At 60.8% G+C, this 56,115-nt stretch carries 50 protein-coding genes and 1 pseudogene; 29 read left to right on the plus strand and 22 right to left on the minus strand.

Annotation, left to right across the window (positions count from 1 at the left end):
- Positions 1-175: 175 nt before the first annotated feature.
- The 3 genes and pseudogenes from AC07RO_RS12850 to AC07RO_RS12860 form a co-directional block, all read right to left on the minus strand.
- Positions 176-1,036 carry a methyl-accepting chemotaxis protein gene (locus AC07RO_RS12850; RefSeq protein WP_407073215.1) on the minus strand — a complete coding sequence of 287 codons (861 nt, stop codon included), beginning with the start codon at positions 1,034-1,036 and terminating at the stop codon, positions 176-178.
- Positions 1,037-1,078: 42 nt separating this feature from the next.
- Positions 1,079-2,200: pseudogene (locus tag AC07RO_RS12855) on the minus strand (Cache 3/Cache 2 fusion domain-containing protein); the annotation flags it as partial.
- A 169-nt stretch (positions 2,201-2,369) separates the two neighbouring features.
- Positions 2,370-3,290, minus strand: a complete 921-nt coding sequence (locus AC07RO_RS12860; RefSeq protein ID WP_495086216.1) for a LysR substrate-binding domain-containing protein — start codon at positions 3,288-3,290, stop codon at positions 2,370-2,372.
- A gap of 165 nt (positions 3,291-3,455) precedes the next feature.
- Between AC07RO_RS12860 and AC07RO_RS12865 the strand changes: the two genes are divergently transcribed.
- Positions 3,456-4,838, plus strand: coding sequence for a NorM family multidrug efflux MATE transporter (locus tag AC07RO_RS12865; RefSeq protein WP_495086217.1), 1,383 nt, complete (start codon positions 3,456-3,458; stop codon positions 4,836-4,838).
- Between the two features lie 180 nt (positions 4,839-5,018).
- On the opposite strand, the gene AC07RO_RS12870 is transcribed toward AC07RO_RS12865, so the two are convergent.
- Positions 5,019-6,689 carry a putative bifunctional diguanylate cyclase/phosphodiesterase gene (locus AC07RO_RS12870; protein WP_192171438.1) on the minus strand — a complete coding sequence of 557 codons (1,671 nt, stop codon included), beginning with the start codon at positions 6,687-6,689 and terminating at the stop codon, positions 5,019-5,021.
- Positions 6,690-6,890: 201 nt separating this feature from the next.
- On the opposite strand from AC07RO_RS12870, the gene rep reads away from it, so the two are divergent.
- The 4 genes from rep (at position 6,891) to AC07RO_RS12890 (ending at position 11,481) form a co-directional block, all read left to right on the plus strand.
- Positions 6,891-8,900, plus strand: a complete 2,010-nt coding sequence (rep, locus tag AC07RO_RS12875; protein ID WP_122534146.1) for a DNA helicase Rep — start codon at positions 6,891-6,893, stop codon at positions 8,898-8,900.
- 39 nt (positions 8,901-8,939) lie between these two features.
- Positions 8,940-9,509, plus strand: a complete 570-nt coding sequence (locus AC07RO_RS12880) for a xanthine phosphoribosyltransferase (RefSeq protein ID WP_495086218.1) — start codon at positions 8,940-8,942, stop codon at positions 9,507-9,509.
- A 190-nt stretch (positions 9,510-9,699) separates the two neighbouring features.
- Entirely contained in the window at positions 9,700-10,584 is an 885-nt protein-coding gene (locus tag AC07RO_RS12885) for an MBL fold metallo-hydrolase (RefSeq protein ID WP_495086219.1), read from the plus strand.
- Positions 10,585-10,665: 81 nt separating this feature from the next.
- Positions 10,666-11,481, plus strand: coding sequence for a sulfite exporter TauE/SafE family protein (locus tag AC07RO_RS12890; RefSeq protein ID WP_495086220.1), 816 nt, complete (start codon positions 10,666-10,668; stop codon positions 11,479-11,481).
- Positions 11,482-11,515: 34 nt separating this feature from the next.
- Here the strand turns inward: AC07RO_RS12890 and AC07RO_RS12895 are convergent, their stop codons facing one another.
- From AC07RO_RS12895 to dadA, 6 genes are all read right to left on the minus strand, one after another.
- Positions 11,516-13,438 (minus strand): acetyl-CoA hydrolase/transferase C-terminal domain-containing protein, encoded by a 1,923-nt coding sequence (locus AC07RO_RS12895; RefSeq protein ID WP_495086221.1) that lies wholly within the window; start codon positions 13,436-13,438, stop codon positions 11,516-11,518.
- A 105-nt stretch (positions 13,439-13,543) separates the two neighbouring features.
- Positions 13,544-13,846, minus strand: a complete 303-nt coding sequence (locus AC07RO_RS12900) for a DUF2845 domain-containing protein (protein WP_282365371.1) — start codon at positions 13,844-13,846, stop codon at positions 13,544-13,546.
- Between the two features lie 8 nt (positions 13,847-13,854).
- Complete coding sequence (locus AC07RO_RS12905; protein ID WP_037016647.1) at positions 13,855-14,403, minus strand: cupin domain-containing protein; 549 nt, start codon at positions 14,401-14,403, stop codon at positions 13,855-13,857.
- Between the two features lie 160 nt (positions 14,404-14,563).
- Complete coding sequence (alr, locus tag AC07RO_RS12910; RefSeq protein WP_495086222.1) at positions 14,564-15,637, minus strand: alanine racemase; 1,074 nt, start codon at positions 15,635-15,637, stop codon at positions 14,564-14,566.
- Positions 15,638-15,681: 44 nt separating this feature from the next.
- Entirely contained in the window at positions 15,682-16,035 is a 354-nt protein-coding gene (locus AC07RO_RS12915; RefSeq protein WP_192171444.1) for a RidA family protein, read from the minus strand.
- On the minus strand, positions 16,007-17,308 hold the full coding sequence (gene dadA / locus AC07RO_RS12920) for a D-amino acid dehydrogenase (RefSeq protein ID WP_495008365.1): 1,302 nt from the start codon (positions 17,306-17,308) through the stop codon (positions 16,007-16,009). Before dadA ends, AC07RO_RS12915 begins: the two co-directional genes overlap by 29 nt.
- Positions 17,309-17,462: 154 nt before the next feature.
- On the opposite strand from dadA, the gene dadR reads away from it, so the two are divergent.
- Positions 17,463-17,951, plus strand: coding sequence for a transcriptional regulator DadR (gene dadR / locus AC07RO_RS12925; RefSeq protein WP_065988245.1), 489 nt, complete (start codon positions 17,463-17,465; stop codon positions 17,949-17,951).
- Positions 17,952-17,984: 33 nt separating this feature from the next.
- On the opposite strand, the gene AC07RO_RS12930 is transcribed toward dadR, so the two are convergent.
- Entirely contained in the window at positions 17,985-18,338 is a 354-nt protein-coding gene (locus tag AC07RO_RS12930; protein ID WP_346627407.1) for a YkgJ family cysteine cluster protein, read from the minus strand.
- 153 nt (positions 18,339-18,491) lie between these two features.
- Here AC07RO_RS12930 and AC07RO_RS12935 point away from each other — a divergent pair, with 153 nt between their 5' ends.
- Positions 18,492-19,802: an NAD(P)/FAD-dependent oxidoreductase gene (locus AC07RO_RS12935; protein WP_495086223.1), complete on the plus strand. Its 1,311-nt coding sequence runs from the start codon at positions 18,492-18,494 to the stop codon at positions 19,800-19,802.
- Between the two features lie 38 nt (positions 19,803-19,840).
- Here AC07RO_RS12935 and AC07RO_RS12940 read toward each other — a convergent pair whose 3' ends face one another.
- Positions 19,841-20,074, minus strand: coding sequence for a DUF1127 domain-containing protein (locus AC07RO_RS12940; protein ID WP_122534158.1), 234 nt, complete (start codon positions 20,072-20,074; stop codon positions 19,841-19,843).
- 178 nt (positions 20,075-20,252) lie between these two features.
- Here AC07RO_RS12940 and AC07RO_RS12945 point away from each other — a divergent pair, with 178 nt between their 5' ends.
- Positions 20,253-21,680 carry an aminotransferase-like domain-containing protein gene (locus tag AC07RO_RS12945; RefSeq protein ID WP_423571964.1) on the plus strand — a complete coding sequence of 476 codons (1,428 nt, stop codon included), beginning with the start codon at positions 20,253-20,255 and terminating at the stop codon, positions 21,678-21,680.
- Positions 21,681-21,772: 92 nt separating this feature from the next.
- Positions 21,773-23,362 carry a phospholipase D family protein gene (locus AC07RO_RS12950; protein WP_495086224.1) on the plus strand — a complete coding sequence of 530 codons (1,590 nt, stop codon included), beginning with the start codon at positions 21,773-21,775 and terminating at the stop codon, positions 23,360-23,362.
- Here AC07RO_RS12950 and AC07RO_RS12955 read toward each other — a convergent pair.
- Together AC07RO_RS12955 and AC07RO_RS12960 are read right to left on the minus strand one after the other, a co-directional pair.
- Positions 23,359-24,504 carry an MFS transporter gene (locus AC07RO_RS12955; RefSeq protein WP_495086225.1) on the minus strand — a complete coding sequence of 382 codons (1,146 nt, stop codon included), beginning with the start codon at positions 24,502-24,504 and terminating at the stop codon, positions 23,359-23,361. The genes AC07RO_RS12950 and AC07RO_RS12955 overlap by 4 nt on opposite strands.
- Positions 24,505-24,612: 108 nt before the next feature.
- Positions 24,613-26,106, minus strand: a complete 1,494-nt coding sequence (locus AC07RO_RS12960; RefSeq protein ID WP_495086226.1) for an aldehyde dehydrogenase — start codon at positions 26,104-26,106, stop codon at positions 24,613-24,615.
- Positions 26,107-26,366: 260 nt separating this feature from the next.
- Between AC07RO_RS12960 and AC07RO_RS12965 the strand changes: the two genes are divergently transcribed.
- Positions 26,367-26,729 carry a cupin domain-containing protein gene (locus AC07RO_RS12965; protein ID WP_346627402.1) on the plus strand — a complete coding sequence of 121 codons (363 nt, stop codon included), beginning with the start codon at positions 26,367-26,369 and terminating at the stop codon, positions 26,727-26,729.
- 78 nt (positions 26,730-26,807) lie between these two features.
- On the opposite strand, the gene rpmG is transcribed toward AC07RO_RS12965, so the two are convergent.
- On the minus strand, positions 26,808-26,963 hold the full coding sequence (gene rpmG, locus AC07RO_RS12970; protein ID WP_010225867.1) for a 50S ribosomal protein L33: 156 nt from the start codon (positions 26,961-26,963) through the stop codon (positions 26,808-26,810).
- A gap of 11 nt (positions 26,964-26,974) precedes the next feature.
- Positions 26,975-27,211 carry a 50S ribosomal protein L28 gene (rpmB, locus tag AC07RO_RS12975; RefSeq protein WP_037016669.1) on the minus strand — a complete coding sequence of 79 codons (237 nt, stop codon included), beginning with the start codon at positions 27,209-27,211 and terminating at the stop codon, positions 26,975-26,977.
- A gap of 362 nt (positions 27,212-27,573) precedes the next feature.
- Between rpmB and AC07RO_RS12980 the strand changes: the two genes are divergently transcribed.
- Positions 27,574-29,163 (plus strand): ABC transporter substrate-binding protein, encoded by a 1,590-nt coding sequence (locus tag AC07RO_RS12980; protein WP_495086227.1) that lies wholly within the window; start codon positions 27,574-27,576, stop codon positions 29,161-29,163.
- A 203-nt stretch (positions 29,164-29,366) separates the two neighbouring features.
- Here the strand turns inward: AC07RO_RS12980 and radC are convergent, their stop codons facing one another.
- Positions 29,367-30,041: a RadC family protein gene (gene radC / locus AC07RO_RS12985; protein ID WP_192171453.1), complete on the minus strand. Its 675-nt coding sequence runs from the start codon at positions 30,039-30,041 to the stop codon at positions 29,367-29,369.
- A gap of 132 nt (positions 30,042-30,173) precedes the next feature.
- On the opposite strand from radC, the gene coaBC reads away from it, so the two are divergent.
- From coaBC to AC07RO_RS13010, 5 genes are all read left to right on the plus strand, one after another.
- Positions 30,174-31,382 (plus strand): bifunctional phosphopantothenoylcysteine decarboxylase/phosphopantothenate--cysteine ligase CoaBC, encoded by a 1,209-nt coding sequence (coaBC, locus tag AC07RO_RS12990; RefSeq protein WP_192171454.1) that lies wholly within the window; start codon positions 30,174-30,176, stop codon positions 31,380-31,382.
- 6 nt (positions 31,383-31,388) lie between these two features.
- A complete protein-coding gene (gene dut / locus AC07RO_RS12995) occupies positions 31,389-31,844 on the plus strand; it encodes a dUTP diphosphatase (protein WP_192171455.1) in 456 nt (151 codons plus the stop codon).
- Positions 31,845-33,148: 1,304 nt separating this feature from the next.
- Complete coding sequence (locus tag AC07RO_RS13000; RefSeq protein ID WP_495086338.1) at positions 33,149-34,546, plus strand: phosphomannomutase/phosphoglucomutase; 1,398 nt, start codon at positions 33,149-33,151, stop codon at positions 34,544-34,546.
- 22 nt (positions 34,547-34,568) lie between these two features.
- Positions 34,569-35,474 carry an acetylglutamate kinase gene (gene argB / locus AC07RO_RS13005; RefSeq protein ID WP_192171456.1) on the plus strand — a complete coding sequence of 302 codons (906 nt, stop codon included), beginning with the start codon at positions 34,569-34,571 and terminating at the stop codon, positions 35,472-35,474.
- A gap of 177 nt (positions 35,475-35,651) precedes the next feature.
- Positions 35,652-39,089 carry a ParB/RepB/Spo0J family partition protein gene (locus AC07RO_RS13010; protein WP_495086228.1) on the plus strand — a complete coding sequence of 1,146 codons (3,438 nt, stop codon included), beginning with the start codon at positions 35,652-35,654 and terminating at the stop codon, positions 39,087-39,089.
- A gap of 21 nt (positions 39,090-39,110) precedes the next feature.
- On the opposite strand, the gene AC07RO_RS13015 is transcribed toward AC07RO_RS13010, so the two are convergent.
- Both AC07RO_RS13015 and pyrE read right to left on the minus strand, forming a co-directional pair.
- Positions 39,111-39,722, minus strand: coding sequence for a DUF4124 domain-containing protein (locus tag AC07RO_RS13015; protein WP_407073212.1), 612 nt, complete (start codon positions 39,720-39,722; stop codon positions 39,111-39,113).
- 12 nt (positions 39,723-39,734) lie between these two features.
- Positions 39,735-40,376, minus strand: coding sequence for an orotate phosphoribosyltransferase (gene pyrE, locus AC07RO_RS13020; RefSeq protein WP_192171459.1), 642 nt, complete (start codon positions 40,374-40,376; stop codon positions 39,735-39,737).
- A gap of 82 nt (positions 40,377-40,458) precedes the next feature.
- Here pyrE and crc point away from each other — a divergent pair, with 82 nt between their 5' ends.
- Positions 40,459-41,238: a catabolite repression control protein Crc gene (gene crc, locus AC07RO_RS13025; protein WP_065988229.1), complete on the plus strand. Its 780-nt coding sequence runs from the start codon at positions 40,459-40,461 to the stop codon at positions 41,236-41,238.
- 84 nt (positions 41,239-41,322) lie between these two features.
- Here the strand turns inward: crc and AC07RO_RS13030 are convergent, their stop codons facing one another.
- The gene (locus AC07RO_RS13030; protein WP_495086229.1) at positions 41,323-41,691 is read right to left on the minus strand and encodes a DUF4870 domain-containing protein; all 369 of its coding nucleotides are present in this window, start codon (positions 41,689-41,691) and stop codon (positions 41,323-41,325) included.
- Between the two features lie 57 nt (positions 41,692-41,748).
- Positions 41,749-42,471, minus strand: a complete 723-nt coding sequence (gene rph / locus AC07RO_RS13035) for a ribonuclease PH (protein ID WP_122534172.1) — start codon at positions 42,469-42,471, stop codon at positions 41,749-41,751.
- 290 nt (positions 42,472-42,761) lie between these two features.
- Here rph and AC07RO_RS13040 point away from each other — a divergent pair, with 290 nt between their 5' ends.
- From AC07RO_RS13040 to AC07RO_RS13065, 6 genes are all read left to right on the plus strand, one after another.
- Positions 42,762-43,625: a YicC/YloC family endoribonuclease gene (locus tag AC07RO_RS13040; RefSeq protein ID WP_192171462.1), complete on the plus strand. Its 864-nt coding sequence runs from the start codon at positions 42,762-42,764 to the stop codon at positions 43,623-43,625.
- A gap of 13 nt (positions 43,626-43,638) precedes the next feature.
- Complete coding sequence (gene gmk / locus AC07RO_RS13045; protein ID WP_192171487.1) at positions 43,639-44,259, plus strand: guanylate kinase; 621 nt, start codon at positions 43,639-43,641, stop codon at positions 44,257-44,259.
- 129 nt (positions 44,260-44,388) lie between these two features.
- Entirely contained in the window at positions 44,389-44,652 is a 264-nt protein-coding gene (rpoZ, locus tag AC07RO_RS13050; RefSeq protein WP_025257879.1) for a DNA-directed RNA polymerase subunit omega, read from the plus strand.
- 60 nt (positions 44,653-44,712) lie between these two features.
- Positions 44,713-46,821: a bifunctional GTP diphosphokinase/guanosine-3',5'-bis pyrophosphate 3'-pyrophosphohydrolase gene (gene spoT / locus AC07RO_RS13055; RefSeq protein WP_463582438.1), complete on the plus strand. Its 2,109-nt coding sequence runs from the start codon at positions 44,713-44,715 to the stop codon at positions 46,819-46,821.
- Between the two features lie 24 nt (positions 46,822-46,845).
- Positions 46,846-47,226, plus strand: coding sequence for a RidA family protein (locus AC07RO_RS13060; protein ID WP_495086230.1), 381 nt, complete (start codon positions 46,846-46,848; stop codon positions 47,224-47,226).
- Positions 47,227-47,283: 57 nt separating this feature from the next.
- Positions 47,284-48,021, plus strand: a complete 738-nt coding sequence (locus AC07RO_RS13065) for a hypothetical protein (protein WP_192171464.1) — start codon at positions 47,284-47,286, stop codon at positions 48,019-48,021.
- A 128-nt stretch (positions 48,022-48,149) separates the two neighbouring features.
- On the opposite strand, the gene AC07RO_RS13070 is transcribed toward AC07RO_RS13065, so the two are convergent.
- Positions 48,150-49,010, minus strand: a complete 861-nt coding sequence (locus tag AC07RO_RS13070) for an NAD-dependent epimerase/dehydratase family protein (RefSeq protein WP_495086231.1) — start codon at positions 49,008-49,010, stop codon at positions 48,150-48,152.
- Between the two features lie 212 nt (positions 49,011-49,222).
- Between AC07RO_RS13070 and exbB the strand changes: the two genes are divergently transcribed.
- From exbB to AC07RO_RS13100, 6 genes are all read left to right on the plus strand, one after another.
- Positions 49,223-50,200 (plus strand): tonB-system energizer ExbB, encoded by a 978-nt coding sequence (gene exbB, locus AC07RO_RS13075; RefSeq protein WP_495008355.1) that lies wholly within the window; start codon positions 49,223-49,225, stop codon positions 50,198-50,200.
- A gap of 3 nt (positions 50,201-50,203) precedes the next feature.
- Entirely contained in the window at positions 50,204-50,629 is a 426-nt protein-coding gene (gene exbD, locus AC07RO_RS13080; RefSeq protein WP_133773871.1) for a TonB system transport protein ExbD, read from the plus strand.
- Positions 50,626-51,369: an energy transducer TonB gene (locus AC07RO_RS13085; RefSeq protein WP_495086232.1), complete on the plus strand. Its 744-nt coding sequence runs from the start codon at positions 50,626-50,628 to the stop codon at positions 51,367-51,369. The genes exbD and AC07RO_RS13085 overlap by 4 nt, the downstream gene beginning before the upstream one ends.
- A gap of 91 nt (positions 51,370-51,460) precedes the next feature.
- The gene (locus AC07RO_RS13090) at positions 51,461-52,390 is read left to right on the plus strand and encodes a hydrogen peroxide-inducible genes activator (RefSeq protein WP_065988216.1); all 930 of its coding nucleotides are present in this window, start codon (positions 51,461-51,463) and stop codon (positions 52,388-52,390) included.
- Positions 52,391-52,398: 8 nt separating this feature from the next.
- The gene (recG, locus tag AC07RO_RS13095; protein ID WP_495086233.1) at positions 52,399-54,474 is read left to right on the plus strand and encodes an ATP-dependent DNA helicase RecG; all 2,076 of its coding nucleotides are present in this window, start codon (positions 52,399-52,401) and stop codon (positions 54,472-54,474) included.
- An 87-nt stretch (positions 54,475-54,561) separates the two neighbouring features.
- A complete protein-coding gene (locus AC07RO_RS13100) occupies positions 54,562-55,950 on the plus strand; it encodes an aminoacyl-tRNA deacylase and HDOD domain-containing protein (protein ID WP_192171469.1) in 1,389 nt (462 codons plus the stop codon).
- Positions 55,951-56,115 lie beyond the last annotated feature (165 nt).

Consider the following 56,115-nt stretch of genomic DNA (forward strand, 5'->3'; position numbering starts at 1 on the left):
CCCTGATGAAAAACCAAAGCGAATATCAACCGAAAGGGGGGATTTTGGCTTGATGACAACCATAGAATCTCCCACAACTCGTGTATTGCCAGATACATCTGCGGTGTTGCTTGATGAGATTGGGCTTGCTCACACCTACGCTGGTTGGCTCTGGCGGCTCAGCAGCGCTCCAGCCTCACCGAAACCGATCCACTTCCTTCTGCAAGTCAGCCGCCACGGCATTCAGCTCTTGAGCCGTGATCGCCAGGTTGGACACGACCTCGCGTTGCTCGCTGTTCGCCAGGGCGATGCTTTGCAGGTTGGCGCTGAGCAGCGTTGCGGTGTTGCTCTGCTCTTGGGTCGCGGTGGTGATGGACGTGAATTGCTCACCGGCGGAACGGCTTTGTTCGTCGATCTGGGCCAGCGCTGCAGCCACTTTGGCGTTGCGCGACAGGCCTTCCTGCATCAGCGCGTTACCTTGCTGCATGGTGCTGATGGCATTGCTGGTCTCTTGCTGAATGCTGCTGATCATGCCGGAGATTTCATCGGTGGCCTGGCGCGTACGTGATGCCAGGCTGCGGACTTCATCCGCTACCACCGCAAAACCACGGCCTTGTTCACCGGCGCGTGCGGCTTCGATCGCGGCGTTGAGGGCCAGGAGGTTGGTCTGCTCGGCGATCGAGGTGATGACGCTGACGATGCCGCCGATCTCCTGCGAGCGTTGGCCCAAGGTATCGATCACCGTCGCGGTGCTGCTCAGCGAGCCTGCAATTTGCTCCAGCGAGGCCGATGCCTCCTCCATGGACGTGCGGCCGATGCGGGTCTGCTGGGCATTGCCCTGGGCCATGCGTTCGGTGGTGCCCATGTTGTCGGCGATGGTCAGGGCCGTGGCGCTGAACTCCTCCACTGCGCCGGCCATGCTGGTGATTTCGCCGGATTGCTGCTCCATCCCCTCATAGGCGCCGCCCGACAAGCCGGACAGCGCATTGGCACGACTGCTGACTTCCAGTGCTGCTGTGCGGATGTGGGACACCATGGTTTCCAGCGCCTGGCCCATCTTGTTGAAACTGCCCGCCAGCTGACCAATTTCGTCATGGCTGGACACGTTCAGACGTGCGCTCAGATCACCAGCGCCCAACGCTTCCGCCTGACTGACCAACGCCGACAGCGGCCGCAGCTTGCTGCGTAACAGCCAGATCGCGGAGCCGACAGCGATCAGCATCGCCAGCAGGCTGCCGATGGCCAGTTGCGTGCCGACGCTCCAGGTGACTGCGCTGATTTCATCTTCAGGCATCGTCGCCAGAACCGTCCACGGACCGCCTGCAAACTTCTCACCGACGGTGTAGAAATCTTCGCCGGCGTCCTGCCAGAAATGCCCAACGCTCGGCGTCTTGGCGAACTCGGCCAGCGTGGTGCTTGCCTGATCCAGGTCCTTCACGCCCGCAGGCGGCACCAGCCATTTGTTCTGCTCATCAAGCAACGCCAGCGAACCGGTGGAACCGATGCGGAAGTTTTTCAGGTTGTCGAACTGCGCCTTCTGCGCGTCGGTGTAATCGAAGCCGACGAACAGCACGGCGATGACTTTGCCGCTGGCGTCACGCACCGGGCTGTACTGCGTCATGTATAAGCGATCGAACAACAGCGCGCGACCGACATATCCCTGTCCGGCGAGCAACTTGTCGTAGGCCGGGTGTTTGTGATCCAGCGAGGTGCCGATGGCGCGTGAGCCGTCCTGTTTGCTCAGCGAGGTGCTAACGCGCACGAAGTCGTCGCCGCTGCGCACAAAAACGGTCGCAACGCCGGCCGTCATGCTCTTGAAGTCGTCGACTTGCGTGAAGTCGTTGTTCAGCGGGGCGCCGTTCAGCAGCAGCGCCGGAGTCTGCACGCCCGCGACCGCAACCTGCTGATCAGCCTGCAGGCTCAGGCCGCCCGAAAAACGCTTCTCGAACAGACCGCTCAGACGCTGGGTGCTGTCGCGCAGGGTGCTGTGGAAGGTGTTCAACTGGTCGGCCAGCAACCGAGCTTCGCTGCTCATGTGCTCTTCGCGGATGACCAGGTTCGCCGAATCAAGAGAGCGCAAGGCGAACAGCGTACTGCCGCTGATGACGACGGCCAGAATAACGGCCAGGGCGATGCCGAGTTGCGAAGCAATTCGGGCGCGAGGCTGAGGCATTGGAGCTCCTTGCCGAACGACGGGACCATCCTGATTCAGGAGCACCATTCGGACGAATTCTAATAGAGGGAATCGATGAGTCGATTGAGGTGAACCGGCTCTGCAATACACCTTCGGCCGACAGACAAAAAACTTGAGTCCTACGTCGCTTCAGGACGGAATTAATTCCCTTTTTGGCTGTCCTGCGTCCGCTTTCGGTCGGGGTGCGCTTTACGACTCATTCCAGAATCGTCACGTCAGGCAATTCCATCGCCTGCACTTCGCCTTGCAAGAAGTCGCTCAGGCGCCGCAGACGCTCGCCGCCAGGGCGGGTCTCGGGCCAGACGAGGTAGTAGTTTTCGCCGCTGACCACCGCCGTGCGCCACGGCAGGCTGAGCCGGCCCTGAGCGACGTCTTCCGCCACCATCAGCAGATCGCCCATGGAAACGCCGTAACCCCTAGCCGCCGCAATCATGCCCAGCTCCAGCGTGTCGAACACCTGCCCTCCCTTGAGCGAGACCCGCTCAGACAAGTCCATGCGCTCCAGCCATCGGCGCCAGTCGCGGCGGTCGGGCGTAGGGTGCAACAGCTCGGCGCCGGCCAGTCGCTCGGTGTCCCACGGCGCGTCATCCAGCAGCGTCGGCGCGCCCACGGGAATCAGCCATTCCGGGAACAGGTACGTTGCCTCCCACTCCGGCGGGAAATGCCCATGGCTGAGCAACACTGCGCAATCGAACGGCTCCTGGGTGAAGTCGACACTGTCGATGTCCATCCAGGCGCTGGTCAGCTGGACTTCGTTGCCCACCTGCAGATGGCGGAAACGACTCAGCCGCGCCAGCAACCAACGCATGGTCAGGGTCGACGGGGCCTTCATGCGCAAGATGCCCTCCTCCGCCATCAACGCGCTGCACGCTCGCTCCAGCGCTGAAAAGCCTTCACGCACGCCCGGCAGCAATTCCCGCGCGGCTTCGGTGAGCTGCAAATTGCGACCATTGCGGCGAAACAGACGGCAGGCAAAGTGCTCTTCCAGCGTGCGGATATGCCGACTGACCGCGCTCTGGGTGATCGACAGCTCTTCAGCGGCGCGCGTGAACGAGCTGTGTCGCGCAGCGGCTTCAAACGCGCGCAGGGCATACAGAGGCGGAAGAGTGCGAGACATCGGCGGGGATTCCTCAGGCTGGACGGCGACCGAGGCCACTCTACCGCAGAAAACCCCAGGATGAGTTTTACTCATGCGAGTGATCGGATTTATCCCTTTGTGCATCCTCACCTGAATCCCCACAATGACCGGCCTGCAAACACCGCAAACCCGAGCGCAAAGACCATGCACCAGCACGCCTTCAAAGAACTGTGGATCATCCTGCGTCTGGCCGGGCCGCTGATTGCTTCGCAGATGGCGCACATGCTGATGGTGTTCACCGACACCGTGATGATGGGCAAGCTGGGCCCGGAATCCCTGGCCGGTGGCGGGCTGGGCGCGGCGAGCTACAACTTCGTGTCGTTCTTCTGCGTGGGGGTCATGGCCGCCGTCGGTACGTTGGTCGCGATCCGCAAGGGCGCGAATGATCACGCCGGCGTCACCCGCCTGACCCAGGCCGGTTTGTGGCTGGCGTGGGGCATGGCCTTGGTTGCTGCGCTGATCCTATGGAACCTCGAGCCGATCCTGCTGCAATTTGGTCAAGTCGAAGCCAACGTCCACATGGCCAGCGAATTTCTGATCACCTTGCCATTGGCGCTGCCCGGCCTGTTGAGCTTCATGGCGCTGCGCGGATTCACCAGTGCATTGGGGCGTGCGACCCCGGTAATGGTGATCAGTCTGGTAGGCGTGGCGCTGAACTTCGGGCTCAACTACGCGTTTATCCACGGGCTGTTCGGCCTGCCGCACTGGGGCCTGATGGGCATTGGTCTGGTCACGGCCATTGTCACCAACGCCATGGCCCTGGCCCTCGCGCTGCACATTCGTTATCACAGCGCCTACGCGGCGTATCCCCTTCACAAAGAACTCATGAAACTCTCGCGCAGTTGCCTGAAAGAGCTGTGGCGTCTGGGCCTGCCCATCGGTGGCACGTATGCGGTGGAAGTCGGGCTGTTCACCTTTGCGGCATTCTGCATGGGCGCCATGGGCAGCACCCAGATGGCGGCGCACCAGATCGCCCTGCAATCGGTGTCGATGGCGTTCATGGTCCCTGTCGGGATTTCCTACGCGGTGACCATGCGCATCGGTTTGCACTACGGGGCCGGAAACCTGCTGCTGGCGCGCGTTGCCGGACGCATGGGGATTGGCTTCGGCGGGCTGCTGATGCTTTCGTTCGGCATTCTGTTCTGGGTTGCGCCCCACGCCGTCATCGGTTTGTTCGTGGACGTCAACGATCCGAAATACCAAGGCGTGGTCGAGCTGGCGGTGAGGCTGCTGGCCATCGCTGCCTGGTTCGAGATTCTCGACGGCACGCAGACCATCGCCATGGGCGCGATCCGGGGGTTCAAGGACGCAAAAACCACGTTCCTGATCGGACTGGCGAGCTATTGGGTGGTCGGCGCGCCGCTGGCCTGGGGCCTCGGGTTTCTGGCGAACCAGGGCGCGGTGGGCGTGTGGTGGGGATTGGCGATCGGCCTGCTCTGCTCCGCAGTCGCACTGACCTGGGCATTCGAGCGCAAGACCGCGCGACTGCTGCGCAAGGAGGCGACGGGGGTTGTGGTGATGGGATAGGCCTCTGCGGGTATTCACAATCCGGGGCGGTCACAAACCCAACTGTAGGAGCAATCGGAGGTTAGGACGGTCGCGAAGGCGGTGGGTCTGTGACATCCATGTCGGCTGACCCCATGCATTCGCGAGCAAGCTCACTCCTACAGAATCACTCCGAGGTGTGTTCAAAGAACGAGCCGCCGCTCACTGGCTCTGCAGCGCAATACCTTTGCTCTGGCCCATCGCCAGATAATCCATCAGCTCCGGCAAGGCCAGCGGGTGACTGATCAAAAAACCTTGGGCCTGATCGCAGTTGAAGCTGCGCAGCAAGGCCAGTTGCTCAGGGGTTTCAACGCCTTCGGCCACCACTTCCAGGCTGAGGTTGTGGGCCAGGTTGATCATCGCGTGGACCAGCTTGCGGTTTTCCTCGCGCTGCTCCATTTCACCGACGAAGCTCTTGTCGATCTTCAGCAGTGTGATCGGCAAGCTGTTGAGGTGCACGAAGGACGAGAACCCGGTCCCGAAATCGTCCAGCGAGAAGCGCACACCCAGCCGTCCCAGCGCATCCATGGTCTGTTTGACCAGATCGCTGCGGCGCATGACGGCCGTCTCGGTCAATTCAAATTCCAGCCATTGCGCATCGATACCCCGATCAGCGATCAACCGGCTGAGGGTCGCGAGCAACTGGTTGTCCTGAAACTGGCGGAACGACAGGTTGATCGCCATGTGCAGCGGCGGCACGCCTTTCTCGCGCAGGGCCTGCATGTCGCGCAGGGCACGGGCAATCACCCAATAACCCAGCGGCACGATCAACCCGCTTTGCTCAGCCAGCGGCACGAACTCACTCGGCGGCAACAACCCACGCTCAGCGTGGCGCCAACGCACCAATGCCTCCAGTCCCAGAATGTGCCCGGTATTCAGGCACAGGCGTGGCTGGTAATGCAGCTCCAGCTCATCGCGACGCAAGGCGCGGCGCAGCTCGCTTTCCAGATCGGCGAGGCTGCGCGCGTTGCGGTTGATGCGTTCGTTGAAGACATGAAAGGTACAGCCCTGAGTGCCCTTGGCCTGCTGCATGGCGATGTGCGCGTGCCACATCAACGGATCGGCGCCGCCGTTGAGGCGCGCATAGGCGATGCCAAGGCTGCAACCGATCAACAGGCTTTCCCCATCGACCCAATACGGTTCGGACAAGGCTTCGGTGATGCGCTCGGCGATGGATTCGGCGCGCTCGGGGGCGCGTCGTGTGTCGATCAGTAGGGCAAATTCATCGCTGCCCAGTCGCGCCAGTTGATCGCACGCCTCCAGCTGGCCTTTCAGCCGCGCCACCACTTGCAGGATCAGCCGATCCCCCGCCTGATGACCCAGCGCGTCATTGGCGCGCCGGAAGTTGTCCAGGTCCAGATGCCCCAGCGCCAGGCCGCGGCCGTCGAACTCGGCCAGTCGGGCGGCCAACAGGGTCTGAAAGCCCTGGCGGTTGGCGATGCCGGTAAGAGGGTCCTGCTCGGCGAGGCGATTGAGCGTGGTCTCCAGAACGCCCCGTTCGCGCACGTGGCGCAGACAGCGGCGCAGGGCCTGCGATGTGAGGGCGTCGCGCACCAGCCAGTCGCTGACACCAACGGGCTCTTCGTCCGGTTCGGTGTCGAAAAGCAATACAGTGGGCCAGTGGCATTGGCCGGCGGCGGGCTGAAGGGCTTCGGTGGTAAAGAGTATTCCGGAGGTGGAGAAGTCGGTTTGATTGCTGACAGCGTCCCAGCTCGGCGCGCAGTCAAGGACAGCGGCGTCTCCGAGCGGCGCCAGGCACTCGCGCAACGATGCCGGCCATTCGGGCGTGTCCGCCAGAAGCAGCAAGCGCAAGGGTTCGACAGGCGTAGACAAGCTAACTCCCCACACAAACGTAAAGACCTTGGCGCACCCCCGAACGAGGGTCGTCAAACGCGAGAATCATCCGCAATACGCAAATGTAACAAAACGGCGAAATATAGATAGCGCGGCGCATCACAGTGTCGGACGGTGGCTGCACAATCCGCTGACCCTGTTAAAATGCCCGCCCTTTTCTAGGCGACCCCATTTTTCCCCATGTCCCGACTCAATCCCCGGCAACAGGAAGCCGTGAACTACGTCGGCGGCCCTCTTTTGGTGCTCGCCGGCGCTGGCTCCGGCAAGACCAGCGTGATCACACGCAAGATTGCCCACCTCATCCAGAACTGCGGCATCCGTGCCCAGTACATCGTCGCCATGACCTTTACCAACAAGGCGGCGCGGGAGATGAAAGAGCGCGTCGGTACCCTTTTGCGCGCTGGCGAGGGGCGCGGCCTGACCGTCTCGACGTTCCACAACCTGGGCCTGAACATCATCCGCAAGGAACACGCCCGGTTGGGCTACAAGCCCGGATTCTCGATCTTTGACGAGACCGACGTCAAAGCGCTGATGACCGACATCATGCAAAAGGAATACTCGGGCGACGACGGCGTCGACGAGATCAAGAACATGATCGGCGCCTGGAAAAACGAACTGATCCTGCCGCCCGAAGCCCTCGCCAATTCGCGCAACCCCAAGGAGCAGACCGCCGCCATCGTCTACAGCCACTACCAGCGCACGCTGAAGGCGTACAACGCGGTGGATTTCGACGACCTGATTCTGCTGCCGGTGAAGCTGTTCGAGGAGCACGCCGACATTCTGGAAAAGTGGCAGCACAAGGTGCGCTACCTGCTCGTCGACGAATACCAGGACACCAACGCCAGCCAGTACCTGCTGGTGAAGATGCTCATCGGCACGCGCTGCCAGTTCACCGTTGTGGGTGACGACGACCAGTCGATCTACGCCTGGCGCGGTGCGCGGCCGGAAAACCTGATGCTGCTCAAGGACGATTACCCGTCGCTGAAAGTGGTGATGCTGGAGCAGAACTACCGCTCCACCAGCCGCATCTTGCGCTGCGCCAACGTGCTGATCGCCAACAACCCCCATGCGTTCGAAAAGCAACTCTGGAGCGAGATGGGTCACGGCGACGAGATCCGCGTGATTCGCTGCAAGAACGAAGACGCCGAAGCCGAACGTGTCGCCATCGAAATTCTCAGCCTGCACCTGCGCACCGACCGGCCGTACAGCGATTTCGCGATTCTCTATCGCGGTAACTATCAGGCCAAGCTGATCGAGCTGAAGCTGCAGCACCATCAGATTCCGTATCGGCTGTCCGGGGGCAACAGCTTCTTTGGACGTCAGGAAGTAAAAGACCTGATGGCCTACTTCCGCTTGCTGGTGAACCCGGATGACGACAACGCCTTCCTGCGCGTGATCAACGTGCCGCGCCGGGAAATCGGTTCGACCACCCTTGAAAAGCTGGGCAACTACTCGACCGAGCGCAAGGTGTCGATGTACGCCGCCACCGACGAGATCGGCCTGGGCGAACATCTGGACGCCCGCTTCACCGATCGCCTCAGACGCTTCAAACACTGGATGGACGGCGTGCGCCAGCAATGCGCGACGCAGGACCCGATCGCCGCCTTGCGCAGCATGGTCATGGACATCGATTACGAAAACTGGATTCGTCAGAACAGCTCCAGCGACAAGGCCGCCGACTACCGCATGGGCAACGTGTGGTTCCTGATCGAGGCACTGAAGAACACGCTGGAGAAAGACGAAGAAGGCGGCATGACCATTGAGGAGGCCATCGGCAAACTGGTTCTGCGCGACATGCTCGAACGTCAGCAGGAAGAGGAAGACGGCGCCGAAGGCGTGCAGATGATGACCCTGCACGCCTCCAAGGGGCTGGAGTTTCCGTACGTGTTCATCATGGGCATGGAAGAGGAAATCCTCCCGCACCGCTCCAGCATCGAGGCCGATACCATCGAAGAAGAACGCCGCCTGGCCTACGTGGGCATCACCCGCGCGCGGCAGACGCTGGCGTTCACCTTCGCCGCCAAACGCAAGCAGTACGGCGAAATCATCGATTGCCTGCCGAGCCGGTTCCTCGACGAACTGCCGCCGGACGATCTCGCCTGGGAAGGCAACGATGACACGCCCGTCGAAGTCAAAGCCGTACGCGGCAATACAGCCCTGGCGGACATACGCGCCATGCTGAAAAGATAACGTTCATTTCGCGCACATCGCGCTCTGAGGACCACCCACGTGGAAGCACTGCACAAGAAAATTCGCGAAGAAGGCATCGTGCTTTCCGACCAGGTATTGAAGGTCGACGCGTTTCTCAACCATCAGATCGACCCGGTGCTGATGCAGCAGATCGGTGACGAATTCGCCGCGCTGTTCGCAGGCTCCGGCATTACCAAGATCGTCACCATCGAGGCTTCCGGCATCGCCCCTGCAGTCATGACCGGTCTGAAGATGGGCATCCCGGTGATCTTCGCGCGCAAGCATCAGTCGCTGACCCTCACCGAGAACATGTTTTCCGCGTCGGTGTATTCGTTCACCAAGCAGACCGAAAGCACCATCGCCATTTCTACCCGCCACCTGAACAGCAGCGATCGGGTGTTGATCATCGACGACTTCCTGGCCAACGGTAAGGCGTCCCAGGCGCTGATCTCGATCATCAAGCAAGCGGGCGCAACCGTCGCCGGCCTGGGTATCGTGATCGAGAAGTCATTCCAGGGCGGCCGCGCTGAACTGGACGGCCAGGGCTATCGTGTAGAGTCACTGGCGCGCGTACAGTCGTTGAAAAATGGCGTTGTGACGTTCGTTTGATCCGGATTCACCTCTGGGGTGATGCAGCTGACGCCGCGCTTTGGCCCAGCAAACGCGTAACCCCGTGGGAGTGAGCGTGCTCACGCAGACAGACTGTCAGGCGCAGGGGTCACTGTGAATGTACCGGCCCCTTCGCGAGCAAGCTCGACTCCCACAGATTTCTTGCGGTCAGTAGAACAGGAGACACGTTATGGAAATTGGCGAAAAACTGAGCGTAGAGGCGTTCTTTGATCCGCAGACCTCGACCATCAGTTACCTGGTCATTGACCGCTCTACGCTTCAAGCCGCGCTGATCGACAGCGTGCTGGATTACGACCCGAAATCCGGGCGCACCAGCACGCAGTCCGCCGACAAGCTGATCGAGAGGGTTCGTGAGCTGGGCGTGTCGGTGCAGTGGATTCTGGAAACCCACGTCCACGCCGATCACGTTTCGGCAGCGGCCTACTTGAAAGAACAACTCGGCGGCACCGTCGCGATCGGCAGCCACATCACTCGCGTGCAGAAAGTTTTCGGCACGCTGTTCAACGCCAAAGGCGACTTTGCCCGCGACGGCAGCCAGTTCGACCGGTTGCTGGAAGATGACGCGCACTTTCAGATCGGCACGCTGCAGGCCAGAGCCTTGCACACCCCTGGCCACACGCCGGCGTGCATGACGTACGTGATTGAAGCCGGCGATGAAGCCGTGGCGTTTGTCGGCGATACGCTGTTCATGCCCGACTACGGCACCGCCCGTTGCGACTTCCCCGGCGCCGATGCGCGCACGCTGTATCGCTCGGTCGGCCGGATTCTCGGCCTGCCGCCACAGACGCGTCTGTTCATGTGCCACGACTACCTGCCCAATGGCCGTGAGCTGATGTTCATGACCACCGTAGCCGAGCAACGCGCCAGCAACATCCATGTGCGCGAAGGCATCGACGAGGACGCTTTCGTCGAGATGCGCGAGAAGCGCGATGCCACCCTCGACATGCCGATGCTGATCCTGCCTTCGGTGCAGATCAACATGCGCGGCGGCAACCTGCCGGAAGCGGAGGACAACGGCGTCCGCTACCTGAAGGTCCCGATCAATGCGCTGTAAACCCTGCCGAGCGCGCCGATCAGGCGCGCTCACCCTGAACAGCTACCTCCTGACAGCCCCCACGGAACTTGCTCACTTACGATGAATGAACACGAACTGATCGGAGCCGGCCTCGGTACGATCATTGGCGCGGTATTGGGATTGACGGGCGCCGGTGGCGGCATTCTTGCGGTGCCGCTGCTGGTTTTCGGGCTGGGCCTGACGATGATCGAAGCCGCGCCGGTGGGCCTTTTGGCGGTCGGCCTGGCTTCGGCCGTCGGTGCAGCGCTTGGGCTGCGCCAGGGTATCGTCCGTTACCGTGCGGCCATTTTCATCGCAATCATTGGCATCGCGCTGTCGCCGGTAGGGCTGTGGCTGGCGCACCAGCTGCCCAATGCGCCGCTGGCGTTGGGGTTTGCGCTGATTCTGTTTTATGTGTGCGGGCGGATCTACCGCAAAGCCGCTCACGAGTTGCGCCACGGCAAACCGCCGGATCGAGGGGCGTTCAGGCCTTGTGTGGTCAATCCGCTGGTGGGTCGGCTGCGCTGGACCCTGCCCTGTGCCCGCTCACTCGCGGCAACCGGCGCATTGGCCGGGCTGTTGTCAGGATTGCTCGGTGTGGGTGGCGGCTTCGTCATCGTGCCGGCATTGACCCGATACACCGACCTTGAGATGAAGAGCATCGTCGCCACGTCGCTGGCGGTGATCGCCCTGGTCTCGACCGGCAGCGTGATCACCGCCACCATCAGCGGCGCGATGCATTGGACTGTGGGGCTGCCGTTCGCCGCAGGGGCCGTCGCCGGACTGGTAGTCGGCAGACAGGTCAGCCGTCACCTCGCCGGCCCGCGATTGCAGCAGCTGTTTGCGGTCAGCGGCTTCTTTGCTGCCGTGCTACTGGTGGTCAAAACCCTCGGCTGAACGGATGCCACAGTAAACGTGGGAAACATCGGGCCTAAGCCGTCGCCTGCAACCCCGCCAGCACCAGCCGCTGATACAGCTCTTCTCGCAACCCCTGCGGATGATCGAGGCCCATGCGCTGCAAGTGCTCCGGATAGGCGCTCGCGTCAGGCGCTTCCAGCGTGGCCTTGCCCAGCTCGATGATTTCCGTGAGCTTGAACTTGCTCTTCAACCAGTTCAATGCACGGAGCAGATCGCGCTCTTCAGCCGTGAAATCGCTGCCCAGCGGGTACTCGATGAACAGCGACGGGAACTGGTCGCGGATGTCCTTCAGCTGCTCGGGCGTGTTCTGGCTGAACAGCGGATCAAGGCGGAAATCCTTCGGCAGCTTGCCAGCCTTTTGCGCCTGATCGATCAGGCCCGGCTGGAAGCGTGAATCGCTGATGTTGAGCAGCGCCTCGATCACCGCCGCGTCGGTTTTGCCGCGCAGGTCGGCGATCCCATATTCAGTGACGACGATATCGCGCAGATGCCTCGGGATCGTCGTGTGCGCATAGTCCCAGACGATATTGGAATTGACCTCCCCACCCGATTCACGCCAGCTGCGCAGAATCAGCACGGAACGCGCGCCGTCCAGCGCATGGCCCTGAGCGACGAAGTTGTACTGCCCGCCCACACCGCTGACCACACGGCCGTCGGCCAATTGATCGGAGACCGCTGCGCCCAGCAACGTCACGGTGAAGCAACTGTTGATGAATCGCGCATCCCGCCGTTGCAGGCGCTTGAGCGTCTCGTCGCCGTATAGCTCGTTGATGTAACTGATCGCAGTCATGTTGACCTGCGCGATCTGCGCCGGCGTGAATTCCCGCAGCCGCTCGTAGAAGCTGCGCGGCCCGAGAAAGAAGCCGCCGTGAATCAACACGCCGTCGCTATAAATCGATTCGTCCAGAACCCCGTCATTGGCCATTTGCTGCAGCTCGACGTCGGCGTACACCTTGCGGCGGATGATCCCCGCGTCCAGCAGCACCAGCAGCCCGTTGACCAGCATTTCGCTGCAGCCATAAAGCCCGGTGGCGAAGGGCATCACCCCGCCTTGCGCCTCGATCAACGGCTTCCAGGTGGAAATGCCGTCCAGCTTGGCCAGGCACGCGCGATAGGTTTCGTTATCGGCCTGGCGCGCAAGCAAGGCGGCGGTCAGGGCGTCGCCCATCGAGCCGATGCCAATCTGCAGCGTGCCGCCATCGCGCACCAGCGTGCTCGCGTACAAGCCAATGAAGTGATCCTGGACACCGACTGGCATGTTCGGCGTCGAGAACAGCGTGCTGCGCTCTTCGTGCTCGATCAGCAGGTCGAAGGTGTCGGCGCTGACCTCGGCACCGCCCTGCATGTAGGGCAGATCCGCGTGGACGTGGCCGAGTATCAGAATGCGCTCGCCCAACCCACGGCGTTTTTCCACCATGGGCAGCAGGTCGAGGGTGATGTCGGGGTTGCAGCTCAGGCTGAGGTGATCGGGCCGTTGGGAGTCGCGGGCAATCAGCTGCGCGATCAGATTCAGACCATTGGCGTTGATGTCCCGCGCAGCGTGGCTGTAATTGCTGCTGACATAATCCTGCTGCGCTTCGACACTGCCCAGAAGGCTGCCGGGCTGCATGAAGAACTGCTGGACGTGAATGTTGGGCGGGAGGTCGTCCCGGCGCAGATCAGTGAGGAAATCCAGTTCAGGGTAATCGTCGAAGACGCGCTCGAGAAAGGGCTCCAGAAACCGTCCCTGCAAACCATCGCCGCCATCCGGTCGCCCGAGGCACAGCGCGGTGTAGATAGTCAGATGTCGATCGGGCAGCGATTTGATTCGGGCGTACAACGCGTTGGCGAAGCGATTGGGCTTGCCCAACCCCAGCGGCATACCCATATGGATGTGTGCCGGCAATTCAGCCAACACGTGATCGACAGCTTGCTCGATCGAGCAGGAATGCGGCATCCGGCCTCTCCTGATTTTGTTATTTGATAGCGGTTGGACCGGGCCTTCAGGGGATTTGCTGCACTGCGCGGCTTGCGCCCTTAAAAACGACTGTCACGCGGCCACTCAATCCCGCTTCGTCTCGATTTCCACCAACTTGTCCTCGATGAACCGCAGGTGTTGTTTTGCGCCGTTGCGAGGGCCATACACCCATAAGCTGACTTTAGCAGTGCCAAGCTTCGGGACGCCGTTGCTCCTGAGCGCGGGCATTTGATCAACACTGCTGTCGGGCGCCCCGCACTTCTGGCGGACCACGTCGGCGGTGTCCCCCAGACTGATAAGCGCCGTGCCGCAGCGCATGGTCGCGCCAGCAGTATCGGCGAAGAGCAAGACGGCCAGGCCGAGGAAGATCAGTTTTCGGGTAATCATATCGCTGATCAGAAATTCGCCGGCGTTGCCGCGCTGATGAGTCGCGCAGGAACGTCGAACGGGTTGCGAAAGCGATGGGGTCGGGAGCTCTCGAAGTAGTAACTGTCGCCCTCTTCGAGCACGTAGGTGTCCAGACCGACCACCAGCTCAAGACGGCCCTCGACCAGAATCCCGGTCTCCTCGCCCTCGTGCACGAGCATCTCGACGCCCGTGTCGGCACCCGGCGGGTAGACTTCGGAAAGGAACGCAATGGCGCGGCTCGGATGGGATTTGCCGACCAGTTTCATGGTCACGGCACCGTCCGAGATATCGATCAGTTCGCTGGCTTTATAGACCACTTGGGTCGGATTTTCGGGTTCGAGCTCTTCGGAAAAGAACTCCACCATGGACATCGGTATGCCGCCCAGCACCTTGCGCAGGGAGCTGATCGAGGGGCTGACGCTGTTCTTCTCGATCATGGAGATGGTGCTGTTGGTCACGCCCGCTCGTTTGGCGAGTTCACGCTGGGACAGACCTTTGAGTTTACGAATGGATTGCAGTCGTTCACCGACGTCCAATGCGGGAGTCCTCCTGATGATCAAGTTGGGTCAAGTGGCCGCCATCATGGCAACAGCGTTCAGTATTTACAACACTTGAGCCCATGGCCGGATCAGCAAAGGGACTGGCGGCCGTGACTGGCCGCGAAGGAGTGGTTTGCAGGGGATTGGCGAGCGGCGATCAGGTCCCGGTATAAAGCCTTGGCACGCGTTTCAGATTGCACAGAATCTGGTACGGAATCATGCCCGCGCTGGACGCAAGGTCGCTGATGTGGATGCTCTTGCCCCACAGCTCGACGCGGCTGCCCAGCCCTGCGCCCGGCACGTCGGTGAGGTCGACACAGAGCATGTCCATCGACACACGCCCGAGCAACTGGCTGCGATGCCCGTCGACCATCACGGGCGTGCCGGTGGGCGCCTGCCGCGGATAGCCGTCGGCGTAGCCCATCGCGACCACACCGATGCGCATGTTGCGCTCGGCGACGAATGTACCGCCGTAGCCCACTGGCTCACCGACGGGCAGGTCACGCACGCAGATGACGCGGGATTCCAGGGTCATGACCGGCTGCAAACGATCGGCGACCGATTGCGGCTGATCAAACGGCGTCGCGCCGTAAAGCATGATCCCCGGACGGACCCAATCACTTGGCACGCTGGGCCAGCCCATGACGGCTGGGGAATTGCGCAGGCTGAGTTCGGCGGTCAGACCGGCACGGGCCGATTGAAAAATGGCCACTTGCTGATCGGTGCGCGCGCTGTCGAGTTCGTCGGCGCGGGCGAAGTGGGTCATCAAGACAATCTTCGCGGCTTTGCCGCTGTTCAGCAGCCGCTGATGGGCCGCCTGAAAATCCGCCGGGTGAATGCCAACGCGGTGCATACCCGAATCCATCTTCAGCCACACGTTCAGCGGCTTGCCGAGGGCGGTTTGCTCGATGGCATCGAGCTGCCAGAGGGAATGCACCACGCACCAGAAATCGTGCTCGACGATCAGCGCCAGTTCGTCGGCCTCGAAAAAACCCTCCAGCAGCAGAATCGGGGCGTTGATCCCGGCCTGACGCAGCTCCAGCGCTTCTTCAATGCACGCCACGGCAAAGCCATCGGCCTTGGATTCCAGCGCCTGCGCAACCTGCACCGCGCCGTGGCCGTAGGCATCCGCCTTGATCACGGCGAGCGCCTTGGCGCCAGCGGTGTCGCGCGCCAGTTGGTAGTTGTGACGCAGGGCCTGAAGGTCGATAAGGGCGCGGGCTGGACGCATGCTGGGGCTTCTTGTTGGTCAATAGATGGATATAAGTGGGTGAACTACGGCAGCGCCGCAACCACCGACAGTTCAACCAGAATCTCAGGCTCGCACAGCTTGGCTTCAACCGTTGCACGCGCAGGGGCAAGGCCCCTCGGCAGCCAGGTGTCCCAGACGCTGTTCATGCCGGCAAAGTGTGCATCGATGTCTTTCAGGTAGATCGTCACCGACAGAATGCGGGTCTTGTCGGTACCGGCCAGGTCCAGCAATCGCTCAATGTTGTGAAGCGTCTCGCGGGTCTGCTGCTCAATCCCCGCTGCCATGTCGTCGGCCACTTGCCCGGCAAGATAAACGGTGCCGTTATGGACGACCAACTGGCTCATGCGCTCATTGGTGAGCTGGCGCTGAATGGACATGTTTTGCGATCTCCTTGGAACTGCCGTAACGGGAAATATCGAGGCCTTCAGCACTGATCTGCGGGGTTTTGCGCGCGATCAGGTCAGCCAGCAATCTGCCTGAACCGCAGGCCATCGTCCAACCCAACGTGCCGTGGCCGGTGTTGAGGAACAGATTGCGATACGGCGTTGCGCCCACGATAGGTGTTCCGTCCGGCGTCGTCGGGCGCAGACCGGTCCAGAAGCTGGCCTGCTGCAGGTCACCGCCGCGAGGATAAAGGTCGTTGACGATCATCTCCAGGGTCTCGCGGCGACGAGGATTAAGCGACAGGTCGAAACCGGCGATCTCGGCCATGCCGCCTACGCGGATGCGATTGTCGAAGCGGGTGATCGCGACCTTGTAGGTCTCGTCGAGAATGGTCGAAGTCGGCGCCATCGCTGGGTCGGTGATCGGCACCGTCAGCGAGTAGCCCTTGAGCGGATAAACCGGCGCCTTGATGCCGAGGGGCTTGAGCAGTTGCGGCGAGTAGCTGCCAAGCGCCAGCACGTAGCGGTCAGCGGTTTCGAGCGTGCCATTGATGCGCACGCCCTTGATGGTGTCGCCGGCGAAATCAATAGACTCGATGGACTGGCCGAAGCGGAACTCAACGCCCAGCTTCACGCACATTTCGGCCAGACGCGTGGTGAACAGCTGGCAGTCGCCGGTCTGATCGTTCGGAAGACGCAGTGCCCCACTGAGGATATTGCTGACGCTGGCCAGGGCCGGTTCAACCCGGGCAATTCCTTCACGGTCGAGTACTTCATAGGGCACGCCGGCCTGTTCGAGCACGGCGATGTCCTTGGCGGCGTTATCCAGTTGCTCCTGAGTGCGGAACAGCTGGGTGGTGCCGAGGCTGCGGCCTTCGTAGGCAATGCCGGTCTCGGCACGCAGCTCATCAAGGCAGTCGCGGCTGTATTCGGAGAGGCGAACCATGCGCTCTTTGTTGACCGCATAACGGTTCTGGGTGCAGTTGCGCAGCATCTGCGCCATCCACAGGTATTGATCGACATCGGCCGTCGCCTTGATTGCCAGCGGCGCATGGCGCTGCAGCAACCATTTGAGGGCCTTGAGCGGCACACCCGGTGCCGCCCAAGGCGAGGCGTAGCCCGGCGACACCTGCCCGGCGTTGGCGAAACTGGTCTCCATGGCCGCGGCTGGTTGACGGTCAACGACCGTCACCTCGAAGCCCGCACGCGCCAGGTAATACGCACTGGTGGTACCGATTACGCCACTTCCAAGGACCAGAACGCGCATGTTGATTCCCTCATCGCGGATATCCGCTGACGTTTTCAAGTTTTAAGCAAGGATGTGTGCAGTATAAAAAGGCGTGAGCAGTGCTTTTGACTATATAAACGCCTATATTCGGCATTTCTTCTCGGCAACCGACGCTTTGGCAGAGGGCTCTTCGATGCGTACCCAGCACCAGTCCAAACGCGAGCTGGACAAGATCGACCGCAATATCCTGCGCATCCTGCAAAACGACGGCCGGATCTCCTTCACCGAACTGGGCGAACGCGTCGGGCTGTCTACCACGCCGTGTACGGAGCGGGTCCGGCGTCTGGAGCGTGAAGGCATCATCATGGGCTACAACGCCCGCCTCAATCCGCAGAACCTCAAAGCCAGTTTGTTGGTGTTTGTCGAGATCAGCCTGGACTACAAGTCCGGTGACACCTTTGAAGAATTCCGCCGCGCGGTGCTCAAACTGCCCCATGTGCTGGAATGCCACTTGGTGTCAGGGGATTTCGACTATCTGGTGAAAGCGCGGATTTCCGAGATGGCTTCGTACCGCAAGCTGCTGGGGGATATCCTGCTCAAGCTGCCCCACGTGCGGGAGTCCAAGAGCTACATCGTGATGGAAGAGGTGAAGGAAAGTTTGTGCCTGCCGATTCCGGAGTGAACACGAGCAGTGGAGTGATGGCATCTGGCGTCGTTACACCAGGACCTGCCGCGTAGAGGCGATGAACTCATGCACCTGCTTCTCGGCGCGCGGGTGAATCAGGACCTCAGGGCGGCGACCGTTGGGGCATGGCAGGGTTTTCGTGGTGCCGAACAGGCGACAAATCAGCGGCCGCTCGTCATACACGGTGCAGCCGTGGGGGCCCAGGTGTACGCAGTTCAGCTCATTGAGGGCCGCTTCCTGCTCGGCCGGTGTCTTGCGCGGCAACCGCGACATTTCTTCGGACGACGTGGTCACCGGCCCACAGCAATCGTGGCACCCCGGCACGCATTCGAACGACGGAATCTGCCGCCGCAAATCGCGGATTTTCTCGCTGTTGCAACCCATCGCGGCAGTTTCCCCTGTGAAAGGTGCTGATTGTGCCCCAGCGCCTCCGGGACTTACACCCGGATGATCATGCGCTGGCATTTTCTTGCCCGGACTCATTCACCCCGCTACCCTCCGTAAAATTTTCCAAACAGTGTTCTCGGGATATTCAACATGAATGCTCGGTCTCCCCAGCCCGGATTGTCTGATCACGCGGCTTCTTATTACGCGGCCACCCGCCATCCCCGGCCTGACTACCCTGCATTGCACGGCGAGATCAAAACCGACGTCTGCATCATCGGCGGCGGGTTTTCCGGGCTGAACACGGCGATCGAGCTGGCTGAACGCGGCTTGAAGGTGGTGCTGCTGGAAGCACACAAGATCGGCTGGGGCGCGAGCGGTCGCAACGGCGGGCAGTTGATCCGCGGCGTCGGCCACGATGTGGACCAGTTCAGCAATGTCATCGGCGAGGACGGCGTGCGCCAGCTCAAGCTGATGGGCCTCGAAGCGGTGGAAATCGTCCGCGAGCGCGTCAGCAAATACCAGATCGACTGCGACCTGACCTGGGGCTACTGCGATCTGGCGAACAAGCCCAAGGAGTTCGAGGGTTTTGCCAAAGACGCCGAAGAGCTGCGAAGCCTGGGTTATCGACACCCGCTGGAATTGATTGAAGCGGGCAACCTCAGCAGCGTCATCGGCTCACCCAACTATGCCGGCGCGATGCTGGACATGGGTTCGGGCCATCTGCATCCGCTGAACCTGGCGCTGGCAGAAGCCGCCATCGCTCAGTCACTGGGCGTGCAGGTGTTCGAACACTCGGCAGCGACGCGGCTGGAATACGGGACAGAGGTCAACATTCATACAGCTCAAGGGCGGGTGCGCGCCAGCACGCTGGTGCTGGGCTGCAATGCGTATCTCAACGAGCTCGATGGGGAGTTGAGCGGCAAGGTCTTGCCCGCCGGCAGTTACGTCATCGCCACCGAGCCACTGAGCGAAGAACTCGCCAGCCAGCTGATTCCGCGCAACACCGCGATGTGCGATCAGCGTGTGGCGGTGGATTATTTTCGTCTGTCGGCTGATCGACGCTTGCTGTTCGGCGGCGCCTGTCACTATTCAGGCCGCGACCCGAGCGACATTGCAGCGTACATGCAGCCGAAGATGCTCAAGGTGTTCCCTCAGCTCAAAGACGTGAAGATCGATTTTCAGTGGGGCGGGATGATCGGCATCGGCGCCAATCGCTTGCCGCAGATCGGGCGACTGCACACGCATCCAAACGTGTTCTACGCCCAGGCGTACGCGGGGCACGGGTTGAACGCGACGCATCTGGCGGGCAAGTTGCTGGCTGAGGCCATCAGCGGCCAACACAGCGGCGGGTTCGAGCTCTTTGCCAAAGTCCCTCACATCACCTTCCCCGGCGGTAAACATTTGCGCTCGCCGCTATTGGCGCTGGGGATGTTGTGGCACCGCTTCAAAGAACTGGTGTAACGAAACTCGCCGCTGTGAGGCTGACTGCGTCACAGCCCTCATTCGCGCCAGAACGGCTTGAGCCCTTCATGGCGCGCCTGCTCGCTGCTCAAGCCAATATCCTTCAACTGCTCGTCAGTCAGTTTCAACAACGCGCGCCGACTGGCCAGGCGATGCTGAAACAGCCCCCACATCCCTAATCCTTCCGGCGCACTAATGCGCGAGCTCCCGTCCTGCTCCCGGACCAGCTCACCGGCATACAGCGTTAACCGAACATCACTTATTCCGCTCATTTCCAGACACCTCAGGGTGGGTTTCGAGTGGATTCATGATGTGTCTGTATGGAAAACCATTACAGATCCAAAGAATTATTATTCTTTGCATACAGATCGGTTTCCTCTCGCGCTGAATGCTGTATTTTCCCAACATCTGTATCGGTCTACCGATCGCCTCACCTTGTGGGAGTACGCCATGACCCTCTACGTCAACCTCGCCGAATTGCTCGGCACGCGCATCGAAAACGGCTTTTATCGCCCCGGCGACCGGCTGCCTTCGGTGCGTGCGTTGAGTCTTGAGCACGGCGTCAGCCTGAGCACCGTGCAGCAGGCGTATCGATTGCTGGAAGACAACGGGCTCGCGCTGCCACGGCCCAAGTCCGGGTATTTCGTGCCGGCTGGCCGCAAGACGCCCGCCCTGCCTGCGATAGGCCGCCCCGCCCAGCGCCCGGTGGAAATCTCTCAGTGGGATCAAGTGCTGGAACTGGCACGAGCCGCACCCAGCCCTGACGTGGTTCAGCTGGGTCGCGGCATGCCCGACGTCACCAGCCCGACCTTGCGCCCACTGACCCAGGCGCTGGGCAGGATCAGCCGGCGCTCGGACATGCCTGGGCTGTATTACGACAACATCCACGGCCGGCGTTGCCTGAGGGAACAAGTCGCGCGGCTGCTGCTGGATTCCGGCACCAACATCGATCCGGACGATCTGGTGATCACCACTGGCGCCCAAGAGGCGCTGGCCATCTGTATCCGTTCGGTGTGCCAGCCGGGCGACATCGTCGCAGTCGACTCGCCCAGCTTTCACGGCGCCATGCAGGCGCTCAAGGGGCTGGGCATGAAAGCCCTGGAAATCCCCACCGACCCGCTCACCGGCATCAGCCTCGACGCATTGGAGTTGGCGCTGGAACAGTGGCCGATCAAGGCCATACAGCTGACGCCGAGCTGCAACAACCCGCTGGGCTACATCATGCCGGAGGACCGTAAACGCGCACTGCTGACCCTGGCGCAACGCTTCGATGTGGCGATCATCGAAGACGATGTGTATGGCGATCTGGCCTACACCTACCCTCGCCCGCGCACGATCAAATCCTTCGACGAAGACGGTCGCGTCCTGCTCTGCAGCTCGTTTTCCAAGACCTTGGCGCCGGGCCTGCGCGTCGGTTGGGTCGCGCCCGGTCGCTATCTCGATCGCGCGCTGCACATGAAATACATCAGCACCGGTTCGACCGCGACCCAGCCGCAGCTGGCGATTTCGGACTTTCTCAAGGCCGGACACTACGAGCCGCACATGCGCCGGATGCGCGGCCAGTACCAACGCAGTCGCGACCTGATGACCGGCTGGGTGACGCGTTACTTCCCGGAAGGCACCCGTGTGAGTCGTCCCCAGGGCGGGTTCATGCTGTGGATCGAGCTGCCGGAAGACTTCGACTCCTTGCGCCTGAACCGCGCCTTGCAGGGGCAAGGCGTACAGATCGCCGTGGGCAGCATATTTTCGGCGTCCGGCAAATACAGAAACTGCCTGCGCATGAACTTCGCCGCCAAGCCGACCGCGCAAATCGAGGACGCGGTGCGCAAGGTCGGCGCTGCCACGGCGCTGCTCATGCAGCGGACCGACCCTGCATGACCTTTGCAGCTAAACCTTTTGAAGCTTTTAACCTTTTGCGGCTTTTAACCTTTAGGAGAAAGCGCGGTCATATCGCCATGACTGATTTTCGGATGACCGCGTTGACGAACTTACGGGCGGTGCCCCTCCTCCTGGCTCTCGCCCTCGGCCTCAGCGGTTGTGCGCACACGCCCGCCCCCGACGGTCCGAGTCAGGCACTCCCGGCGGCGCAGTCTTCTTTCGGACGCTCGATCATGGCCCAGGCGGCGCCTCACGAGGGCCGCTCGGGTTTCCGCCTGCTGCCCAACAGCACTGAAGCCTTCATGGCCCGCGCCGAGCTGATTCGAAACGTCAAAACCAGCCTGGACCTGCAGTACTACATCGTTCACGACGGCCTGAGCACTCGGGCGCTGGCTGACGAACTGCTCAAAGCTGCCGATCGCGGCGTTCGCGTGCGCATCCTGCTGGACGACACCACCAGCGACGGGCTGGATGAAGTCATCGCCACACTCGCTGCGCACCCGAATATTCAGATTCGCCTGTTCAATCCGCTCAATCTGGGCCGCAGCATGGGCGCCACCCGTAATCTGGGCCGGCTGTTCAATCTGTCACAGCAGCATCGACGCATGCACAACAAGCTGTGGCTGGCCGACGGCGCCGTGGCCATCGTCGGCGGGCGCAATCTGGGTGACGAGTATTTCGACGCCGAACCCAATCTGAATTTCACCGACATCGACATGCTCAGCGTGGGCCCGGTGGCGGAACAGCTGGGTCACAGCTTCGATCAGTACTGGAACAGCGCGCTCAGCAAGCCGATCAACGACTTCCTCTACTGGCCACCCGATCGTAAGGATCTGACCAAAGCGCGCGCTCTGCTGGCCGAATCGCTGGATCAGGCCCACGTTGAGAAGAAGGCCCTGTATGAACGGCTGATGGACTATCGGACTCACCCGCGTATGAAGACCTGGCTCAATGAGCTGATCTGGGCGCACAACCAGGCGTTGTGGGACGCGCCGACCAAGGTGCTGTCACGGGGCGAGCCCGACCCGCATCTGCTGCTGGCGACTCAATTGAGTCCTGATCTGGGCAGCGTGCACAAGGAACTGATGCTGATCTCAGCCTATTTCGTGCCCGGGCAGGAAGGCTTGGTGTACCTGACCGGACTCTCGGACAAAGGCGTGTCGGTGAACCTGCTGACGAATTCGCTGGAGGCCACCGACGTGCCGGCGGTACACGGCGGTTACGCGCCCTACCGCCGGGCACTGCTGGAGCACGGCGTGAAGCTGTTCGAACTGCGCCGTCAGCCAGGTGATCCGAGCAACGCCAAGGGCAGCGGACCTGCATTTCTGCACACAAACCTGATCAAGGGCGGCTCGGAATCGAGCCTGCACAGCAAGGCGATGATCTTTGATCGACAGAAGATGTTCGTGGGTTCGTTCAATTTCGACCCACGGTCAGTGCTGTGGAACACCGAAGTCGGCGTGCTGGTCGACAGCCCCGAGCTGACCGAATACCTGCGCGAGCTGGCGCTTCAGGGTATGGCGCCGGCCATCAGCTATCAGGTCAAGCTGGAAAACAACCGGCTGGTGTGGGTGACCGAGGACAACGGCAAAATCCACACGCTGTCCAAAGAGCCTGGCGACTGGTGGCGCCGGATGAACGCCTGGTTCAGCACGGCGGTCGGCCTGGAAAAGATGCTTTAAGCCGCTACTGCTTGCGCGCCAAAGGCCTTGGGACGCTGGGACAGGATGACCAACCCCAGCGCCCCCGCCGCCATCAGCAACGGCAGCGCCTGACCGCTGACCCACTGGCTGCCAGCGCCTGCCGCCAAGGGGCCAAGCAGGCAACCGATCCCCCACAGCTGGGCGACGTGGGCATTGGCGCGCACCAAAGCGTCATCGCGGTAGCGCTCGCCAATCAGAATCAGCGACAGCGTGAACAACCCGCCCGCACTGGCGCCGAACAGTACCCACAGCGGCCAGATGGCGATTGTGTCGACCAGCAGCGGGATCGCCAGGCTCGACACCATCAGCACCAGCGCACACCCGGAAAACAGCCGCCGACGGGAAACCCTGTCGGCCAGCGCACCAATCGGCAGTTGCAGAAGCGCATCACCCACCACCACGGTGCTGACCATCGCCAAAGCCACTTCAGGCGTAAAGCCCTGTTGCAGGCAATACACCGGCAGCAAGGTCAGAATCATCGCTTCAAACCCGGCGAATAAAGCGATGGCCCACGCAATGGCCGGCAAACTCCGACAGAAGCCGCCGAGATCGCGCAGCGTCACATGGCTGGATTCCGCGCTCGGCGCGCCTGTTCTGCCCAGCAATAGAAACGGCGATACCACCAGCAACAGGGTCCCGACCCAGAACCCGTAATCTGCTTCCGTGCCAATGAAACCCAGCAGCACCGGCCCGCCCAACTGACTCAGCGCGTAGGAACTGCCGTACAGCGCCACCAGCTTGCCGCGCAGCCGTTCGATCACCAACTGGTTGATCCAGCTCTCGCCGAGCACGAAGACGATGGTCAGGATCGTCCCGAGCATCAGCCTCAATACCAGCCAGATCCAGTAATTGGGCAATAACGCCAGCAAACCCACTGAAAATGACCCGGCCCACAGGCACAGCCGCATCAGGTTGGCGGTACCGAGTCTTGAAGCGAGCCGGCTGGCAAGGCTGGCACCCAGCAGCACGCCAATGGCCGGCATCGCAGCCATGACGCCGATGGCAAACGCACCGTAACCCCAGGCCTCCAGCCGCAGGGACACCAGCGGCATGCTCACGCCCAGCGCCAGACCGACGCTCAATACCGACGCCAGCACAGCGAAATAAGTACCCCAACGCATCACCACGCTCCTGTGGCTCAAAAGGACGAAACAAAACAGCCGGGCTTTGATGAAAGCCCGGCTGCGTTGGTTTTTACAGCGACTGAGTGTTGAAGCGCGCGCGGCCTCTTACAGCTTGATCCAGGTCGCTTTCAGCTCGGTGTATTTATCGAACGCGTGCAGCGACTTGTCTCGCCCGTTGCCGGACTGCTTAAAGCCACCAAACGGCGCAGTCATGTCCCCGCCATCGTACTGATTGACCCACACGCTGCCAGCGCGCAACGCCTTCGCGGTCAGGTGCGCCTTGGACAAGTCAGCCGTCCACACCGCCGCGGCCAGGCCGTAAGGCGTGTCGTTGGCAATCTGAATGGCTTCTTCAGCGGTATCGAAGGTCAGCACAGAGAGCACTGGCCCGAAGATCTCTTCCTGAGCGATCTTCATCGCGTTGGTCACGCCGTCGAAGATCGTCGGCTCAACGTAGGTCCCACCTGTCTCTTGCAGAATGCGCTTGCCGCCGACGACGAGCTTGGCGCCGTCGGTGTGGCCGGCTTCGATGTACGACAGTACGGTGTTCATCTGCTGGGTATCGACCAGCGCGCCAACGGTGGTTGCCGGATCAAGCGGGTTGCCCGGCTTCCAGGCTTTCAGCGCTTCGATCACCATCGGCAGGAATTTGTCCTTGATTGAGCGCTCGACCAACAGACGGGAGCCGGCCGTGCAGACTTCGCCCTGATTGAAGGCGATGGCGCTGGCCGCAGATTCCGCTGCAGCCTGCAGATCCGGCGCGTCGGCGAAGACGATGTTCGGGCTCTTGCCGCCGGCTTCCAGCCAGACGCGCTTCATGTTCGATTCGCCCGAGTAGATCAGCAACTGCTTGGCAATCTTCGTCGAACCGGTGAACACCGCCGTGTCGACGTCCATGTGCAGCGCCAGCGCTTTACCGACGGTGTGGCCATAACCCGGCAGCACATTCAGCACGCCAGCCGGAATACCGGCTTCGATGGCGAGCTGGGCGACACGGATTGCGGTCAGCGGGGATTTTTCCGACGGCTTGAGGATCACCGAGTTGCCGCTCGACAGCGCAGGACCCAGCTTCCAGGACGCCATCAACAGCGGGAAATTCCACGGCACGATGGCCGCTACAACACCGATCGGCTCGCGAGTCACCAAGCCCAATTGATCGTGCGGGGTCGGCGCCACTTCGTCGTACAGCTTGTCGATGGCCTCGCCGCTCCAGCTCAACGCCTGGGCGGAGCCGGGAATGTCGATGCCATAGGAGTCGCTGATCGGCTTGCCCATGTCGAGGGTCTCGAGCAGCGCCAGCTCTTCGACGTTTTCGTTGATCAGCTCGGCCAGACGAAGCATGGCTGCCTTGCGCTTGGCCGGCGCCAATCGCGACCAGACGCCGGAATTGAACGTAGCCCGGGCGTTTTCAACGGCGCGCTGCGCGTCGGCGGCGTCACAGCTGGCGACGTGGGAGAGGAAGCGGCCATCGACCGGACTGATGCAGTCGAACGTCGAGCCGGATGCGGCGTCTGTGTATTCACCGTTGATGAAAGCACGGCCTTCGATTTTCAGATTCTGGGCGCGTTGTTCCCAGTCAGCATGAGTCAGGGTGGTCATGAAACGTCCTCCTCTTATGAAATAGGCACGTCTTCGCACTCGAATCGGGCTTCAGGGCAGGGCCTGACGCGTCATCGGATCGGCCGAAGGCATTCGCCACCCTAAACCAGCATTGGACGGATTTCCAATATATTGGACAGAAGCGGGCTTAATCTGGCCGGATCGTGCATTTTATTCAACAGCTGTTCGGGCTCGCTCGTGCTTTTCATCCAGCCCTCGGCAAGCAACAATCACGCAGCGCCTACTTTCAGGAATCAGATATGAGCATCGAAAGCATCGTCGACTTCAGCGAAGCCACTACCGCAGCGGAGCGTTTCACCCCTGCTGCTGAAAAGATCCTCAAGGGCGAGCCGAACCAGACGGTTTACAACCATTACAACAGCCCGTGCGGGCAGCTGAATGCAGGCGTCTGGGAAGGGGAAGTCGGTCAGTGGAAAGTGAATTACACCGAGCATGAGTATTGTGAAATCGTGCAGGGCGTCTCGGTCATCCGTGACGAAGCAGGCAAGTCGAAAACCCTGCGCGCGGGTGACCGCTTCGTGATTCCTGCAGGGTTCACAGGCACGTGGGAGGTGCTGGAGGCCTGCCGCAAGATCTATGTGGTGTTTGAACAGAAGGCCTGACTGTTAGTTGACCCACCTTATTTCACCCACAAAAAAGCCCGCATCGCTGCGGGCTTTTTTGTAAGAGGCAGAAATCAATTACTTGATTTTGGCTTCTTTGTAGATCACGTGCTTACGAACAACCGGATCGAATTTTTTAATTTCGATTTTGTCCGGAGTCGTGCGCTTGTTCTTGTCGGTGGTGTAGAAGTGGCCGGTGTTAGCGGTCGACACCAAACGGATCAATTCACGCATGATTTTCTCCCTTAGACCTTCGCGCCAGCACGGCGGATTTCGGCCAGAACAACCGTGATACCACGCTTGTCGATGATACGCATGCCTTTAGCAGATACGCGCAGACGTACGAAGCGTTTCTCTTCTTCAACCCAGAAGCGGTGATGCTGCAGGTTTGGCAGGAAACGACGACGGGTTTTGTTGTTTGCGTGGGAAATGTTATTCCCGGTTACCGGACCCTTACCGGTAACTTGACATACTCTCGACATGCCTCAGCCCTCTAAAACCACATGCCCAACCCGGCATGGGTTGGCCGCTTAATCTCTCAGTCATTTGGCGCCAGGCGCCGCGTTTCTTCAGGGGTCTTACCGGCCACACCTAAGGTGAAGGCAGCGGGCCCCTAGAAAAGAGCGCTGCTTTATACCAGAAAGCCCCCGGTGCAACAACACAAACCACGAATTGCCTGTCACAAAGCCAGGGCTTTCACCCGGCAACGCCAGCGGCGTTAGGCGCGGCGGGAAATATACCACTCGTCGCGCCGCAGCGATTGTTCTGCGCCAATCGATGGTCTAGGGTTACTGACTCTCCAGACTGCGCCGGCAGATGGGCTCTCTCTGAAAGGAAAATCGCCATGCGCCTAGCCGTTCTACCCCTGTTGCTCGCGTCCCTGTCCACACCACTGCTGGCCCAGGCGGCAACGACGCTGAGCGTCTGCACGGAAGCCAGCCCCGAAGGCTTTGACGTGGTGCAGTACAACTCGCTGACCACCACCAATGCTTCGGCCGACGTGCTGATGAACCGCCTGGTGGACTATGACGCCAAGGACGCCAAGCTGGTTCCGAGCCTGGCGCAGAGCTGGAGTGTGTCGCCGGACGGGCTGACCTACGACTTCAAACTTCGCGCCGGCGTGAAATTCCATCACACCGACTATTTCACCCCCACGCGCGAGCTCAACGCTGACGACGTGGTGTTCAGCTTCCAGCGCATGCTCGATCCGGCCAATCCGTGGAATAAGGTCGCTGTGCAGGGCTTCCCCCACGCGCAATCCATGCAATGGCCGTCGCTGATCAAGAAAGTCGAAGCGACCGATGCCACCACGGTGCGCATCACCCTGGACCACCCGGATGCGACCTTTCTGGCGACGCTCAGCATGGGCTTCGCTTCTATTTATTCCGCGGAGTACACCGCGCAGCTGCTGAAGGCCGGTACGCCGGAGAAGCTCAACAGCCAGCCGATTGGCACCGGGCCTTTTATCTTCAAGCGCTTCCAGAAAGACTCGGTGGTGCGTTACGAGGCGAACCCGGATTACTTCGCCGGGAAGCCGGCCGTTGATGCGCTGATCTACGCGATTACGCCGGACGCCAACGTCCGGCTGCAACGTGTTCGCCGCAACGAGTGCCAGGTTGCCCTGTCGCCAAAGCCGATGGATGTCGCTGAAGCCGGCAAGGATTCGAACCTGAAGGTCGAAAAGACTGACGCCTTCATGACCGCTTTCCTGGCGATCAACAGCCAGCATCCGCCGCTGGACAAACCGGAAGTGCGTCAGGCGATCAACCTGGCATTCGACAAAGATACTTACCTGAAAGCGGTATTCGAAGGCTCGGCGCGCCCGGCCAATGGTCCGTATCCGCCTAATACCTGGGGCTACGCCAGCGACCTGCCTGGCTACAAGCATGATGTGGCGAAGGCAAAGGAACTGCTGGCCAAGGCCGGTCTGAAAGACGGCTTCAAGACGACGATCTGGACTCGGCCGTCGGGCAGCTTGCTCAATCCTAACCCTAACGCCGGCGCGCAGTTGCTGCAGAACGATCTGGCCGCGGTGGGGATCAAGGCGGAAATCAAAGTTATCGAATGGGGCGAGCTGATCCGCCGCGCCAAGACCGGCGAGCACGACCTGCTGTTCATGGGCTGGTCGGGGGATAACGGCGACCCGGATAACTTCCTGACGCCGCAGTTCTCCTGCGCCGCAGTCAAATCCGGCACCAACTTCGCGCGCTACTGCGATGAGGGGCTGGACAAGCTGATCAGCCAGGGCAAAGCGGTGACCGATCAGGCGCGGCGCAGCAAGCTGTATCACCAGGCTCAAGAGCAGATCCAGAAGCAGGCATTGTGGCTGCCGCTTGCGCATCCAACTGCCTATGCGCTGCTGCGCAAGAACGTCGAGGGTTATAGCGTGAGCCCGTTTGGTCGTCAGGATTTCTCAAAGGTGACCGTGAAGTAATTCGCGGGAGATCGGGAACTGGGCTCATACGCTCCCCCGCTGGATGCACGCGATGCTTAGTAGGACCGGCTTCAGCCGGGAAGAGGCCCGTTTGCACACCGTCGATTTTGCGGTGTGAATACCGACGCTTTCCCGGCTAAAGCCGGTCCTACATTCGTTCGGTGTCCAGCCCCAGAATCTCTGTGATTAGCCAGTCCTGGCCGCTACATCAACCCATACTCAACCATCGACAGCGGATCGCCGTCGCCGATGATCAAGTGATCCAGCACCACCACGTCCACCAGCGCCAGCGCCTGTTTCAGATGCCGCGTCAGGTCGATATCGGCTTCGCTGGCGTCTTTGACGCCGGAGGGGTGGTTGTGACAAAGGATCAAGCCTGCCGAGTTGTGGGCCAGTGCCCGCTTGACCACCTGCCGCGCGTGGACATGCGCCGTGTTGATCGAGCCGTGAAACAGCACTTCGAACGTCTGAACCCGGTTCTTGCTGTCCAGAAACAGGCAACCAAAGACTTCATGGGGCTCGTGCCGTAACAGCGCCTTGAGGTAGCGACGCACCTGCGTCGGGTTTTCCAGTACAGAATCGCGCTTCAAATCCTCGCCCATGTTGCGCCGGGCCATTTCCATGACAGCCTGCAACTGCGCGAACTTGGCGGGTCCCAGACCCAGCTCGCTGCTGAATGCAGTCAGGTTGGCTTCGAGCAACGCACGCAGGCTGCCGAACTGATGCAAAAGGTGCCGGGCCAGGTCCACGGCGCTTCTCCCCGACACGCCCGTGCGCAAGAAAATCGCCAGCAATTCGGCGTCCGACAGACTCGACGCCCCCCGCTCCAGCAGCTTCTCCCGCGGACGCTCTGCCGCCGGCCAATCGCGAATACTCATAGCAGCTCCCTGTATGTGGCGCCGCTGTTCCCGTGCGGTCGCTGTGCTATCTTAGCCGCTCTTTTTTGCGCGACAGTCAGGCCTGGGGAGGCGTAATGATTGCCGCGTGTTAACCGACCTAAAGGCAGGCCTATGCAGCGGCTGTATCGAAAACGCATCGTTCTCGGCGTCGGCGGTGGCATCGCGGCCTACAAGAGCGCCGAACTGGTCCGCCGTTTGCGCGACCACGGTGCGGAAGTCCGCGTCGTCATGACCAAAGGCGGCGCTGAATTCATCACCCCGCTGACCATGCAGGCCTTATCCGGCCACCCCGTTCACCTGGATTTGCTCGACCCCGCAGCGGAAGCCGCCATGGGTCATATCGAGCTGGCCAAGTGGGCCGACATGATTCTTATCGCACCGGGCACCGCCGACCTCATGGCCCGTCTGGCCCAAGGCATTGCCAACGATTTGCTGACCACCGTGGTGCTGGCGACCGACGCTATCGTCGCCGTCGCGCCCGCGATGAATCAGGCCATGTGGCGCGACCCCTCCGTGCAAGCGAACCTGCAACTGCTCGAACAGCGCGGCTTTCGCATGTTTGGCCCGGCCAGCGGCAGTCAGGCCTGTGGTGATGTGGGCTACGGGCGCATGCTCGAACCCAATGATCTGGCGCAATCTGCCGCCGATTGTTTCCAGCGCCTGACGCTGACCGGCAAGCATGTGCTGATCACTGCCGGCCCTACCCAAGAAAACATCGATCCGGTTCGCTATATCACCAACCACAGCTCCGGAAAAATGGGTTTCGCCCTGGCCGAAGCCGCTGCCGAAGCGGGCGCGCGCGTCACCCTGATCACCGGCCCGGTGAACCTGCAGACGCCTGACCGGGTGTCGCGCATCGACGTTGTCAGTGCCCGGGACATGCTCGCCGCCTGCGAAGATGCCATGCCTTGCGATCTCTTCATCGCCTCGGCAGCCGTTGCGGACTACCGGCCTGAAGTCGTCGCCACACAGAAATTGAAGAAAGATCCCACCACCGGTGATGGTCTTCTGCTGCAGATGGTCCGTAACCCGGACATTCTCGCCAGCATTGCACAGCGCCCGGATCGCCCGTTCAGCGTCGGCTTCGCGGCCGAAACCGAACACCTGCTCGATTACGCCGCACGCAAGCTCAAGGACAAGAACCTTGATTTGATCGTCGCCAATGACGTCGCCAATCCCAGCATTGGCTTCAACAGCGAAGAAAACGCCTGCAGCGTGATCGACCGAGCGTTGCAAGCGACGCTCTTCGCCCAGACCAGCAAAGCCAAGATCGCGCGGCAGCTGGTGACTTTTATCGCCGATCGCATGAACCAGGTTTAATCACGAATGCACGCTCTACAAGCCAAGATCCTCGACCCTCGCATTGGCAGCGAATTCCCGCTTCCCGCTTACGCCACCTCTGGCTCGGCCGGCCTGGACCTGCGCGCCATGCTGAAAGAAGACACTTTGCTCGAACCGGGTCAGACCCTCCTGATTCCTACCGGGCTGTCGATATACATCGCAGACCCTGGCCTGGCTGCACTGATTCTGCCGCGCTCGGGCCTGGGGCATAAACACGGCATCGTGCTGGGCAACCTGGTGGGCCTGATCGACTCCGATTATCAAGGCGAGCTGATGGTCTCCTGCTGGAACCGTGGCCAGACCGCTTTCAAGATCTCCATCGGCGAGCGTCTGGCTCAGCTTGTACTGGTGCCGGTGGTGCAGGCGCACTTTGAAATCGTCCAAGACTTTGACGAGAGTCAGCGCGGCGCAGGCGGCTTCGGCCACTCCGGCAGCCATTGATCCTGTCACAAACACTCACTTTGGCTAACGCATCGCTTTTGGCCTGACGGGCTTTGAGCGGTGCGAAAACAACAAGAACGCGTCAGGACGACCCAGCAGGGAGAGTTAGTTTGAAAGGCATCAAACGCACAGCCAAAGCGACCCCCGTTCCGGAAACAAGTGCCCCGGCCGGCAAAGACGCCAATCTGAGCCTGGCAAGTCCCGGCCTCATTCCTTCGCTCATCGGCCTGCTCGCGGCAATGGTGCTGGTGTGGCTTGCCATCCAAAGCCAGCCGCAGCAACAGGAGCAGCTGGTTCAGGCGTGGGGCAGCGCGCAAGCCGGGGCCGTCAACAAGGCCCTGCGCCAGATCAACGCCGACACCCAGGCCGCTGCAATGGACGCCGCGCTGAGCCAGGCCCTGTTGAGCAACAATTCGTCGGTCATCGAGAGCGCGCAGACTCAATTGCGTTATCGAGACGGCGTGGTAGGCGCACGGCTCAACCCTGTGGGATTCAACAGCGTAGACACCCAAAGCGCGCTGCCGATCAGCTTCGCCACGTTGGACATGCTGGCCAAGGCCGGCAAGGGTGAAACGCCTGCGCCCGAAGCGCGCAAGGTTGGCGACGCATGGCTGATCTACAGCGCCGCGCCCTTGCGCACGGCGCCAGACGCGCCGATCACCGGCACCCTGTTGCTGGCGTTCAACCCACAGCGGCTGATCAATGCACTGCCCGAGACCCCTGCCGATGCGGGTCAGGTGGTACTCGTTCAGCAGTTCGGAAACGCCACCGCGCAGAATTTTCTCACGCGCGGCGAAGACGACGGCAGCCGTCCACAAGAATTCTCCACCGGCTACCCCAACTGGAAACTGACCTTTGCGGCCGGCCCCGCGCTGCAAGGCTCGACGCCTTGGCTGATGCTGCTGCTCGCCTTGCTGGTTGCCGCCGGGGCGATGCTGTTGGGGTTGTATCTGAACGAGAGTGCGCTCAAGCGCCGGGTTGCTGCCGACGCGCGGCAGCTTGAGCAACTGCTGCAAGAACTCTCCGGAGGCAAGGCCGTCAAGGCCTTCAGCTTGAGCCTGCCCGCGTTGAACGGGCTCGCTCAGAGCATGGCGCGGTTCTCGCTGCGCAATAATCCAGCGGCAGCAGGGTCGACAGAACAGGGTCAGCCAGCCGGGACACCGCCGCACGGCGCCGCACCGCTCCTTCCGGTTGTGTCGGAGGATGACCACCTGACCGACCCTCTGTTCCAGGACACCGATATCCTCGACCTCGACCTGATCGATGACCACCCTGACTTCCCGCAGTCGGGGCCATCCCGCGTCATGAGCAGCACCGCCTCCACCGCCCCGACATTTCCCGAGACGATTTTCCGCGCTTATGACATTCGCGGCATCGTCGGCGATACGCTGAACGCCGAGACCGCCTACTGGATCGGCCGGGCCGTCGGTGCGGAAAGTCTCGCGCAGGGCGAGCCGCATGTTTCGGTAGGCCGCGACGGTCGACTCTCGGGGCCTGAGCTGGTCGCGGACTTGATCAAGGGGCTGCATGACAGTGGCTGCCACGTCAGCGACATCGGTCTGGTGCCCACGCCGGCGCTGTACTACGCCACCCACGTACTGGCGGGGAAAACCGGCGTCATGTTGACGGGCAGCCACAACCCGAAGGATTACAACGGCTTCAAGATCGTCATTGCCGGCGATACGCTGGCAGACGAGCAGATTCAGGCACTGCACGAACGCATCAAGGCCAACGACCTGCCGTCCGCCAAAGGCAGCATCATCAAGGTCAATATCCTCGACCGTTACGCCAGCGAGATCATTGGCGATGTGGTGCTCGCGCGGCGCATGAAAGTCGTGGTGGATTGCGGCAACGGTGTAGGCGGCGTTATCGCCCCGCAATTGATCGAAGCGCTGAATTGCGAAGTCATCCCGCTGTATTGCGAGGTCGACGGCAATTTCCCCAACCATCACCCTGATCCGGGCAAGCCGGAGAACCTTCAGGACCTGATCGCCAAGGTCCGGGAAACCGGCGCCGATCTGGGACTGGCCTTCGACGGTGATGCCGATCGTGTCGGTGTCGTCACCAATACCGGCACGATCATCTACCCTGACCGCCTGCTGATGCTGTTTGCCCGCGATGTGGTCAAGCGCAATCCTGGTGCTGACGTGATTTTCGACGTCAAATGCACGCGTCGCCTGATACCGTTGATCCACGAATACGGCGGCCGCCCGGTTATGTGGAAGACGGGTCATTCACTGATCAAGAAGAAGATGAAGGAAAGCGGCGCACTGTTGGCAGGCGAGATGAGCGGACACATCTTCTTCAAGGAGCGCTGGTTCGGTTTCGACGACGGCATCTACAGCGCAGCGCGTCTGCTGGAAATCCTCAGTCAGGAAAAATTCAGCGCCGAGGAGCTTTTCCAGACCTTTCCAAACGATCTGTCCACGCCCGAGATCAATATCAAAGTCACCGAGACCCGCAAGTTCAGCATCATGGAAGCGCTGGAGCGCGACGCCCAATGGGGCAACGCCAACCTCACCAGCATCGATGGTGTGCGGGTCGATTATCCGAAAGGCTGGGGCCTGGTTCGCGCTTCCAATACCACGCCCATGCTGGTATTACGCTTCGAGGCCGAAACCGAGCTTGAGCTGCAGCGGATCAAGGACGTCTTCCATACCCAGTTGAAACACGTAGCACCGGATCTAGAACTTCCTTTTTGACCCAATTTTGAGTGGAGCCCAAATGACCCTCGAACATGATGCCGCAGCCAATGCCGCCAAGGTCCTTTCCGAAGCGTTGCCCTACATCCGACGTTTTGTTGGCAAGACGCTTGTCATCAAATACGGCGGCAACGCCATGGAGAGCGACGAGCTGAAAACCGGCTTCGCCCGCGACATCGTGCTGATGAAGGCGGTGGGTATCAACCCGGTCGTGGTTCACGGCGGTGGCCCTCAGATTGGCGACCTGCTCAAGCGCCTGTCCATCGAAAGCCATTTCATCGACGGCATGCGCGTGACCGACGCCGAAACCATGGACGTGGTGGAAATGGTGCTGGGCGGCCAGGTCAACAAGGACATCGTCAACCTGATCAACCGCCACGGCGGCAGCGCCATCGGCCTGACCGGTAAAGACGCGCAGCTGATTCGTGCGAAGAAGATGAACGTCACGCGTCAGACCCCGGACATGCTCAAGCCGGAAATCATCGACATCGGCCATGTGGGTGAAGTTGTCGGCATCAACACCGACCTGCTGAACATGCTGGTGAAGGGCGATTTCATTCCGGTGATTGCGCCCATTGGCGTAGGCGCGGATGGCGAGTCCTACAACATCAACGCCGATCTGGTCGCAGGCAAAGTCGCTGAAGCCCTGAAGGCCGAAAAGCTGATGCTGCTGACCAACATCGCCGGCCTGATGGACAAGGAAGGCAAGGTGCTGACCGGCCTGACCACCGAGCAGGTCAATGGCCTGATCGCCGACGGCACTATCTACGGCGGGATGCTCCCAAAGATCCGTTGCGCACTGGAAGCGGTTCAGGGCGGCGTTAACACCTCGCACATCATTGACGGCCGTGTGCCGAATGCCGTGCTGCTGGAGATCTTTACCGATACCGGCGTTGGCACCTTGATCAGCAATCGCAAGCGTCACTGATTGCCGCTGTAAAGAGCCCCGCCCGGCCCACTGCCGGTCAGGGCTTTTTTACGGCCAGGTTTTAGTGGCGCCCACACAGGCTTCAGATTTATCCGACCGGCTAAAGCGCCATCTGATGACAGTCACACCCTCAGGAACTGAACACCGTAGGTCTCGCTCATTATTTCGAGACCTCTTATGTCCACGCTGCATCGCAATACCCCGCCACCCGTTCAACCAGAACCCTCATTGGAACTCCTTTTGCCCGGCGAGCAGCCGAATGTAGAACTGGCGCCCCCGGCAGATCTGTTGGAGCCCTACGTCAGCGCGCAGTCGCTGACCGGGCACGACGCGCTTGAGGACGTCGCGCCATTCAGTGGCGTTTACAACGTCGACGGCCTGCTGTTCATCGAACTCGACGGCCGCACGTACGAAGTGGAATTCGATACCGACAACTTCCGCTTCAACCTTGTGGCACCTCGGGCGCCTGATCACGGGATGGACGAAAGCGCCGCGGCGCCAGCGAACCGGGAGCAGGTTCTACGCGGCTGGCACCCGACCTACCTCGCCGGCAGCCAGAGATGGTTGCTTTTACCCGCCACTTCACGCGTGAGTAGCACCGTAGAGCCTGCCCGACTCATGACGCTGCCTCATCAGGTCGACGCTTTGTTGACGACCGGGGATCTGGTCAGAATCAACGACACGGTCGGGCGTTTCCTGTTGCAAAACACGCCACAGCCGAACGACACCCAAGGTACGCAGACGCTGCTGTCGCTCCTCGCAGCCCCCCATTTGGCCGTCTTGAAGCCAGGCGCCAACGCTGCCAGGCCAACGCAAAAATCCCTGAGCATCGTCCTCGACTCGATGCTCAGCTCTGCGCCGGCCGAGACGCTCGCCGGTCAACTGCTCAAGGCGCTGGAATGGTACGGCGGCGAGGATGGTGAGGTCACCGCCCCGGTCATTCGCCAGCAACTGGTATGGGCGGCGCTCATGCTGGAGCTCAATCCCCCCGAGTACCAAAGGCCAGGACACGTTGCGGGTTGTGATCTGGAGGGGCCGCAGAATTGGGGCCTGACCTACCGGCAGCGTCAGACACGGCTGCTCAACGCGCTCGCAGCAAAGACCGCTACGCCTGAGCTGGCGCTGTACATCCTTTCGCCTGCCATTCCTGACTTCGTGGTGGAGGGCATCGATGAAGACCTGCGATACGGCACGGCGGCGTGGGTGAATTTCGTTCATGGCGTATCACTCGGGAATACGCTTGCTCCAGCGTTGGCATCGACGCTCACGTTCGAAGAAGTGATTCAGTTGCCCATGAACTTGAGCAAGGAGGCGAGCTATGAAGAGCTGACCCTGATTGCCACCACCCGCGCACTTCCCAGCCTGACGTGGGCGACCGCCAATGGACTATCGCGCAGTGAGGGCACTAACGACTTTTCGCTGTCGGAGATGGACGCGGCAGCGGCCGCCCTGGACGGTTACATTGCCAATGCGTTGGAGGCGGCCGAGGGAATGACCCGTGAGGTACCTGATCGCGTTCGACTAGCGATGGGCAAGCTTCGCGACATTTTTGGCGCCGAGGCCGACGACATCAAAAAAATGCTCATGTATCCCGCCGCCTTCAGCAGGCGACTTGAGCATTTATTGCGCAGTGACCCTTCAAGCGACGCTTCTCATTTTTACTTGCTGGACGTTTTTTCAGCGGGAGAAATGGTGAACGGGACCGACACGTTCAAACCTGTCACGCCCCGAGCGCCAGTCAGAGGTGGGTTTGACAGGATCTCGACCCCGCTTATCGGCATCGATATTCCGAGGATGTTTGAAGCGCAATACCGGTTCTATGAAGCGCGAGCAAAAGCCGCCTACGCATTTATCATCGAGGAGTTGCTGACGCAGTTGCCCGCCGAGGATCGAAGAGCGCTTCACTGCGGGAGGGTGAAGATTCATACGGTGCGCACATCCACGGGGAAGCTCGCAGGCTTCGAAGTGCCAGAAGACAGAGAACGTAAGCGGGGTCGCTACGGTTTTATCCTCGAATGTGCGGACCGGGAAAACACTTTTTACTACGAGCTTTTCCCTCTCGTGGGCGTTGCCGTACGTCATACCCGTTTGGCAATTCCTACCCGGCGCGCGCATCCCTTTCCTTCAGCACTGCCCTCAGCGCTGGAAATCGTGTCCGGAAGCGCCGTGGGTATCGACTGGGACGCCTACGCCAACCTTACCAAGCCACAACCCGGCAAAACCTCTGTGGTCATCAGCGAAATGGTCGCCGAGCTCGCCCCGCTCGCCGCCCTGCCCGACGATGCAGGCACTGCCCTGACATCGGCACGCCTGAAGGACATTTCATTCGAGGTAGCGACAACCCACCTGTTTTTTTACTCCCATGACGCCTACCTCTATCACCGCCATCAGACAGCATCGGAAGAGGTGGCCAGCAACTACCCTCCACTCTTGCGCAGTCTTGAGCTGTTCGTTCCAGGGCTCGCCTGCACCAATGCGATTGCGACGGATGAGTCACCCGCCGTCGCCTGTACGCTGGACGCGCTCACTTTCGGCATCCCGGCATTGAGGCTTTTACGAGGTGCAATCAGACTGGCATTCAATGCGGGCAAGCTGAGTGTTATGCGGGCCCTGCCGACATTCGCGCAGTTGATGCCCGCCGTATTTCTGAGCTCTGCTCATGTGTATCGAGCGACACGCGCTTCCAGCACTTTCATGCCTGGGGCCATCGGCAAGCTGCTCGCTTCAAAGGCGTTCAATATGAACGCCTTTCATGCCCTGGCTCGTCGAATGCACGGCATCGCCAGGTCAACAGCAGGCATAAGCCAGGGCCTGCGCCACGTCTCTGGCATCCCCACCATCACAACGCCCACGCAATGGCACGGCACGAGCACCATGGATGTCCTCGCCAAAGTCGGGGACATTGAGAATGTGCCGGTGCGCAGAATCTCCAACGCTGTGTCTCGCACGCAGGGCGCCTATTACCTGATTACCTCGGGGTGCGCATATGGCCCACGGCTGATCGCGCGACGAGCCATGGGGAATTCACTGCAACGCATCAACGGCAGGCCGGGCTATCCCCTGTCTGGCCGAGGCGCGATGAAAAACCCCATCGCGGGACCCGATAGCGGCACGCTGGGCCCTGCGATCGATGCCACTACTGATCTGGCAGACGTGATGAAGGTCAATGGCATCAGTGCAACGCCAGAGCAGCTCACTGCCATCAGAGAAGCTATGGAGGACGGAACGCCGCTGTTTATCTACGAAACCGCCAACGGCAGCAAAAGCATCGCGCTCCATGATGTGTACGACGGGATATATCTGGACGCCCTCACCAACTTGCGGGTGAGCGTTTTCAGGTTTTATAACCATGCCACCCTGAAAACATGGCGTGTAGACCCTGCACTTCAGGCTAATGTCATGCAGGTCGCCCCACAGCGCCTGAACCCCGGTCGAGGAGAGTTGATTCAGAAGCGGCTGGACGACATCAAGTCAGGCATTACCGAGGGGCAATACCTGCCGCCTATCCACGTCAGGGAGCTGGAAAACGGCGCTTATCCGGTGGTCAACGGCAATCATCGGCTTGCCGCTGCGCTCGACATGCAGCTTGAGACTGTCCCGGTGCTGATCGTCTGATCCGAAGCGAGGGCGCGCAGGCTAGCGGCCCAAAAGCTTCTGCAACCGCGCACGATCTTGCGCGAACTCGGTTTCGGCCTGAGTTCGCGCAGTCTGATAGCGCAGGATGTCGACTTTCAGGTTCTGCTGCTGATCGCGCAGGTCGTCCATCTGATCGAGCAGCGTCTTGGGCACAGGATGCCCTGCCCGCTCCTGATCAGCCGCCTGCGTCTGAAGTGCGCCCTGCTGCGTGACGAGGTTCTGAATGTTGCCTTGAGCCACGACGATCAAGCCGTCGAGTTCAGCGAGCCGACGATTCTTCGCCCGGTCGACGTCTTCGACGCTGGTGTACAGCCGAAGCAGATGCGCATCGGCGTCGGACTGCAGCTTGGCGGCCTGGGCATCGCGCAGTTCATCGGCCGAAGGTGCAGGCGGTATCGTCTGCACCACGCGACCGCGCTGATTCAGCACTTCATAACCCTTGCCGACGTACTCCGGGGGCACGCCCTGGCGATCGAGCACGGTCACGCCGCGATTGTCGACGTAGCGATACAGCACGATGCCCGGGGCGTCGTCCGCTTGAACACTCGCGATGCAACCCAAACCCAGCGACAGACAAAAACCCAACGTGCCCAGCTTGAGCATAAACCGCATCCTTTTGGAGGCTCAGATTCCGTATTGAGCCCGGTAAGCCTCGACGGCAGGCAAGTGCTGCTTGAGCTGCGGATCGTCGGCCAGGAATTCCAGCACCTGATTCAACGAAACGATGCTCACCACCGGAATACCGAAATCACGCTCGACTTCCTGAATGGCAGACAGCTCGCCATTGCCGCGCTCCTGGCGGTTCAACGCGATCAGCACGCCGGCAGCGTTCGCGCCCTGGGCCTGAATGATCTGCATGACTTCGCGAATAGCGGTGCCTGCAGTTATTACGTCATCGATGATCAGCACATTTCCGGTCAACGGCGCGCCCACCAGGCTGCCGCCTTCGCCATGGGCCTTGGCCTCTTTGCGGTTGAAGCACCAGGGTAGGTCGAGGCTGTGATGGTCGGCCAGCGCCACGGCAGTCGCCGCTGCAAGGGGAATACCCTTGTAGGCCGGGCCGAACAGAACATCGAAGGAGATACCGCTTTCAACAACGGCAGCGGCGTAGAACTTACCCAGTTGGGCGAGGGCCGAACCACTGTTGAAAAGACCGGCATTGAAGAAGTAAGGACTGGTGCGCCCAGACTTCAATGTGAACTCACCGAAGCGCAAAACTCCGCGATCGATGGCAAAACGAATGAAATCGCGTTGATACGCCTGCATGAAAAAAGCCCCGAATACCACGGATTTAGCTAATTAGGTAGAGCTCGGGTATCATACACGCACGTGATTTTTGGGGCCATTTATGCGGATCATCAGTGTGAACGTTAATGGTATTCAGGCTGCAGTCGAGCGTGGTTTGCTCAGTTGGCTGCAAGCCCAGAATGCCGACGTCATCTGCCTTCAGGACACCCGCGCCTCCGCCTTTGAACTGGACGACCCAGCCTTCCAACTGGACGGCTACTTCCTATATGCCTGCGAAGCCGAAGTGCCTGCCCAGGGTGGCGTGGCGCTTTACTCGCGGCTGCAGCCGAAGGCAGTTATCAACGGTCTTGGTTTCGAGACGGCTGACCGTTACGGGCGTTACCTGCAGGCAGATTTCGACAAAGTCAGTATCGCTACCTTGCTGCTTCCTTCCGGGATGAACGGCGATGAAGACTTGAATCAGAAATTCAAGCTCATGGACGATTTCGGCAAGTACCTCGACAAGCAGCGGCGCAAACGTCGCGAGTACATTTACTGTGGCTCGCTGTATGTGGCGCAACAGAAGCTGGACATCAAGAACTGGCGTGACAGCCAGCAATCTCCGGGCTTCCTGGCACCAGAGCGTGCATGGATGGACGAGATCGTTGGCAACATGGGTTACGTCGATGCCCTGCGCGAAGTCAGCCGTGAAGGCGATCAGTACAGCTGGTGGCCGGATAACGAACAGGCCGAGATGCTCAACCTGGGCTGGCGCTTCGATTATCAACTGCTGACCCCGGGCCTGCGTCGTTTCGTACGCAGTGCGCGCCTTCCACGCCAGCCGCGCTTCTCGCAACACGCGCCGCTGATCGTGGATTACGACTGGACGCTCACCATCTGACGTTCAGTTGCTCAAAAAAAAGCCGACGTGAAGTCGGCTTTTGTTTGTCCGCAGATCAGGCATTTGCCCGATCCCCGTGAAGTCTTACTTGATCAACCGCCAGGTAAACGGATAGCGGTAGGCGACGCCGTCATTGACCTTGACGCCCGCGATGATCGTCAGCACCAGCGCGCCGACGCCCACCAGCATCAACGGCGGAAAGCCGATAATCACCACCATCAGCAAAAAACAGATCATCGCGGCGATGGCGACGGTGATCTGAAAATTGAGGGCTTCCTTGCCCTGGGCATCGATGTACGGGTCGACTTCTTTCTTGAGCTGCCAGACGATCAGGGGCCCGAGCAAATTGCCGAACGGGAAGATCAGGCCGAAGAACGCCGCGAAGTGGCACAGCATTGCCCACTGACGGACTTCTTTACTCGGCGCTGGCAACGGCGACTGACTCTCGATCATCATGCTTTCCCTGTTTTGATGTAGTGCTCTGACGTGGTGTTCTGACGTAGAAACCGATCAGTCGGCCAGTGCCGCCTGCTGCAGTTCGAAGATTTCGTTCATGCCTTTTTGAGCCAGTGCCAGCATCGCGTTCAAGTCTTCAGGCTGGAACGGCGCGCCCTCGGCAGTGCCCTGCACTTCGATGAAACCGCCCGCATTGGTCATGACCACGTTGAGGTCGGTCTCGGCCGCAGAGTCTTCAAGATAATCCAGGTCCAGGACCGGCTCGCCCTGATACATGCCCACCGATACGGCTGCGATCATCTGCTTCAGCGGATCGCCACCCTTCAGGCCGCCACGCTTTTTGATCGATTTGAGTGCATCGATCAGCGCAACCATGGAGCCGGTAATCGACGCAGTGCGTGTCCCGCCGTCGGCCTGGATCACGTCGCAGTCGACATACAAGGTGATTTCACCCAGCTTGGACATGTCCAGTGCCGCACGCAGCGAGCGGCCGATCAGGCGCTGGATTTCGAGGGTACGGCCGCCCTGCTTGCCACGGCTGGCTTCGCGCTGGTTACGCTCGCCCGTTGCGCGAGGCAGCATGCCGTACTCAGCCGTCAACCAGCCCTGGCCCTGGCCCTTGAGAAAACGCGGAACGCCGTTTTCAACGCTGACGGTGCAGATCACCTTGGTATCACCGAACTCGACCAGCACAGAACCCTCGGCGTGCTTGGTGTAGTTGCGGGTGATGCGGATCGGGCGAAGCTGATCGGCAGCGCGACCACTTGGACGTTTCATCTGGGATACCTGTACTGGGAGACGGAAAACTGGCCTGCATTATAGAGGTGCAGGCACGGCTTGGGACATCTAATGACACATCGCTCACAACCAACGCCGCTGAAGGGCACTGCCGGACAGCAGGATCACGACGCCGCGCATCGCTTGCGACAATGCCACATTTGGGCGCACACCCTGCACTGAGCTACAATCCTGCGCCTTTATAGCCAGTCGTTTCCCCACGACACTTTGCCGGGGATTCATCCCGGACCGGCTATCCGCAAACGCCTGAATTTATAGAGGTACTTCCCATGGTGCACAGCATGACGGCTTTTGCCCGCGCTGAACGAGCCGGCCCACAAGGCACGCTGAGCTGGGAAATGCGCTCGGTCAATCACCGTTACCTCGAACCCCATTTGCGCCTGCCGGAATCCTTCCGTGACCTCGAAGGCGCTGTACGTGAAGCGCTGCGCCAGGGCCTTTCCCGGGGCAAAATCGAATGCACCCTGCGTTTTACTGAAGAAACCGCAGGCAAACCGCTGCAGGTTGATCGCGAGCGCGCAGGGCAACTGGTCGCGGCTGCGGAGATCGTTGCCAGCCTGATCAAACAACCTGCTGCGCTGAACCCGCTTGAAGTGCTGGCCTGGCCCGGTGTGCTGGTGGCCGACGCTGCCGATCCGCAAGCGCTCAACAATGATGCCCTGGCCTTGTTCAACGAAGCCCTTGAAGAACTCAAGGCCGGGCGCGCCCGCGAAGGCGCCGATCTGGCCAGGCTTCTCGACGAACGGCTTACCGCGATCAAGACTGAAGTCGCGACCTTGCGTACGCTCGTGCCGCAGATGCTCGCCGCCCAGCGCCAGAAGGTGCTCGATCGCTTTGCCGACATGAAGGCCGAGCTCGATCCGCAGCGTCTGGAACAGGAAATGGTCCTGCTGGCGCAAAAAAGCGACGTCGCCGAAGAACTCGACCGCCTGAGCACGCACGTCACCGAGGTTCGCCGCGTGCTCAAAGCCGGCGGACAAGCCGGGCGCCGGCTGGATTTTCTGATGCAAGAGCTCAACCGCGAAGCCAACACCCTGGGCTCCAAAGCCTTTGATCCTCGAAGCACGCAAGCTGCCGTCAACCTCAAAGTGTTGATCGAGCAGATGCGCGAACAAGTGCAGAACATTGAGTAAGGCCACCTCCGACATGACCCACAGCACCGGCACCCTGTACATCATTTCCGCCCCATCGGGCGCGGGCAAGACCAGCCTGGTCAACGCCCTGATCAACGCTCAGCCGCAGATTCGCGTGTCGGTGTCCCACACCACCCGGGCCATGCGTCCGGGCGAAGTCGACGGCGTGAATTACCACTTCGTCGACCGCGCCGAGTTCGTGCGCATGATCGAGCACGGCGACTTTCTCGAACAGGCTGAAGTCTTCGGCAATATGTACGGGACCTCACAAAGCCGGTTGCAGCAGACGCTGGACGAAGGTCATGACCTGATTCTGGAGATCGACTGGCAAGGTGCGGAGCAGGTTCGCAAACTGATGCCCCACGCCCGCTCGATCTTCATTCTGCCGCCGACCCAGCAGGCGCTGCGCCAGCGTTTGACCAACCGGGGCCAGGATAGCGACGAGATCATCGAGGGCCGCATGCGCGAGGCGGTCAGCGAGATGAGTCACTACGCCGAATACGATTACATTGTGATCAACGACGATTTCGCCACGGCGCTCGAAGACCTGAAAGCGATCTTCCGCGCCAATTTGCTGAGCCAGGAGCACCAACAGCAGCGTCATAGTCAGCTGTTGTCGCAACTGTTGGCCTGATCGGTTTTTGCCCGGCAAAACCGGGCTATTGAAATCAGCGCTTCCCTAAACGCTGGTGATTTTTTAGACTGTCGAGTCCGCTCGCCCATTCGGGCACCGCGCATATCGCATTTGCTACGAGGAATACCCATGGCCCGCGTGACCGTTGAAGACTGCCTGGAACATGTAGATAACCGTTTTGAGCTGGTCATGCTCGCCACCAAGCGCTCGCGTCAACTGGCGACCGGTGGCAAAGAGCCAAAGCTGGCATGGGAAAACGACAAGCCTACCGTAGTGGCCCTGCGTGAAATCGCTGCAGGCCTGATGGATTACGCTGTTATCGCAGAAGCCGAAATCGTTGAAGATGAACCACTGTTCGCGGCATTCGAGGACGAGTCCAGCGAGGCCGTCTAAGCCTATGCCTGGTCGACGTAGCAAGGCGCAGGGTCACAGCCTTCGGCAAGGAGATTTATCTTGCCGAGCATAGACGCCCTCGCCGATCGCCTCTCGACCTACCTCGGCGCAGACCAGGTCAATCTGGTCCGCCGGGCGTACTTCTACGCCGAACAAGCCCACGACGGCCAACGCCGTCGCAGCGGCGAAGCCTACGTCACGCATCCGCTGGCGGTGGCCAATATTCTTGCCGACATGCACATGGACCATCAGAGCCTGATGGCCGCCATGCTGCATGACGTGATCGAAGACACCGGCATCGCCAAAGAAGCGCTCTGCGCACAGTTTGGCGAAACGGTGGCCGAATTGGTCGACGGGGTCAGCAAACTGACCCAGATGAACTTCGAGACCAAAGCCGAAGCTCAGGCCGAGAACTTCCAGAAGATGGCGATGGCCATGGCGCGGGACATCCGTGTGATTCTGGTCAAGCTCGCCGACCGCCTGCATAACATGCGCACGCTGGAAGTCCTTTCCGGAGAGAAGCGCCGTCGCATCGCCAAAGAAACCCTCGAAATCTACGCCCCTATCGCCAATCGTCTTGGCATGCACAGCGTGCGCATCGAATTCGAAGACCTGGGTTTCAAGGCGATGTACCCGATGCGCTCTTCGCGCATTGGCCAGGCGGTCAAGCGCGCGCGCGGCAACCGCAAGGAACTGGTCAACAAGATCGAAGAGTCGCTGAGCCACTGCCTCGCCGTTGACGGCATTGAAGGCGAAGTCAGCGGTCGTCAGAAGCACTTGTATGGCATCTACAAAAAGATGCGCGGCAAGCGCCGGGCCTTCAACGAGATCATGGACGTCTACGCCTTCAGGATCATCGTCGACAAGGTCGACACCTGCTATCGCGTGCTCGGCGCTGTGCATAATTTGTACAAGCCGCTGCCCGGCCGCTTCAAGGATTACATCGCGATCCCGAAAGCCAACGGCTATCAATCGCTGCACACCACCCTGTTCGGGATGCACGGCGTGCCCATCGAAATCCAGATTCGTACCCGCGAAATGGAAGAGATGGCCAACAACGGCATCGCCGCGCACTGGCTGTACAAATCATCTGGCGATGAACAGCCGAAAAGCACCCACGCGCGGGCCCGTCAGTGGGTCAAGGGCGTGCTGGAAATGCAGCAGCGTGCGGGTAACTCGCTGGAATTCATCGAAAGCGTGAAGATTGACCTGTTCCCGGACGAGGTCTACGTGTTCACGCCCAAGGGCCGAATCATGGAGCTGCCGAAAGGCTCCACGGCAGTGGACTTCGCATATGCCGTCCACACCGACGTCGGCAACAGCTGCATCGCCTGCCGGATCAATCGCCGGCTGGCGCCGCTGTCCGAACCGCTGCAAAGCGGCTCGACCGTCGAGATTGTGAGTGCGCCAGGAGCACGTCCGAATCCGGCCTGGCTCAACTTTGTCGTGACCGGCAAGGCCCGCACGCACATCCGTCATGCGCTCAAACTGCAGCGCCGATCGGAGTCGATCAATCTCGGCGAACGCCTGCTGAACAAAGTACTCAACGGCTTCGACAGCACGCTGGAAAAGATTCCGGCCGAACGCGTGCGCCTTATCCTTGCCGAGTACCGGGTCGAGGTCATCGAAGACCTGCTCGAAGACATTGGCCTGGGTAACCGCATGGCTTACGTGGTCGCTCGCCGATTGCTGGCCAGTGAAGGCGATCAACTGCCAAACGCAGAAGGTCCACTGGCTATTCGTGGCACCGAAGGCCTCGTCCTCAGCTACGCCAAGTGCTGCACGCCGATTCCAGGCGACCCGATCGTCGGGCATCTGTCCGCGGGCAAAGGCATGGTCGTGCACCTGGACAACTGTCGGAACATCGCGGAAATCCGCCACAACCCCGAGAAGTGCATTCAGCTGTCCTGGGCCAAAGACGTCACCGGCGAATTCAACGTTGAGTTGCGCGTCGAACTGGAACACCAGCGTGGCCTGATCGCCTTGCTTGCCAGCAGCGTCAACGCCGCGGACGGCAACATCGAAAAAATCAGTATGGATGAACGCGATGGTCGCATCAGCGTGGTCCAACTGGTGGTCAGCGTGCACGACCGCGTGCATCTGGCTCGTGTGATCAAGAAACTGCGCGCCCTGGCCGGCGTGATCCGCATCACCCGTATGCGCGCGTAGTCAAACCGCAAACAGGAGTTTTTCATGAGCAAGACCGTCATCTCCAGCGACAAAGCCCCCGCCGCCATCGGCACCTACTCCCAGGCAATCAAGGCGGGCAACACCGTCTACATGTCGGGCCAGATTCCGCTGGACCCGAAGACCATGGAACTGGTCGAAGGCTTTGAAGCACAGACCGTTCAGGTCTTCGAAAACCTGAAGGCGGTGGCCGAAGCGGCAGGCGGTTCGTTCAAGGACATCGTCAAGCTGAATATCTTTCTCACTGACCTGAGCCACTTCGCCAAGGTCAACGAGATCATGGGCAAATATTTCGAACAGCCGTACCCGGCGCGCGCCGCCATTGGCGTGGCTGCGCTGCCGCGTGGCGCTCAAGTCGAAATGGACGCCATTCTGGTCATCGCGTAAATCCCGGTGCGGAGCTCAAGCACGCTCCGCCTCCTCAGAAAAGGAAGGACTCCGCCCATGCGCGTTGCGTTTGCCCTCTCGCTGCTGGTCGCACTGCTCAGCGGCTGCGCCAGCCACTCCGACAAAAGCCCGGACGGCACCTGGATCAACCAGGCGGCCATCGACGCGGCAGCCCAAGGCGGCAACCTGCGTCAGGCGCTGCTGGCCTACGGCCCGAATCTGGAATGGAACATTAACACCAAGGCCGGACAAGCCACTGCTTCAAACGGCTTCGAGCTGAGTGAAGGCAAGATCGCCAGCAATGCCGACGGCAAGCTGCGCGTCGACTTCTACGGCAATGCGTCTGATGAGCTGACCATCAAGGGCGATGAGCTGGTGCAACGCGCCAGCGACACCGGGCCTGAGCAGCATTTCCGCTCGCCGAAAGAAGCCCCACCGGCCGGCGCGCAACCCGGCACCAGCTTTGAGCGCGCGCTCTACACCGCCTACCTTGGCGGCAAGTGGACCATCGTCAATGGCGACGGTCAGGGCAGCACGGTTGAATTCCTGCCAGACGGCAGCGTCAGTGGCCTGCCTGGTAATGATCGCTACGCACTGTGCCTCGCCGGCGACTGCGCGGCCATGAGCGGTGAATACGACAGCATGTGGCTGGAGAAGAACGAGCGCGGTAACCCGTGGATTTTCGTTCGCAACGGCAAACAGCTGGAGTTGTTCCAGGCCGTAAATAACGCCCAGGCAACCGAAATGCCGGACCTTCGCCCGGGCGAGAAACGCTGGGTGCTTGAGAAGAACTGACTATCGCATACGCAGGGTAGGACCGGCTTCAGCCGGGAAGAGGCCAGTCCATACAACCTCAATTTTCCGGTTGTTAACCTGACGCCTTCCCGGCTAAAGCCGGTCCTACCAATCGGCGCCAAAGCGAGCTAGTTCGGCTGTTCTGCCAGCATCGCCTCATACCCTTCTTTATAAGTCGCATAACGCGGCGTCCAGCCCAGCGCTTTGGCGCGGGCGTTGCTGCAGCGCTTGCTGCCGGCGCGGCGCACGTTGTGCTCATCCGACCACTCTGTGACGCCCAGACGCTGACGCATCCAGTCGACCACTTCGGCCAGCGGCGCGGGCGCATCGTCGACGCCGATATAACAGTCTTCCAGCGCTACATCGTCTGCAGCCGCACGCAGCAAAAACGCCAGCAGCCCGGCCGCGTCATCAGCATGAATACGGTTCCCATACAGGGGCGGATCAGTTGCAACACTGTAGCCCTGACGTACACGGTTCATCAGATCACTGCGTCCCGGGCCGTAAATCCCGGTCAGCCTGACGATGGTAGCTGGCACACCGCTGTCCAACGCCACTTGTTCAGCTTCGCGCATGACCTGGCCTGAGTACCCGGTCGCTTCGACAGGCGACGTTTCATCAACCCACTCGCCGTGCTGCTGGCCATAGACGCTGCTGCTGGACACGAACAATATCCGCTTCGGCCTCTGTCCGCTGCGCTCGCTCCAGCCCAGCACGTGCCGAAGGCCTTCGACATAAGCCGCGCGATAACCCGCCTCATCCCGGTCAGTAGGTGTGGCGCAGTAGACCAGGTAATCCAGTCGCCCTTCCGGCCAGTGAGCGGGAATGCGGGGGTCGAAAAGATCGCCGCTGACGCCTAGCACGCCGTTGGGCAGTTTCTCTACCGAGCGGCGCAGGCCGTACACGGTCCAGTCATCGGGCATAAGTTGGGAGGCCAGTCGGCTCCCGATATCGCCACATCCAGCAATCAAAACGGATGGCGCTGACATGTCCAATCTCCACATCACTTGTTGAATTTAAGCCTGTAAAGCGGGCTGCAAAACCGACCATTGGGACGCATTCTCATGAAAAAAGAGACGCTCTTACTTTTGTTAACAAGAATTACTTGCAATAATGACGGTCCTTTGTTCTCCTCCGCTCGCCTCGCGCCAGCGTGACGCTCTCAGAACGAACACCTATCTTCATATCAGGTCGGGCCAGCATGACATCTATTCAAACCCCCGCTTCGTCCATTGCCAACCGAGGTCTGCCACGCGCAGGACGCGCCATTGCCGCGCTGCTGTTCAGCCTGATGTTGACGCCCATAGCGCTCGCCGACTCCAACGCTCCCGTACAAAAGCCCGCCGTACAGGCCGAGGCGCCAACCGCCACTCCGGTTGACCCTGCGACAACGCCAGGCGTTCAAGAACTGACCCCGGCATCTGCTCCGGTTGAGTCGCTTGATGCTGCTGCGGAAGATAACAGCCTGGGCATGTCCCACGACCTCTCGCCCTGGGGTATGTACAAGAACGCGGACATCATCGTCAAAGCCGTGATGATCGGTCTGGCCATTGCATCGGTGATTACCTGGACCATCTGGATCGCCAAGGGCTTCGAACTGCTGGGCGCCAAGCGTCGTCTGCGGAGCGAAATCGCTGCGCTGAAACGCGCACGCAACCTGGACGAAGCCAGCGCAGGGTCGAAGAAAGAAGGCACCCTTTCCCATTTGCTGGTGCACGACGCACTGGAAGAGATGCGCCTGTCGGTTAACACCCGCGAACGGGAAGGCATCAAGGAGCGCGTCGCTTTCCGCCTTGAACGGCTGGTCGCTGCTTGCGGCCGCAACATGAGCATGGGCACCGGCGTGTTGGCCACCATCGGCTCGACTGCGCCGTTTGTGGGCCTGTTTGGCACCGTATGGGGGATCATGAACAGCTTTATCGGCATCGCCAAAACCCAGACCACCAACCTGGCTGTTGTGGCGCCGGGCATCGCCGAGGCCTTGCTGGCCACCGCACTGGGTCTGGTTGCCGCGATTCCTGCCGTCGTCATCTACAACGTCTTCGCCCGCTCCATTGCCGGCTACAAGGCGCAAGTGTCCGACGCTTCGGCGCAGGTTCTATTGCTGGTCAGTCGCGATCTGGATCACCAGCCTGCGGTCGAGCGCAGCCAATCGCCGCACATGGTAAAGATGGGGTAAACCATGGGCCTGCATTTGAAGGAAGGCGACGACGAGCTCGCCGAGAACCACGAAATCAACGTGACGCCGTTCATCGACGTCATGCTGGTCCTGCTGATCATCTTCATGGTTGCCGCCCCGCTGGCAACCGTAGACATCAAAGTTGACCTGCCTGCCTCTACCGCCAAGCCGGTGCCTCGACCCGAGAAGCCGATTTTCCTGAGCGTGAAAGCCGACCAGAGCCTGTACCTGGGCGATGAAAAAGTGGCCCGCGAGCAGATCGGTCAGGTGCTGGATGCCAAGACCAAGGGCAAGAAAGACACCACGATCTTCTTCCAGGCCGACAAGGGCGTCGACTACGGCGACCTGATGGACGTCATGAACGCCCTGCGCGGCGCTGGCTACTTGAAGGTGGGCCTGGTGGGTCTCGAGACGGTCGGCAAGAAATGATCAATACGCGCCAAAAGCTGACGCGCTATAGCGGTAGTCTGTTGTTGGTGCTGGCGGTCCATGCCGTGGCGATTGTCGTCGCATTGCGCTGGCCCTCCTCGCAGGCCATCGAGCTGCCGCCGGCCGCGATGATGGTCGAGCTGGCGCCTGCTCCCGAGCCCGCCCCGCCGCCACCGCCAAAAGTCGTGCAACCGCCGCAGCCGCCTGCGCCTGAAGAACAACTGCCGATTCCGCCAGTCGCCGAAGCGCCCAAGGCCGAGATCGCCGTACCCAAGCCGGTCAAGCCCAAGCCCAAACCACAGCTGCCAAAACCTGTGAAAAAGGTCGAGCCGCCGAAGGAAGAAAAGCCAGCCGACGACAAGCCGCTGGACGCCCCGCCGTCCAACGCCAAGCCGGAGAAGTCAGCGTCGCCGCAACCTGCTCCGCCCACGCCGCCAAGCAATGCATTACCTACTTGGCAGGGTGAATTGCTGAGTCACCTGAGCAAGTTCAAGCGGTACCCGGAAGATGCTCGACGTCGGGGCATGCAGGGCACCAGTCGTCTGCGCTTCGTGGTCGATGGCGAAGGCCGCGTGTTGTCCTATGAACTGGCCGGAGGCTCGGGCAGCGCATCACTGGATCGAGCGACGCTGGAAATGATCCGCCGCGCGCAGCCATTGCCCAAGCCGCCGCCGGAATTGCTGAAGAACGGGTCGCTGGAAGTGGTCGCTCCCTTCGTTTATTCCCTGGATAAACGCTGAAACCAGAATTTTGTCAGCCGCGACGGGTTGATAACGTGCGTCTATCGATTGCACCCGCTATGCTGGGGCCGCAACTTCATGGACGCACGTTATGACCCTCACAGAATTGCGCTACATCGTTACCCTCGCTCAAGAGCAGCATTTCGGCCATGCCGCTGAACGCTGTCACGTCAGCCAGCCGACCTTGTCGGTCGGCGTCAAGAAGCTGGAAGATGAACTCGGTGTGCTGATTTTCGAGCGCAGCAAGAGTGCCGTACGTCTGACCCCGGTTGGCGAGGGCATCGTGGCTCAGGCGCAGAAGGTCCTCGAGCAGGCCCAGGGCATTCGTGAACTGGCCCAGACCGGCAAGAACCAGCTGACCGCGCCGCTTAAAGTCGGCGCGATCTACACCGTCGGCCCATATCTTTTTCCTCACCTGATTCCCCAACTGCACCGGGTCGCCCCGCAGATGCCGTTGTACATTGAGGAAAACTTCACTCACGTGCTGCGCGACAAGCTGCGCAATGGCGAGCTCGACGCGATCATCATCGCCCTGCCGTTCAACGAGGCTGATGTCCTGACGCTGTCACTGTACGACGAGCCGTTCTACGTACTGATGCCTGCCGATCATCCATGGACCCAGAAAAAGACCATTGATGCCTCGGCACTGAACGACAAGAGCCTGCTGTTGCTGGGCGAAGGTCATTGCTTCCGCGATCAGGTGCTCGAAGCCTGTCCGACGCTGGTCAAGGGCGGCGATGCTGCCAAGCACACCACGGTGGAGTCCAGCTCGCTGGAAACCATTCGGCACATGGTCGCTTCAGGACTGGGTATTTCCATCCTGCCGATGTCCGCTGTCGACAGCCACCACTACGCACCCGGCGTGATCGAAGTCCGTCCGCTGTCGCCGCCGGTGCCATTCCGCACTGTGGCAATCGCCTGGCGTGCCAGCTTCCCGCGTCCGAAAGCCATCGAAATCCTCGCTGACTCGATTCGTCTGTGTTCCGTCGCTCGTCCTAAAGCCCAGGCTGAAGCGAGTTAAGGGACGGTATGACGGAGCTGTCTCATGTCTCGGTCACGGCGCTAAAAGGCGTCGGTGAGGCAATGGCTGAAAAGCTGGCGAAAGTCGGTCTTGAGAACATTCAAGACGTGCTGTTTCACCTGCCGTTGCGTTATCAGGACAGGACTCGCGTCGTGCCCATCGGCGAATTGCGCCCGGGCCAGGACGCGGTGGTCGAGGGCGTGGTCAGCGGCGCCGACGTGGTGATGGGCAAGCGCCGCAGTTTGCTGGTCAGGATCGGCGACGGCACCGGCGTGTTGAGCCTGCGCTTTTACCACTTCAGCAACGCGCAGAAGGACGGCCTCAAGCGCGGTACCCATGTGCGCTGTTACGGCGAAGCCCGGCCCGGCGCTTCGGGGCTTGAGATCTATCACCCTGAATACCGCGCGATCACCGGCGATGAGCCTGTGGCTGTCGAGCAGACGCTGACACCGATCTATCCCACGACCGAAGGCCTCACCCAGCAGCGCCTGCGGCAATTGTGTCAGCAGAGCCTGTCGATGCTCGGCCCGAAAAGCCTGCCTGACTGGCTGCCGGACGAGCTGGCACGCGACTATCAACTCGCGCCCCTGGCTGAGGCCATTCATTACCTGCACAACCCGCCTGCCGATGCTGACGTCGAAGAGCTCGCGCTGGGCCATCACTGGGCGCAGCACCGACTGGCATTTGAAGAGTTGCTGACACACCAGCTTTCCCAGCAACGCCTGCGTGAAAGCCTGCGCTCGCAACGCGCGCCTGCATTGCCCCCGGCGAAACGCCTGCCGAAGCAATTCCTCGCCAACCTCGGATTCCCGCCCACAGGTGCGCAGCAGCGCGTCGGCAATGAGATCGCCTACGACCTCAGTCAGCAGGAACCGATGCTGCGGCTGATTCAGGGCGACGTAGGCGCTGGCAAAACGGTCGTTGCAGCACTCGCGGCGTTGCAGGCGCTGGAGGCTGGCTATCAGGTTGCACTGATGGCGCCCACGGAGATTCTTGCCGAACAGCATTTCATCAATTTCACCCGCTGGCTGGAGCCTCTCGGCATAGAGACGGCCTGGCTCGCGGGCAAACTCAAGGGCAAGGCGCGGGCGGCATCCCTGGCGCAGATTGCCGGCGGCACACCGATGGTGATCGGCACCCACGCGCTGTTCCAGGACGAAGTGCAGTTCAGGAATCTCGCGCTGGTCATCATCGACGAACAGCACCGTTTCGGTGTTCAGCAACGTCTGGCCCTACGCAAGAAAGGCGTCGGAGGCTTGATGTGCCCACACCAATTGATCATGACCGCCACCCCCATTCCACGCACGCTGGCGATGAGCGCCTACGCCGACCTCGACACGTCGATCCTCGACGAACTGCCACCCGGGCGTACGCCGGTGAACACCGTGCTGGTGGTCGACAGCCGACGGATCGAAGTCGTCGAGCGTGTACGCAATGCGTGCGCCGAAGGCCGGCAGGCGTACTGGGTGTGCACACTGATCGAGGAGTCCGAGGAGCTGACATGCCAGGCCGCTGAAACCACGTTCGAGGAACTGACCAGCGCGCTGGGCGAGCTCAAGGTCGGCTTGATTCACGGGCGCATGAAGCCCGCCGAAAAAGCCGCCGTCATGGCCGAATTCAAGCAGGGCAATCTGAATCTGCTGATTGCAACGACGGTGATCGAGGTCGGCGTGGACGTTCCCAATGCCAGCCTGATGATCATCGAAAACCCGGAACGCCTGGGCCTGGCGCAGCTGCATCAATTGCGCGGTCGGGTCGGCCGGGGCAGCGCGGCCAGCCATTGCGTGCTGCTGTACCACCCGCCACTTTCGCAGATCGGTCGTCAGCGGCTGGGCATCATGCGTGAAACCAACGACGGCTTCGTCATCGCTGAAAAAGATCTGGAGCTGCGTGGGCCAGGCGAGATGCTCGGCACGCGTCAGACAGGGCTGCTGCAGTTCAAGGTTGCTGACCTGATGCGCGATGCAGATTTGCTGCCTGCGGTCAGGGACGCGGCCCAGGCACTGCTTGAACGCTGGCCGCACCATGTCAGTCCCCTGCTGGAACGCTGGTTGCGCCATGGCCAGCAATACGGGCAAGTGTGAAGCAGTCAACGCAATAACAGGGTGTCTCACCTCTATAACAACTAAGCTGGTTATACTTCAGCGATTGTAGGAATCTGGATACAGGCCATGACAGAAGTTGCCCACATCGACACAAGCCCACACTGCCCTTCTGTCATTCGGCAGTTGCTGGGCAAACTCAACTTCCGTGAAGTAACTGACGATGAGTCTCTGCCGCCTGCCCAGAAGGTTCAGGCCATTCTGGTCGATGACTCCGTTGGCGCGCTGTTTATCCTGTTTCCGCAAAACCAATTGCTGGACCTCAACCGCATCACCGAGTTGACAGGCCGCAAATTGAAAGCGGTTCCGAAAGAGTCGCTTGAGCTCATGCTGCAAAAACACAAGCTCGGCACGTTGCCCGGCCTGCCTGCACTGACCAGCTCGCCTTGTCTGTATGAGGAGCGAATTCTGTCTGGCCCTGCCGTGCTGATCGACTCCGGCGAGCCGGGCCTCTTGCTGGAAATCAGCAGCGAGGATTTCAAAACGCTGTTGACCAAGGCAAGCGCTGCCCGCTTTGGCGAACCGGTGACGTCGGTCACCCCTAACCTCACGCGTCCCGATGACGACCGCGAGGAGATCACCAAAGCCGTTCAGAACTTCACCGCCCGACGCATTCAGCAGCGCCTGGAGTCCACGGTGGAAATCCCGCCGCTGGCCGACACGGCGCAGAAGATTATCAAGCTGCGTGTCGACCCGGACGCGACCATCGACGACATCACCGGCGTAGTCGAAACCGATCCGGCATTGGCGGCACAGGTGGTGAGCTGGGCGGCCTCTCCGTATTACGGTTCGGCCGGCAAAATCCGTTCGGTGGAAGACGCCATCGTTCGCGTGCTGGGTTTTGATCTGGTGATCAATCTGGCGCTCGGTCTGGCGCTGGGCAAAACCCTGGCGTTGCCCAAGGATCATCCGCAGCAGGCGACGCCTTACTGGCAGCAGTCGATCTACACGGCTGCGATCATCGAAGGCCTGACCCGCGCGATGCCCCGTGCCGAGCGCCCGGAAAGTGGCCTGACCTACCTCGCCGGTTTGTTGCACAACTTCGGTTATCTGCTGCTGGCGCATGTGTTTCCGCCGCACTTTTCGCTGATCTGCCGCCAGATCGAAGTCAATCCGCACCTGCATCACAGCTACGTCGAACAGCATCTGCTGGGCATCAGCCGCGAGCAGATCGGCTCCTGGCTGATGCGCAACTGGGACATGCCGGAGGAGCTGGTCATCGCCCTGCGCTTTCAGCACGACCCGCACTACGCAGGTGAGCATCACAAGTATGCAAACCTGGTATGCCTGGCGGTGAGGCTGCTGCGCAAGGAAGGCATCGGCTCCGGCCCTCTGGAAAGCATTCCGGACGAGCTGCTCGAGCGTCTGAAGCTCTCTCGCGAGAAAGCCCAGGACGTCGTGAAGAAAGTGCTGGAGGCCGAAGTGCTGTTGCGCGAACTGGCCTCGCAGTTCAGCTGATTTCCAAATGCCCGCTTGCAGCCTGAGAGTTAGCTGCGCTTTTTGTTGGGAAGAGGTTGCTCACGAAGATCTGTGGGCATTCAATTGTCTGTGGTGACTCAGCATCAGTCTTCGCGAGCAAGCTCGCTCCCACGGGCTCGGGGTCGACTCAACATCTCAGGCACG

It is taken from the genome of Pseudomonas sp. GW821-FHT07F05 (genome assembly GCF_059418765.1).

What these genes read in the sequence shown, in the direction of transcription:
- AC07RO_RS12850 (WP_407073215.1), bottom strand. Translation starts at nt 1,036, where the DNA reads ATGGGCCAGGCGCTGGAAACCATGGTGTCCCACATCCGCACAGCAGCA.
- AC07RO_RS12860 (WP_495086216.1), bottom strand. Translation starts at nt 3,290, where the DNA reads ATGTCTCGCACTCTTCCGCCTCTGTATGCCCTGCGCGCGTTTGAAGCC.
- AC07RO_RS12865 (WP_495086217.1), top strand. Translation starts at nt 3,456, where the DNA reads ATGCACCAGCACGCCTTCAAAGAACTGTGGATCATCCTGCGTCTGGCC.
- rep (WP_122534146.1), top strand. Translation starts at nt 6,891, where the DNA reads ATGTCCCGACTCAATCCCCGGCAACAGGAAGCCGTGAACTACGTCGGC.
- AC07RO_RS12885 (WP_495086219.1), top strand. Translation starts at nt 9,700, where the DNA reads ATGGAAATTGGCGAAAAACTGAGCGTAGAGGCGTTCTTTGATCCGCAG.
- AC07RO_RS12890 (WP_495086220.1), top strand. Translation starts at nt 10,666, where the DNA reads ATGAATGAACACGAACTGATCGGAGCCGGCCTCGGTACGATCATTGGC.
- AC07RO_RS12895 (WP_495086221.1), bottom strand. Translation starts at nt 13,438, where the DNA reads ATGCCGCATTCCTGCTCGATCGAGCAAGCTGTCGATCACGTGTTGGCT.
- AC07RO_RS12900 (WP_282365371.1), bottom strand. Translation starts at nt 13,846, where the DNA reads ATGATTACCCGAAAACTGATCTTCCTCGGCCTGGCCGTCTTGCTCTTC.
- alr (WP_495086222.1), bottom strand. Translation starts at nt 15,637, where the DNA reads ATGCGTCCAGCCCGCGCCCTTATCGACCTTCAGGCCCTGCGTCACAAC.
- AC07RO_RS12915 (WP_192171444.1), bottom strand. Translation starts at nt 16,035, where the DNA reads ATGTCCATTCAGCGCCAGCTCACCAATGAGCGCATGAGCCAGTTGGTC.
- dadA (WP_495008365.1), bottom strand. Translation starts at nt 17,308, where the DNA reads ATGCGCGTTCTGGTCCTTGGAAGTGGCGTAATCGGTACCACCAGTGCG.
- dadR (WP_065988245.1), top strand. Translation starts at nt 17,463, where the DNA reads ATGCGTACCCAGCACCAGTCCAAACGCGAGCTGGACAAGATCGACCGC.
- AC07RO_RS12930 (WP_346627407.1), bottom strand. Translation starts at nt 18,338, where the DNA reads ATGGGTTGCAACAGCGAGAAAATCCGCGATTTGCGGCGGCAGATTCCG.
- AC07RO_RS12935 (WP_495086223.1), top strand. Translation starts at nt 18,492, where the DNA reads ATGAATGCTCGGTCTCCCCAGCCCGGATTGTCTGATCACGCGGCTTCT.
- AC07RO_RS12940 (WP_122534158.1), bottom strand. Translation starts at nt 20,074, where the DNA reads ATGAGCGGAATAAGTGATGTTCGGTTAACGCTGTATGCCGGTGAGCTG.
- AC07RO_RS12945 (WP_423571964.1), top strand. Translation starts at nt 20,253, where the DNA reads ATGACCCTCTACGTCAACCTCGCCGAATTGCTCGGCACGCGCATCGAA.
- AC07RO_RS12950 (WP_495086224.1), top strand. Translation starts at nt 21,773, where the DNA reads ATGACCGCGTTGACGAACTTACGGGCGGTGCCCCTCCTCCTGGCTCTC.
- AC07RO_RS12955 (WP_495086225.1), bottom strand. Translation starts at nt 24,504, where the DNA reads ATGCGTTGGGGTACTTATTTCGCTGTGCTGGCGTCGGTATTGAGCGTC.
- AC07RO_RS12960 (WP_495086226.1), bottom strand. Translation starts at nt 26,106, where the DNA reads ATGACCACCCTGACTCATGCTGACTGGGAACAACGCGCCCAGAATCTG.
- AC07RO_RS12965 (WP_346627402.1), top strand. Translation starts at nt 26,367, where the DNA reads ATGAGCATCGAAAGCATCGTCGACTTCAGCGAAGCCACTACCGCAGCG.
- rpmG (WP_010225867.1), bottom strand. Translation starts at nt 26,963, where the DNA reads ATGCGTGAATTGATCCGTTTGGTGTCGACCGCTAACACCGGCCACTTC.
- rpmB (WP_037016669.1), bottom strand. Translation starts at nt 27,211, where the DNA reads ATGTCGAGAGTATGTCAAGTTACCGGTAAGGGTCCGGTAACCGGGAAT.
- AC07RO_RS12980 (WP_495086227.1), top strand. Translation starts at nt 27,574, where the DNA reads ATGCGCCTAGCCGTTCTACCCCTGTTGCTCGCGTCCCTGTCCACACCA.
- radC (WP_192171453.1), bottom strand. Translation starts at nt 30,041, where the DNA reads ATGAGTATTCGCGATTGGCCGGCGGCAGAGCGTCCGCGGGAGAAGCTG.
- coaBC (WP_192171454.1), top strand. Translation starts at nt 30,174, where the DNA reads ATGCAGCGGCTGTATCGAAAACGCATCGTTCTCGGCGTCGGCGGTGGC.
- dut (WP_192171455.1), top strand. Translation starts at nt 31,389, where the DNA reads ATGCACGCTCTACAAGCCAAGATCCTCGACCCTCGCATTGGCAGCGAA.
- AC07RO_RS13000 (WP_495086338.1), top strand. Translation starts at nt 33,149, where the DNA reads ATGAGCAGCACCGCCTCCACCGCCCCGACATTTCCCGAGACGATTTTC.
- argB (WP_192171456.1), top strand. Translation starts at nt 34,569, where the DNA reads ATGACCCTCGAACATGATGCCGCAGCCAATGCCGCCAAGGTCCTTTCC.
- AC07RO_RS13010 (WP_495086228.1), top strand. Translation starts at nt 35,652, where the DNA reads ATGTCCACGCTGCATCGCAATACCCCGCCACCCGTTCAACCAGAACCC.
- AC07RO_RS13015 (WP_407073212.1), bottom strand. Translation starts at nt 39,722, where the DNA reads ATGCGGTTTATGCTCAAGCTGGGCACGTTGGGTTTTTGTCTGTCGCTG.
- pyrE (WP_192171459.1), bottom strand. Translation starts at nt 40,376, where the DNA reads ATGCAGGCGTATCAACGCGATTTCATTCGTTTTGCCATCGATCGCGGA.
- crc (WP_065988229.1), top strand. Translation starts at nt 40,459, where the DNA reads ATGCGGATCATCAGTGTGAACGTTAATGGTATTCAGGCTGCAGTCGAG.
- AC07RO_RS13030 (WP_495086229.1), bottom strand. Translation starts at nt 41,691, where the DNA reads ATGATCGAGAGTCAGTCGCCGTTGCCAGCGCCGAGTAAAGAAGTCCGT.
- rph (WP_122534172.1), bottom strand. Translation starts at nt 42,471, where the DNA reads ATGAAACGTCCAAGTGGTCGCGCTGCCGATCAGCTTCGCCCGATCCGC.
- AC07RO_RS13040 (WP_192171462.1), top strand. Translation starts at nt 42,762, where the DNA reads ATGGTGCACAGCATGACGGCTTTTGCCCGCGCTGAACGAGCCGGCCCA.
- gmk (WP_192171487.1), top strand. Translation starts at nt 43,639, where the DNA reads ATGACCCACAGCACCGGCACCCTGTACATCATTTCCGCCCCATCGGGC.
- rpoZ (WP_025257879.1), top strand. Translation starts at nt 44,389, where the DNA reads ATGGCCCGCGTGACCGTTGAAGACTGCCTGGAACATGTAGATAACCGT.
- AC07RO_RS13060 (WP_495086230.1), top strand. Translation starts at nt 46,846, where the DNA reads ATGAGCAAGACCGTCATCTCCAGCGACAAAGCCCCCGCCGCCATCGGC.
- AC07RO_RS13065 (WP_192171464.1), top strand. Translation starts at nt 47,284, where the DNA reads ATGCGCGTTGCGTTTGCCCTCTCGCTGCTGGTCGCACTGCTCAGCGGC.
- AC07RO_RS13070 (WP_495086231.1), bottom strand. Translation starts at nt 49,010, where the DNA reads ATGTCAGCGCCATCCGTTTTGATTGCTGGATGTGGCGATATCGGGAGC.
- exbB (WP_495008355.1), top strand. Translation starts at nt 49,223, where the DNA reads ATGACATCTATTCAAACCCCCGCTTCGTCCATTGCCAACCGAGGTCTG.
- exbD (WP_133773871.1), top strand. Translation starts at nt 50,204, where the DNA reads ATGGGCCTGCATTTGAAGGAAGGCGACGACGAGCTCGCCGAGAACCAC.
- AC07RO_RS13085 (WP_495086232.1), top strand. Translation starts at nt 50,626, where the DNA reads ATGATCAATACGCGCCAAAAGCTGACGCGCTATAGCGGTAGTCTGTTG.
- AC07RO_RS13090 (WP_065988216.1), top strand. Translation starts at nt 51,461, where the DNA reads ATGACCCTCACAGAATTGCGCTACATCGTTACCCTCGCTCAAGAGCAG.
- recG (WP_495086233.1), top strand. Translation starts at nt 52,399, where the DNA reads ATGACGGAGCTGTCTCATGTCTCGGTCACGGCGCTAAAAGGCGTCGGT.
- AC07RO_RS13100 (WP_192171469.1), top strand. Translation starts at nt 54,562, where the DNA reads ATGACAGAAGTTGCCCACATCGACACAAGCCCACACTGCCCTTCTGTC.